The 57,119-nt window shown below is 60.6% G+C and carries 52 protein-coding genes and 1 pseudogene (1 of these 53 running past the window's edge); 31 read left to right on the plus strand and 22 right to left on the minus strand.

The window, feature by feature from the left end:
- The 5 genes from dnaA (at window position 1) to LOY52_RS00025 (ending at window position 8,476) form a co-directional block, all read left to right on the plus strand.
- Window positions 1-1,524: a chromosomal replication initiator protein DnaA gene (gene dnaA / locus LOY52_RS00005; RefSeq protein ID WP_041073598.1), complete on the plus strand. Its 1,524-nt coding sequence runs from the start codon at window positions 1-3 to the stop codon at window positions 1,522-1,524.
- 39 nt (window positions 1,525-1,563) lie between these two features.
- Window positions 1,564-2,667: a DNA polymerase III subunit beta gene (gene dnaN / locus LOY52_RS00010; protein ID WP_003220202.1), complete on the plus strand. Its 1,104-nt coding sequence runs from the start codon at window positions 1,564-1,566 to the stop codon at window positions 2,665-2,667.
- Window positions 2,668-2,681: 14 nt separating this feature from the next.
- On the plus strand, window positions 2,682-3,785 hold the full coding sequence (gene recF, locus LOY52_RS00015) for a DNA replication/repair protein RecF (RefSeq protein ID WP_003220208.1): 1,104 nt from the start codon (window positions 2,682-2,684) through the stop codon (window positions 3,783-3,785).
- A gap of 5 nt (window positions 3,786-3,790) precedes the next feature.
- Window positions 3,791-6,208 (plus strand): DNA topoisomerase (ATP-hydrolyzing) subunit B, encoded by a 2,418-nt coding sequence (gene gyrB, locus LOY52_RS00020; RefSeq protein WP_007960764.1) that lies wholly within the window; start codon window positions 3,791-3,793, stop codon window positions 6,206-6,208.
- A gap of 201 nt (window positions 6,209-6,409) precedes the next feature.
- Window positions 6,410-8,476, plus strand: coding sequence for a DUF6311 domain-containing protein (locus LOY52_RS00025; protein ID WP_258677507.1), 2,067 nt, complete (start codon window positions 6,410-6,412; stop codon window positions 8,474-8,476).
- A 37-nt stretch (window positions 8,477-8,513) separates the two neighbouring features.
- Here LOY52_RS00025 and LOY52_RS00030 read toward each other — a convergent pair whose 3' ends face one another.
- Window positions 8,514-9,233 (minus strand): response regulator transcription factor, encoded by a 720-nt coding sequence (locus tag LOY52_RS00030; protein WP_258677508.1) that lies wholly within the window; start codon window positions 9,231-9,233, stop codon window positions 8,514-8,516.
- A gap of 166 nt (window positions 9,234-9,399) precedes the next feature.
- Between LOY52_RS00030 and LOY52_RS00035 the strand changes: the two genes are divergently transcribed.
- Window positions 9,400-10,932 carry an ATP-binding protein gene (locus LOY52_RS00035; protein ID WP_258677511.1) on the plus strand — a complete coding sequence of 511 codons (1,533 nt, stop codon included), beginning with the start codon at window positions 9,400-9,402 and terminating at the stop codon, window positions 10,930-10,932.
- A gap of 168 nt (window positions 10,933-11,100) precedes the next feature.
- Here LOY52_RS00035 and LOY52_RS00040 read toward each other — a convergent pair whose 3' ends face one another.
- The 4 genes from LOY52_RS00040 to glyQ all read right to left on the minus strand — a co-directional run bounded on the left by LOY52_RS00040 (window position 11,101) and on the right by glyQ (window position 15,511).
- Window positions 11,101-11,880 carry a 1-acyl-sn-glycerol-3-phosphate acyltransferase gene (locus LOY52_RS00040; protein ID WP_258677513.1) on the minus strand — a complete coding sequence of 260 codons (780 nt, stop codon included), beginning with the start codon at window positions 11,878-11,880 and terminating at the stop codon, window positions 11,101-11,103.
- An 82-nt stretch (window positions 11,881-11,962) separates the two neighbouring features.
- The gene (gene gmhB, locus LOY52_RS00045) at window positions 11,963-12,502 is read right to left on the minus strand and encodes a D-glycero-beta-D-manno-heptose 1,7-bisphosphate 7-phosphatase (protein WP_258677516.1); all 540 of its coding nucleotides are present in this window, start codon (window positions 12,500-12,502) and stop codon (window positions 11,963-11,965) included.
- A 4-nt stretch (window positions 12,503-12,506) separates the two neighbouring features.
- A complete protein-coding gene (glyS, locus tag LOY52_RS00050) occupies window positions 12,507-14,561 on the minus strand; it encodes a glycine--tRNA ligase subunit beta (RefSeq protein ID WP_258677518.1) in 2,055 nt (684 codons plus the stop codon).
- Window positions 14,558-15,511: a glycine--tRNA ligase subunit alpha gene (glyQ, locus tag LOY52_RS00055; protein ID WP_003187265.1), complete on the minus strand. Its 954-nt coding sequence runs from the start codon at window positions 15,509-15,511 to the stop codon at window positions 14,558-14,560. The genes glyS and glyQ overlap by 4 nt, the downstream gene beginning before the upstream one ends.
- 81 nt (window positions 15,512-15,592) lie before the next feature.
- On the opposite strand from glyQ, the gene LOY52_RS00060 reads away from it, so the two are divergent.
- The 3 genes from LOY52_RS00060 (at window position 15,593) to LOY52_RS00070 (ending at window position 17,428) form a co-directional block, all read left to right on the plus strand.
- Window positions 15,593-16,150 carry a DNA-3-methyladenine glycosylase I gene (locus tag LOY52_RS00060; protein ID WP_258677521.1) on the plus strand — a complete coding sequence of 186 codons (558 nt, stop codon included), beginning with the start codon at window positions 15,593-15,595 and terminating at the stop codon, window positions 16,148-16,150.
- Window positions 16,151-16,190: 40 nt separating this feature from the next.
- Window positions 16,191-17,078 carry a lysophospholipid acyltransferase gene (locus LOY52_RS00065; protein ID WP_258677523.1) on the plus strand — a complete coding sequence of 296 codons (888 nt, stop codon included), beginning with the start codon at window positions 16,191-16,193 and terminating at the stop codon, window positions 17,076-17,078.
- Between the two features lie 110 nt (window positions 17,079-17,188).
- Window positions 17,189-17,428, plus strand: coding sequence for a PilZ domain-containing protein (locus LOY52_RS00070; protein ID WP_041073615.1), 240 nt, complete (start codon window positions 17,189-17,191; stop codon window positions 17,426-17,428).
- Window position 17,429: 1 nt separating this feature from the next.
- On the opposite strand, the gene LOY52_RS00075 is transcribed toward LOY52_RS00070, so the two are convergent.
- From LOY52_RS00075 to def, 5 genes are all read right to left on the minus strand, one after another.
- Window positions 17,430-17,744, minus strand: coding sequence for a tetratricopeptide repeat protein (locus LOY52_RS00075; RefSeq protein ID WP_258677528.1), 315 nt, complete (start codon window positions 17,742-17,744; stop codon window positions 17,430-17,432).
- Between the two features lie 101 nt (window positions 17,745-17,845).
- Window positions 17,846-19,222 (minus strand): Trk system potassium transporter TrkA, encoded by a 1,377-nt coding sequence (gene trkA, locus LOY52_RS00080; protein WP_258677529.1) that lies wholly within the window; start codon window positions 19,220-19,222, stop codon window positions 17,846-17,848.
- Window positions 19,223-19,244: 22 nt separating this feature from the next.
- Window positions 19,245-20,555 carry a 16S rRNA (cytosine(967)-C(5))-methyltransferase RsmB gene (gene rsmB, locus LOY52_RS00085; RefSeq protein ID WP_258677531.1) on the minus strand — a complete coding sequence of 437 codons (1,311 nt, stop codon included), beginning with the start codon at window positions 20,553-20,555 and terminating at the stop codon, window positions 19,245-19,247.
- Entirely contained in the window at window positions 20,552-21,511 is a 960-nt protein-coding gene (gene fmt / locus LOY52_RS00090) for a methionyl-tRNA formyltransferase (RefSeq protein WP_258677533.1), read from the minus strand. Before fmt ends, rsmB begins: the two co-directional genes overlap by 4 nt.
- Window positions 21,512-21,568: 57 nt before the next feature.
- On the minus strand, window positions 21,569-22,075 hold the full coding sequence (gene def, locus LOY52_RS00095; protein ID WP_027610272.1) for a peptide deformylase: 507 nt from the start codon (window positions 22,073-22,075) through the stop codon (window positions 21,569-21,571).
- Window positions 22,076-22,234: 159 nt separating this feature from the next.
- Between def and LOY52_RS00100 the strand changes: the two genes are divergently transcribed.
- From LOY52_RS00100 to LOY52_RS00115, 4 genes are all read left to right on the plus strand, one after another.
- Window positions 22,235-23,260 (plus strand): LysM peptidoglycan-binding domain-containing protein, encoded by a 1,026-nt coding sequence (locus tag LOY52_RS00100; protein ID WP_139055031.1) that lies wholly within the window; start codon window positions 22,235-22,237, stop codon window positions 23,258-23,260.
- A gap of 82 nt (window positions 23,261-23,342) precedes the next feature.
- Window positions 23,343-24,440 (plus strand): DNA-processing protein DprA, encoded by a 1,098-nt coding sequence (dprA, locus tag LOY52_RS00105; RefSeq protein WP_258677536.1) that lies wholly within the window; start codon window positions 23,343-23,345, stop codon window positions 24,438-24,440.
- A 55-nt stretch (window positions 24,441-24,495) separates the two neighbouring features.
- Window positions 24,496-25,053 carry an L-threonylcarbamoyladenylate synthase gene (locus LOY52_RS00110; RefSeq protein ID WP_123470125.1) on the plus strand — a complete coding sequence of 186 codons (558 nt, stop codon included), beginning with the start codon at window positions 24,496-24,498 and terminating at the stop codon, window positions 25,051-25,053.
- Window positions 25,054-25,293: 240 nt separating this feature from the next.
- The gene (locus LOY52_RS00115; RefSeq protein WP_258677540.1) at window positions 25,294-25,965 is read left to right on the plus strand and encodes a hypothetical protein; all 672 of its coding nucleotides are present in this window, start codon (window positions 25,294-25,296) and stop codon (window positions 25,963-25,965) included.
- Between the two features lie 65 nt (window positions 25,966-26,030).
- Here the strand turns inward: LOY52_RS00115 and LOY52_RS00120 are convergent, their stop codons facing one another.
- Window positions 26,031-27,008 carry an NADPH:quinone reductase gene (locus LOY52_RS00120; protein ID WP_258677542.1) on the minus strand — a complete coding sequence of 326 codons (978 nt, stop codon included), beginning with the start codon at window positions 27,006-27,008 and terminating at the stop codon, window positions 26,031-26,033.
- A 163-nt stretch (window positions 27,009-27,171) separates the two neighbouring features.
- Between LOY52_RS00120 and hemF the strand changes: the two genes are divergently transcribed.
- Window positions 27,172-28,086, plus strand: a complete 915-nt coding sequence (gene hemF, locus LOY52_RS00125) for an oxygen-dependent coproporphyrinogen oxidase (protein WP_258677545.1) — start codon at window positions 27,172-27,174, stop codon at window positions 28,084-28,086.
- Between the two features lie 9 nt (window positions 28,087-28,095).
- Window positions 28,096-28,917, plus strand: coding sequence for a shikimate dehydrogenase (aroE, locus tag LOY52_RS00130; protein WP_258677547.1), 822 nt, complete (start codon window positions 28,096-28,098; stop codon window positions 28,915-28,917).
- An 82-nt stretch (window positions 28,918-28,999) separates the two neighbouring features.
- Here aroE and LOY52_RS00135 read toward each other — a convergent pair whose 3' ends face one another.
- The 3 genes from LOY52_RS00135 to betC all read right to left on the minus strand — a co-directional run bounded on the left by LOY52_RS00135 (window position 29,000) and on the right by betC (window position 33,211).
- Window positions 29,000-30,568 (minus strand): SulP family inorganic anion transporter, encoded by a 1,569-nt coding sequence (locus LOY52_RS00135; protein WP_258677549.1) that lies wholly within the window; start codon window positions 30,566-30,568, stop codon window positions 29,000-29,002.
- 192 nt (window positions 30,569-30,760) lie between these two features.
- Window positions 30,761-31,681 (minus strand): choline ABC transporter substrate-binding protein, encoded by a 921-nt coding sequence (gene choX, locus LOY52_RS00140; RefSeq protein ID WP_258677551.1) that lies wholly within the window; start codon window positions 31,679-31,681, stop codon window positions 30,761-30,763.
- A 15-nt stretch (window positions 31,682-31,696) separates the two neighbouring features.
- The gene (gene betC / locus LOY52_RS00145; RefSeq protein ID WP_258677552.1) at window positions 31,697-33,211 is read right to left on the minus strand and encodes a choline-sulfatase; all 1,515 of its coding nucleotides are present in this window, start codon (window positions 33,209-33,211) and stop codon (window positions 31,697-31,699) included.
- 114 nt (window positions 33,212-33,325) lie between these two features.
- On the opposite strand from betC, the gene LOY52_RS00150 reads away from it, so the two are divergent.
- A complete protein-coding gene (locus LOY52_RS00150; protein ID WP_258677554.1) occupies window positions 33,326-34,276 on the plus strand; it encodes a choline sulfate utilization transcriptional regulator in 951 nt (316 codons plus the stop codon).
- Window positions 34,277-34,358: 82 nt separating this feature from the next.
- Here LOY52_RS00150 and LOY52_RS00155 read toward each other — a convergent pair whose 3' ends face one another.
- Complete coding sequence (locus LOY52_RS00155) at window positions 34,359-35,024, minus strand: NAD(P)-dependent oxidoreductase (protein ID WP_258677556.1); 666 nt, start codon at window positions 35,022-35,024, stop codon at window positions 34,359-34,361.
- 83 nt (window positions 35,025-35,107) lie between these two features.
- On the opposite strand from LOY52_RS00155, the gene LOY52_RS00160 reads away from it, so the two are divergent.
- Window positions 35,108-35,434 carry a DOPA 4,5-dioxygenase family protein gene (locus LOY52_RS00160; protein ID WP_098966448.1) on the plus strand — a complete coding sequence of 109 codons (327 nt, stop codon included), beginning with the start codon at window positions 35,108-35,110 and terminating at the stop codon, window positions 35,432-35,434.
- On the opposite strand, the gene LOY52_RS00165 is transcribed toward LOY52_RS00160, so the two are convergent.
- Entirely contained in the window at window positions 35,435-35,836 is a 402-nt protein-coding gene (locus LOY52_RS00165) for a GFA family protein (protein ID WP_258677559.1), read from the minus strand.
- Window positions 35,837-36,159: 323 nt separating this feature from the next.
- Between LOY52_RS00165 and LOY52_RS00170 the strand changes: the two genes are divergently transcribed.
- Complete coding sequence (locus tag LOY52_RS00170; RefSeq protein WP_007954069.1) at window positions 36,160-37,467, plus strand: CitMHS family transporter; 1,308 nt, start codon at window positions 36,160-36,162, stop codon at window positions 37,465-37,467.
- A 70-nt stretch (window positions 37,468-37,537) separates the two neighbouring features.
- Window positions 37,538-38,305, plus strand: a complete 768-nt coding sequence (locus LOY52_RS00175) for a TerC family protein (RefSeq protein WP_003220266.1) — start codon at window positions 37,538-37,540, stop codon at window positions 38,303-38,305.
- A gap of 140 nt (window positions 38,306-38,445) precedes the next feature.
- On the opposite strand, the pseudogene LOY52_RS00180 reads toward LOY52_RS00175, so the two are convergent.
- Window positions 38,446-38,787 (minus strand): annotated as a pseudogene (locus tag LOY52_RS00180) (DUF6124 family protein); the annotation flags it as partial.
- 574 nt (window positions 38,788-39,361) lie between these two features.
- On the opposite strand from LOY52_RS00180, the gene LOY52_RS00190 reads away from it, so the two are divergent.
- The 10 genes from LOY52_RS00190 to LOY52_RS00235 all read left to right on the plus strand — a co-directional run bounded on the left by LOY52_RS00190 (window position 39,362) and on the right by LOY52_RS00235 (window position 49,952).
- Complete coding sequence (locus LOY52_RS00190; RefSeq protein WP_258677561.1) at window positions 39,362-39,859, plus strand: PAAR domain-containing protein; 498 nt, start codon at window positions 39,362-39,364, stop codon at window positions 39,857-39,859.
- A gap of 17 nt (window positions 39,860-39,876) precedes the next feature.
- Entirely contained in the window at window positions 39,877-41,034 is a 1,158-nt protein-coding gene (locus LOY52_RS00195) for a DUF2515 family protein (protein WP_258677564.1), read from the plus strand.
- Window positions 41,031-41,669, plus strand: coding sequence for a hypothetical protein (locus LOY52_RS00200; protein ID WP_258677566.1), 639 nt, complete (start codon window positions 41,031-41,033; stop codon window positions 41,667-41,669). Before LOY52_RS00195 ends, LOY52_RS00200 begins: the two co-directional genes overlap by 4 nt.
- A 238-nt stretch (window positions 41,670-41,907) precedes the next feature.
- Window positions 41,908-43,566 (plus strand): Na/Pi cotransporter family protein, encoded by a 1,659-nt coding sequence (locus LOY52_RS00205; protein WP_096797619.1) that lies wholly within the window; start codon window positions 41,908-41,910, stop codon window positions 43,564-43,566.
- A gap of 163 nt (window positions 43,567-43,729) precedes the next feature.
- Window positions 43,730-45,124, plus strand: coding sequence for a pitrilysin family protein (locus LOY52_RS00210; protein ID WP_258677568.1), 1,395 nt, complete (start codon window positions 43,730-43,732; stop codon window positions 45,122-45,124).
- Window positions 45,125-45,360: 236 nt separating this feature from the next.
- Complete coding sequence (locus LOY52_RS00215) at window positions 45,361-46,389, plus strand: DUF2914 domain-containing protein (RefSeq protein ID WP_258677570.1); 1,029 nt, start codon at window positions 45,361-45,363, stop codon at window positions 46,387-46,389.
- A 54-nt stretch (window positions 46,390-46,443) separates the two neighbouring features.
- Entirely contained in the window at window positions 46,444-47,592 is a 1,149-nt protein-coding gene (locus LOY52_RS00220) for an ABC transporter permease (protein WP_258677572.1), read from the plus strand.
- A complete protein-coding gene (locus LOY52_RS00225) occupies window positions 47,589-48,392 on the plus strand; it encodes an ABC transporter ATP-binding protein (RefSeq protein WP_258677574.1) in 804 nt (267 codons plus the stop codon). Before LOY52_RS00220 ends, LOY52_RS00225 begins: the two co-directional genes overlap by 4 nt.
- A 1-nt stretch (window position 48,393) precedes the next feature.
- Window positions 48,394-49,332, plus strand: coding sequence for an MlaD family protein (locus tag LOY52_RS00230; RefSeq protein WP_097090206.1), 939 nt, complete (start codon window positions 48,394-48,396; stop codon window positions 49,330-49,332).
- A complete protein-coding gene (locus LOY52_RS00235) occupies window positions 49,329-49,952 on the plus strand; it encodes an ABC-type transport auxiliary lipoprotein family protein (protein ID WP_258677578.1) in 624 nt (207 codons plus the stop codon). The genes LOY52_RS00230 and LOY52_RS00235 overlap by 4 nt, the downstream gene beginning before the upstream one ends.
- 82 nt (window positions 49,953-50,034) lie before the next feature.
- Here the strand turns inward: LOY52_RS00235 and LOY52_RS00240 are convergent, their stop codons facing one another.
- From LOY52_RS00240 to LOY52_RS00260, 5 genes are all read right to left on the minus strand, one after another.
- Window positions 50,035-51,264 carry a nucleoside recognition domain-containing protein gene (locus tag LOY52_RS00240; RefSeq protein ID WP_025112290.1) on the minus strand — a complete coding sequence of 410 codons (1,230 nt, stop codon included), beginning with the start codon at window positions 51,262-51,264 and terminating at the stop codon, window positions 50,035-50,037.
- Between the two features lie 185 nt (window positions 51,265-51,449).
- Entirely contained in the window at window positions 51,450-52,781 is a 1,332-nt protein-coding gene (gene gltP / locus LOY52_RS00245) for a glutamate/aspartate:proton symporter GltP (protein ID WP_258677583.1), read from the minus strand.
- 702 nt (window positions 52,782-53,483) lie between these two features.
- Window positions 53,484-53,948, minus strand: a complete 465-nt coding sequence (locus LOY52_RS00250) for an inhibitor of vertebrate lysozyme family protein (protein ID WP_258677585.1) — start codon at window positions 53,946-53,948, stop codon at window positions 53,484-53,486.
- 2 nt (window positions 53,949-53,950) lie between these two features.
- Entirely contained in the window at window positions 53,951-54,115 is a 165-nt protein-coding gene (locus LOY52_RS00255; protein WP_003177151.1) for a DUF1328 domain-containing protein, read from the minus strand.
- A gap of 72 nt (window positions 54,116-54,187) precedes the next feature.
- Window positions 54,188-54,472, minus strand: a complete 285-nt coding sequence (locus LOY52_RS00260; protein WP_258677587.1) for a hypothetical protein — start codon at window positions 54,470-54,472, stop codon at window positions 54,188-54,190.
- Between the two features lie 428 nt (window positions 54,473-54,900).
- Between LOY52_RS00260 and algB the strand changes: the two genes are divergently transcribed.
- Both algB and LOY52_RS00270 read left to right on the plus strand, forming a co-directional pair.
- Entirely contained in the window at window positions 54,901-56,247 is a 1,347-nt protein-coding gene (gene algB / locus LOY52_RS00265) for a sigma-54-dependent response regulator transcription factor AlgB (protein ID WP_003220286.1), read from the plus strand.
- A gap of 10 nt (window positions 56,248-56,257) precedes the next feature.
- Window positions 56,258-57,119, plus strand: partial view of a KinB sensor domain-containing domain gene (locus tag LOY52_RS00270; protein WP_258677589.1) — the beginning only. Its footprint extends 929 nt past the window's final position; only the first 862 of its 1,791 coding nucleotides appear in the window; its start codon is at window positions 56,258-56,260; its stop codon lies beyond the right edge, outside the window.

Consider the following 57,119-nt stretch of genomic DNA (forward strand, 5'->3'; position numbering starts at 1 on the left):
GTGTCAGTGGAACTTTGGCAGCAGTGCGTGGAGCTTTTGCGCGAGGAGCTGCCTGCCCAACAATTCAACACCTGGATCCGTCCACTACAGGTCGAAGCCGAAGGCGACGAGTTGCGCGTCTACGCACCGAACCGTTTTGTGCTGGACTGGGTCAACGAAAAGTACCTCGGTCGCGTCCTTGAACTGCTGGATGAGCACGGCAACGGCATGGCGCCAGCGCTTTCCTTATTAATAGGCAGCAAACGCAGCTCGGCACCGCGTGCCGCGCCGAATGCGCCATTGGCCGCTGCGCAGGTGTCTCAGGCTCAGGCCAATACCGCGCCAGCCAGTGCCCCAGCCCCCGCTCCAAGTGCAGCCCCGGCCAAGCGCTCGACGCAGAAAACCGAGGAAGTCAGTGAAGAGCCGTCCCGCGACAGCTTTGACCCGATGGCCGGTGCAGCCTCGCAACAGGCCCCGGTTCGCGCCGAACAGCGCACGGTGCAGGTCGAAGGCGCGCTCAAGCACACCAGTTACCTGAACCGCACCTTCACCTTCGAGAATTTCGTCGAAGGCAAGTCCAACCAGCTTGCCCGCGCGGCGGCCTGGCAGGTGGCGGACAATCCCAAGCACGGCTACAACCCGCTGTTCCTTTATGGCGGCGTCGGCCTGGGTAAGACCCACTTGATGCACGCAGTGGGTAACCATCTATTAAAGAAGAACCCGAATGCCAAGGTCGTGTACCTGCATTCCGAGCGCTTCGTGGCCGACATGGTCAAGGCGCTGCAACTGAACGCGATCAACGAGTTCAAGCGTTTCTACCGTTCGGTGGACGCTCTGCTGATCGACGACATTCAGTTCTTCGCCCGTAAAGAGCGGTCCCAGGAAGAGTTTTTCCACACCTTCAACGCCCTGCTTGAAGGTGGCCAGCAGGTCATTCTCACCAGTGACCGCTACCCGAAAGAAATCGAAGGCCTTGAAGAGCGCCTCAAATCCCGCTTCGGCTGGGGCCTGACGGTTGCCGTCGAGCCGCCGGAGCTGGAAACCCGCGTGGCGATCTTGATGAAAAAGGCCGACCAGGCCAAAGTCGAGTTGCCTCACGACGCGGCGTTCTTCATTGCTCAGCGAATTCGTTCCAATGTCCGCGAGCTGGAAGGTGCGCTGAAACGCGTGATCGCCCACTCGCACTTCATGGGCCGCGACATCACCATCGAGTTGATTCGCGAATCCCTGAAGGACTTGTTGGCACTGCAGGACAAACTGGTCTCTGTGGATAACATTCAGCGCACCGTCGCCGAGTACTACAAGATCAAGATCTCCGACCTGCTGTCCAAGCGCCGTTCGCGCTCGGTGGCACGTCCGCGTCAGGTGGCCATGGCACTGTCCAAGGAGCTGACTAACCACAGCCTGCCGGAAATCGGCGATGTATTTGGTGGTCGCGACCACACGACGGTATTGCACGCCTGCCGCAAGATCAACGAACTTAAGGAATCCGACGCGGACATCCGCGAGGACTACAAGAACCTGCTGCGTACACTGACCACTTGATGAACACCAGCGCAGCTTATTAAGGCAAGGGACTAGACCATGCATTTCACCATTCAACGCGAAGCCCTGTTGAAACCCCTGCAACTGGTCGCAGGCGTCGTCGAGCGCCGACAGACCTTGCCGGTACTGTCCAACGTGCTGCTGGTCGTCGATGGCCAGCAACTGTCGCTGACCGGTACCGACCTGGAAGTCGAGCTGGTCGGTCGCGTGCAACTCGAAGAGCCGGCCGAAACCGGTTCCATCACCGTGCCTGCGCGCAAGCTGATGGACATCTGCAAGAGCCTGCCCAACGACGCGCTGATCGACATCAAGGTCGACGAGCAGAAGCTGGTCGTGAAGGCCGGTCGTAGCCGTTTCACCCTGTCGACCCTGCCGGCCAACGATTTCCCGACGGTTGAAGAAGGCCCGGGTTCGCTGACCTGCAGCCTGGAGCAGAGCAAACTGCGTCGACTGATCGAACGCACCAGCTTCGCCATGGCCCAGCAGGACGTGCGCTACTACCTCAACGGCATGCTGCTGGAAGTCTCGGCCGGTGTGATCCGCGCCGTGGCAACCGACGGTCACCGTCTGGCCATGTGCTCGATGCAGGCCGATATCGGTCAGCCGGATCGCCACCAGGTGATCGTGCCTCGTAAAGGTATCCTCGAACTGGCGCGTCTGCTCACCGAGCCGGACGGCAACGTCAGCATCGTTCTGGGTCAGCACCACATCCGCGCCACCACCGGCGAATTCACCTTCACCTCGAAGTTGGTCGACGGCAAGTTCCCGGATTACGAGCGCGTTCTGCCGAAGGGCGGCGACAAGCTGGTACTGGGCGATCGTCAGGCCCTGCGTGAAGCGTTCAGCCGTACCGCAATTCTGTCCAACGAGAAATACCGTGGTATCCGTCTGCAACTGGCTAACGGTCAGTTGAAGATCCAGGCCAACAACCCGGAGCAGGAAGAAGCGGAAGAAGAAGTGGGCGTTGAATACAACGGCGGTTCGCTGGAAATCGGCTTCAACGTGAGCTACCTGCTCGACGTGCTGGGCGTGATGACCACCGAACAGGTTCGCCTGATCCTGTCCGACTCCAACAGCAGTGCGCTGGTGCAAGAGTCCGACAATGACGACTCGGCTTATGTTGTCATGCCGATGCGTCTGTAATCAGCTGATCCTGGATGTCCTTAAGTCGTGTTTCGGTCACCGCGGTGCGCAATCTGCACCCGGTGACCTTCTCCCCCTCCCCCCGCATCAACATTCTTTACGGCGCCAACGGCAGCGGCAAAACCAGTGTTCTGGAAGCCATTCATCTGCTGGGGCTTGCCCGTTCGTTTCGTAGCACGCGGCTGTTGCCGGTCATCCAGTACGAGCAACTCGCCTGCACCGTGTTCGGTCAGGTCGAATTGGCCGAGGGTGGCCACAGCGCGTTGGGGATATCTCGCGACCGTCAGGGCGAGTTTCAGATCCGCATCGACGGGCAGAACGCTCGCAGTGCCGCGCAACTGGCCGAGATCCTGCCGCTGCAACTGATCAACCCCGACAGCTTCCGCCTGCTCGAAGGTGCGCCGAAGATTCGCCGGCAGTTTCTCGATTGGGGCGTGTTCCACGTCGAACCGCGTTTCATGGCGACCTGGCAGCGTTTGCAGAAGGCCTTGCGCCAGAGAAACTCCTGGCTGCGGCATGGTACACTTGACGCCGTTTCGCAAGCGGTTTGGGACAGGGAACTGTGCCAGGCCAGCGCTGAAATCGATGAATACCGCCGCGCTTACATCAAAGCCTTGAAACCAGTCTTTGAACAAACCTTGAGCGAACTGGTTGAGCTTGAAGGTTTGACGCTCAGCTATTACCGAGGCTGGGACAAGGACCGGGAATTGAGTGCCGTACTGGCTGGCTCCGTACAACGGGACCAGCAAATGGGTCATACCCAGGCCGGACCGCAACGGGCTGATTTGCGCCTTAGATTGGGCGCACACAATGCCGCGGACATCTTGTCCCGGGGTCAGCAGAAGCTGGTGGTTTGTGCTTTGCGAATTGCCCAGGGGCATCTGGTGAGCCAGGCCCGACGCGGCCAGTGTATTTATCTGGTGGATGACTTGCCGTCCGAGCTGGACGAGAGCCACCGTCGTGCGCTGTGCCGCTTGCTGGAAGACTTACGCTGCCAGGTGTTCATCACTTGTGTAGATCACGAATTATTGAGGGAAGGCTGGCAGACGGAAACGCCAGTCGCTCTGTTCCACGTGGAACAGGGCCGTATCACCCAGACCCACGACCATCGGGAGTGAAGGCATTGAGCGAAGAAAATACGTACGACTCAACGAGCATTAAAGTGCTGAAAGGCCTGGATGCCGTACGCAAACGTCCCGGTATGTACATTGGTGACACCGACGATGGCAGCGGTCTGCACCACATGGTGTTCGAGGTGGTCGACAACTCGATCGACGAAGCCCTCGCCGGCCACTGCGACGACATCAGCATCATCATTCACCCGGATGAGTCCATCACCGTCAAAGACAACGGCCGTGGCATCCCGGTAGACGTGCACAAAGAGGAAGGCGTTTCCGCCGCTGAGGTCATCATGACCGTCCTCCACGCGGGCGGTAAGTTCGACGATAACTCCTACAAGGTATCCGGCGGTCTGCACGGTGTAGGTGTGTCGGTAGTGAACGCCCTGTCCGAAGAGTTGGTACTGACCGTACGCCGCAGCGGCAAGATCTGGGAACAGACCTACGTCCACGGTGTACCTCAGGCGCCGATGGCGATCGTTGGCGACAGCGAAACCACCGGTACCCAGATCCACTTCAAGGCTTCCAGCGAAACCTTCAAAAACATTCACTTCAGCTGGGACATCCTGGCCAAGCGCATTCGTGAACTGTCCTTCCTCAACTCCGGTGTCGGCATCGTCCTCAAGGATGAGCGCAGCGGCAAGGAAGAGCTGTTCAAGTACGAAGGCGGCCTGCGTGCATTCGTTGAATACCTGAACACCAACAAGACTGCGGTCAACCAGGTGTTCCACTTCAACATCCAGCGTGAAGACGGCATCGGCGTGGAAATCGCCCTGCAGTGGAACGACAGCTTCAACGAGAACCTGTTGTGCTTCACCAACAACATTCCGCAGCGCGACGGCGGTACTCACCTGGTGGGCTTCCGTTCCGCACTGACGCGTAACCTGAACAACTACATCGAGCAGGAAGGTCTGGCGAAGAAGCACAAAGTCGCCACCACCGGTGACGATGCCCGTGAAGGCCTGACCGCGATCATCTCGGTAAAAGTGCCGGATCCGAAGTTCAGCTCGCAGACCAAAGACAAGCTGGTGTCTTCCGAAGTGAAGACCGCGGTCGAGCAGGAGATGGGCAAGTACTTCTCCGACTTCTTGCTGGAAAACCCGAACGAAGCCAAGCTGGTCGTCGGCAAGATGATCGACGCGGCCCGTGCCCGTGAAGCGGCGCGCAAGGCCCGTGAGATGACCCGCCGCAAAGGCGCGCTGGACATCGCCGGCCTGCCGGGCAAGCTCGCTGACTGCCAGGAAAAAGACCCTGCGCTGTCCGAACTGTACCTCGTGGAAGGTGACTCCGCGGGCGGCTCTGCCAAGCAGGGACGTAACCGCAAGACCCAGGCGATCCTGCCGCTGAAGGGCAAGATCCTCAACGTCGAGAAAGCACGCTTCGACAAGATGATCTCGTCCCAGGAAGTGGGCACGCTGATCACCGCACTGGGCTGCGGCATCGGTCGCGAAGAGTACAACATCGACAAGCTGCGCTATCACAACATCATCATCATGACCGATGCTGACGTCGACGGTTCGCACATCCGTACCCTGCTGCTGACCTTTTTCTTCCGTCAGTTGCCGGAGCTGATCGAGCGCGGCTACATCTACATCGCCCAGCCGCCGCTGTACAAGGTCAAGAAAGGCAAGCAAGAGCAATACATCAAAGACGACGACGCCATGGAAGAGTACATGACGCAGTCGGCCCTGGAAGATGCGAGCCTGCACCTGAACGAAGAGGCCCCGGGCATTTCCGGTGAAGCGCTGGAGCGTCTGGTTAACGACTTCCGCATGGTGATGAAGACCCTCAAGCGTCTGTCGCGCCTGTACCCGCAGGAGCTGACCGAACACTTCATCTACCTGCCGGCCGTGAGCCTGGAAATGCTCGGCGACCACGCCAAGATGCAGGACTGGCTGGCTCAGTACGAAGTGCGTCTGCGCACCGTCGAGAAGTCGGGCCTGGTCTACAAGGCCAGCCTGCGTGAAGACCGTGAACGCGGCGTTTGGCTGCCAGAGGTCGAGCTGATCTCCCACGGCCTGTCGAACTACGTCACCTTCAACCGCGACTTCTTCGGCAGCAACGACTACAAGACCGTCGTCACCCTCGGCGCTCAACTGAGCACCCTGCTCGACGAAGGCGCGTACATCCAGCGTGGTGAGCGCAAGAAAGCCGTCACCGAGTTCAAGGAAGCCCTCGACTGGCTGATGGCTGAAAGCACCAAGCGCCACACCATCCAGCGCTACAAAGGTCTGGGCGAAATGAACCCGGATCAGCTGTGGGAAACCACCATGGACCCAAGCGTGCGCCGCATGCTGAAAGTCACCATCGAAGACGCCATTGGCGCGGATCAGATCTTCAATACCCTGATGGGTGATGCAGTCGAACCTCGCCGTGATTTCATCGAGAGCAATGCGCTGGCGGTGTCCAACCTGGATTTCTAAGGTTGCCGACGCTGCTCAGGAAAAGCCCGCGCAAGCGGGCTTTTTTTTGCGTTCAATTTCGTCTTGAGGCGCGATACGATGCGGCTCTTCCGTCGCAGACAGGCGGCGGCCGGATTGTAGAAAAACGACTAAAAAAAGAGCAATCAATTGACTCATCAATGCGTAACGAAGGATTCCGTTAGACGTCCATGGGTCAATGCGTTGCCCCTGCTGCTGGGGGTTGTGGCGTTTTTTATCGTCATCGGCCCCAGGGCGTTGAACCCGCAGAATATTGCATGGCTGGGCAGTGGTGATCCGGCCACGCACTATCTGGGTTGGGTGTTCTTCAGACACTCGCCCTGGTCGTGGCCGCTGGGGCTCAATCCTTCGTATGGATTGGAGCTGAGCAGCGCGATCATCTTCTCGGACTCGAACCCGCTGCTGGCGTTGATCTTCAAACCTTTTGCCGCGTGGCTACCCGAACCCTTTCAATACTTGGGCCTCTGGCTGCTGCTATGTTTTGTGCTACAGGGCTGGTTCGCCTGGAAGCTTATGGGCCTGGTCACCATCAATACTGCGCTGCGCTTGCTGGGCGCAGCGCTGTTTCTGTTCAACCCGGCGCTGATTTCGAGGATGGGCGAGCATTTGTCCCTGGCCGGGCATTTCCTGATCCTGGCTGCGTTGTATCTATCCCTGCGTCCACACACCGAGCGGCGCCGTCTGGCTTGGGGCACGTTGTTGGCGGTCACCGCTTTGATACACGCTTATTTATTGGCGATGGTGGGTTTGATCTGGCTGGCCGACCTGCTGGCCCGTTCCTCGAAGCGGCAATTGCAGCTGAAAAACGCGTTTTTCGAACTGTTCAGCCTTCTGCTGCTGACAGGTTTGTGTTGCTGGCAGGCGGGCTATTTCACCGTCGAAGGGGACGGACTGGCCTCTTTCGGATTCGGACTGTTTCGTGCCAATGCGCTGACGTTCTTCGACCCAGCCGGATGGTCTTACATCCTCGGCGATATACCCGGCGTACCCGGGGATTCGGCCGGCATGGCTTTTCCGGGATTGGGGGTCCTGTTCCTGCTTGCTTGTGCGTTGTGGTGCATGTACTCAGGCGACAGCCCTGTCATGGCAGTGATGCGCGAACGGTGGTTATTGCTCTTGGCTCTGCTGGGATTGATGCTTTTCGCGTTCTCCAACAGGGTCGGTGTCGGACCGTTCGAGTTCGTTTTCTGGTTGCCTGACCCCGTCATTTCCATGGCCGGTATTTTCCGTGCGTCGGGGCGGATGATCTGGCCGGTCATGTATGCGGCGATCTTCGCTGTGGTGTGCCTGATGGTGCGTAACACTGCGCCGCGAACCGCGCTTGTGCTGCTGGCGATTGCACTGCTGGTGCAGATCACTGACACCCGTGCCGGTTGGGAACACATTCGCCATCAACTGATGGTCACGCCTGCTGCAACGTGGAACACCCGGATGGTCGACCCGTTCTGGCAAAACGCGGCGACGCACTATCAGAAGGTCCGCTATGTGGTTCCGCAAAACCTGACAACCCATTGGATGACCCTCTCGGATTATGCAGGCAGAAACCACCTCGCCACGGATGCCGTGTACCTGGGCCGAGTGAGCGCGCAAGCTCAGGACAACCTGCAACTGGCGGCCACGAGGGCCATCGACTCCGGCAAGTTTGCACACGACACCCTCTATGTGCTCGAACAGCGCTCTGCCCTGCAAGCGACGGTCAGCATCAATCACGACAGCGATGTGCTGGCAAAGGTTGACGGCTTCTACGTGCTGGCACCGGGCTGGAAGCAGTGCTCCGGCTGTCCGCCAATCACCGATGAGTCCCGGACATTGATTCCTTCATTGGGTGCAGGTGAAAAGCTGCAGTTCATGGAGGGCAGCCCCGGGGTCCAGGCGCTGGCCAAAGGCTGGTGGTTTGCCGAGGCTTGGGGCACCGGGTCGGTTGGAACGGATGCCGAAATTATCCTGCGGCCCAAGACTGGCTTGAGTTCGCTGACACTTGAAACCAACGCCTTCCTGGCTGAGAAACACCCGCGCCAAGCGGTGGAGATCAGCATCAATAACGTGCCGCTACTTTCCACCAGCCTGACCAATGCCACCGCCAACACAATCAATATCAGCCTGCCCGCCCACGTGCAGGCACTGGTCGCGCAGCAAGGTGTGTTGCGGATTCAGATGCATTTCCCGCTGGCAATCAGCCCGCATGACCTGGGCTGGAGCGAAGACACCCGCAAACTGGCGATCGGCTTGCTGGCGCTGACCTTTCATTGATCAAGGGGGCCAACGCAATGCTGTTGGCCTGCCCTTCTCACTCGCTTGTCGCTGCGACGCTCTCCAACCGATATCCATACCCATAAATCGTCAGCAACTGCCAACCCCGATCCGCCGTCAGCCCCAGCTTGTTGCGCAGGCGATAGATGTGCGTATCCAGCGGCCGTGACGACGCCACTTCTTCGTGGGGCCAGAAGCGTTCATACAGGTACTCCCGCGACAATGGCCGACCCAGGTTACTGAACAGGCAGCGCGCCAGGCGGTATTCACGCTCCGTCATGACCACCGCCTTGCCCTCGCGGGTGACGCTCAGTTCGGCATCGTCGAAGGTCAGGTCATTGAAGCTCAGGACCTCGGCAGCGCTATTGCGTTGCTGGCTGTGCCGGCGCAGTACAGCGGCGACTCGGGCTTTCAGCTCGTTGGGGCGGAAAGGTTTGCTGACGTAATCGTCGGCACCGGCGTTCAGCGCCTGGACGATATCGCTTTCGCCGTCGCGGCTGGTCAGCATGATCGCGGCGGGTGGCGACTCCATGTGTTCGCGGGTCCAGCGCAGCAGCGCCAGGCCGGTCAGATCGGGCAGTTGCCAGTCGAGGATCAGCAGGTCGAAGGTGTCCCGGCGCAATTGGCGCAACAGGTCCTCGCCCCGTTCAAAGCTGTGCAACGACCAAGGCTGGTCTCCCTCCGCAGCCATCTGCTGCAGGGTTTGCTCGACCCGACGCAGTTCGGCGGGTTCATCGTCCAGTATCGCAACGCGCATACGCGTGGGTTCCTTGTTGCTTGGGCAGTGGCCGGCAACCATAAGCGCTCGGCCTGTGCAGTAAAAGTAAGCAGTCCACCATCGGTCGACGTCCGCTATGATTCTTCGGATCTACATCCTCAGACCTGTGGCCCATGAAACCATTCACTGTCCTGCCCTGTTTGTCATGAATAGCCCGCGTCGGCGTGAAAGCCGCGAGCCGAGTCAGGTCCAGCGCCTGTTTCGACGGCTGGTGCGTGAGTGGTTGTGGATAAGTCTAGTGCTGTTGCCGCTGACTGCCTTGTTGTCGTATCGCGCGCAGATCAATCTGCATGACGTGGTACCGATGTGGAGTGCGCTGCTTTCGGTAGGGCTGGTAGCCTGCGTACTCGGATTGCTGCTGTGGCGCCCGCGCTGGGCGATCTGGGTGACATCGTGCGGTGTGGCTTGTGTGCTGCTGACCAGCGCCGGGCTGGCGGAAGTTCGGCACTGGTGGTCACCGACGCCAGCTGCGCTGGGCATGTTGTTCGGCTACCTGATCTGGAACTGGCGGCGCCTGAGTGTGGTGTTGACGTACTTTGGCTGGGAGCTGGCGCGGCTGGACCGCGAGCCGAAAGTGTTCCCCGAACGGCGCCGCGCAAAATTCACCAGCGCAGACCAGTTACAGGGGCAGATCATGGCACTGGAACAAGCCATGAGCCGCACGCGCGATACCCGGCGCTTCATTGCCGACGGTCTTGAATACCTGCCGGTGGCAACACTGATCAGCGATCCCAAAGGGCAGATCCTGTTGGGTAACCGCAAGGCCCGGGTATTGTTCGATCACCCGCTGGTGGGCGAGGACGTTCTTGAGCAATTGGCCCGCCTCGGTTATCCGGAATTATCCACAGCACCATACCCGGCCTTATCAGCCCTGCCCTTGCTGGAGTTTCGCGATCACAAGGAACGCAGCCTGCGTCTGGAGCGTGCGGCACTGTTGCCGGTGGATGGCGATACGCCGATCGGCTGGCTACTGAGCCTCACCGACCTGAGCGCCGAACGCGCTGCCGAAGAACAGCGCGGGGTCTTGCTGCGGTTTCTTTCCCACGATCTGCGCGCCCCGCATTCGGCGATTTTGGCCCTGCTCGATGTGCATCGCCATCAAGCCGGAGCAGATTCACCGCTGTTCGAGCAGATCGAGCGCCAGGTACGCCGGGCGCTCGATCTGACTGACGGTTTCGTTCTGCTGGCGCGGGCCGAGTCCGAGGCTTATCAGTTCCAGCCCAGTCTGTTCGCGATGCTGGTGCTGGACGTGCTGGATCAGGCGCTGCCCATCGCCCAGCAGAAAAGCATCAAACTGCTGCACACGATGGACGAACAATCCCAGGAGCGTCTGATCAACGCTGACCAAGGTTTGCTGACCCGCGCCTTGTTCAACCTGTTGGAAAACGCCATCAAGTATAGCCCGGCCGGCACCTCGATCGAGTTGAGTGTCAGTTGCCAAGGCGAGTGGCTGTGCTGTGAATTGACCGACCAGGGCAAAGGCATTGCCGCCGAGGAGCTGCCGGATCTGTTCACCCAGTATCGGCGCTTTTCGTCGGCGCAGGGGATTGATGGCGTCGGGTTGGGGCTGTCGATGGTCAAGGCAGTGGTCGATCATCATGGCGGTAACATCGAGTGCCACAGCATCGTCGATCAAGGCACCACGTTCCGGCTGCAGCTACCGCTGATCGCCGAGTGAACAGGCACAAAAAAACCGGCTATATCAGCCGGTTTTTTTACTTCCGAAAAAAACTTATGCACCTTTTACGATGTTTTATGAGCTTGAGAAATATATAAGAAAATCAATCGGTTACTTTCAACATTCAGGCTTTTTCAACAAAACCGTACACAGGTTATCCACAAAATCTCAGACAGCCACCTGATCATTCGCGGCAGGCGCCTGCGGTGCTGGTGGCAGCGAACCCATTTCGCGCTGGGTCTGTTCGTTCCAGGCCTGTACCCGGTCGTTCAGATCGGCGATGGCGCGCGGGCCAGTGCCTTCGGCATACATCGGCTCGCCGATGACCACGCTGATCACGCCCGGCGTCTTGCCCCAGCCGATTTTCGGCCAGAATTTGCCGGCATTGTGTGCAATCGGCAGTATCGGAAGCGCCGCATTCACCGCCAACGCGCTGCCACTGCGCGAGAACTTGCCGACGGTGCCGTAAGGAACGCGGGTGCCTTCAGGGAAGATCAATACCCAGACGTTATCCTTGAGCAGTTCATCGCCCTTGGCCGCGACTTGTTTGAGCGCCGCTTTCGGGTTGTCGCGGTCAATCGCGATCGGCCGCAGCATGGCCATGGCCCAACCGAAGAACGGTACGTAGAGCAATTCACGCTTGAGCACCTGGCTCAAGGGCGAGAAATAAGCAGAGAGAAAGAACGTCTCCCAGGTGCTCTGGTGGTTCGACTGAATCACGCAGGGCCGATCCGGCACGTTTTCCGCGCCTTTGATCTCGTAACGAATGCCGAGAAACACCTTGGTCAACCACAAGGCGCAACGGCACCAGTACACGTTGATGAAACGATAACGCGCCTTGAACGGCAGAAAGGGCGCGATAAAAAAGCTCAGGCTGCACCACAGCAAGGCAGTGGTGCCCAGCAGCAGGTAAAAGAGAAAAATTCTGATGGCCTGCAGTATCGACATGGCGACGTTTACCGTTACGGGCGATGCCCGACTGTTCAAGCGCACTCCCGATCAATCCCTGGTCAGGAACTTCAGAAGCACTCTAGTTGTGGATAAGTTCTGCGGCAATCGCCGCCAGATCGTCAAAAATCAGGGTGCCGACCGGAAGGGTCTTGCCCAGAGTTTTTTCGCCTTTCCCGGTCTTTACCAAAACGGGCTGTGAATCGACGGCTTTGGCGGCCTCCAGGTCACCAAGGCTGTCGCCGACGAACCAGACATTCGTCAGCGTCACGTTGTAATGCGCCGCGATGGTTTGCAACATCCCCGGCTTCGGCTTGCGGCAATCGCAACCCTCGTCCGGACCATGCGGGCAGTACACGATCAGCCCGACTTCACCGCCCTGCTCCGCCACGAGCGCACGCAAGCGCGCGTGCATGGCGTCGAGGGTAGCGAGGTCGTAATAGCCGCGAGCAATGCCCGACTGGTTGGTGGCGACCGCCACCGTCCAGCCGGCCTTGCTCAACTGCGCAATCGCCTCGATCGAGCCGGGCAGTGGAATCCACTCCTCCACCGACTTGATGTAAGCGTCGGAGTCGTAATTGATCACTCCGTCCCGATCGAGAATCAGCAGTTTCAACAGCAATCCCTCAACCCAACAGCGAAATGTCGGCAACCCCGAGGAACAGGCCACGCAGACGCGCCAGCAGCGCGTAGCGGTTGGCCCGCACGTTGGCGTCTTCGGCATTGACCATGACGGCGTCGAAGAACGCGTCGACCGGCTCACGCAATGCCGCCAGACGTGCCAGCGACTCGTTGTACTGACGCGCTGCGGCCATCGGCTGCACCGCCTGATCCGCTTGTTGAATCGCCGAGTACAGCGAGAACTCGTTGGCGTTGTCGAAGTATTTGGCCTCGACCACGGTCGGCACCGAGCCTTCAACCTTGCTCAGCAGGTTCGATACACGCTTGTTGACCGCCGCCAGCGCTGCCGCTTCCGGCAGTTTGCGGAAGGCCTGAACCGCTTGCACACGCTGGTCGAAGTCCAGCGCCGAACCCGGCTTCAGGGCACGAACCGACAGGTAGGTGGCGACATCGACGCCTTCGTCCTCGTAACGCGCACGCAGGCGGTCGAAGATGAATTCCAGCACCGCGTCGTTCAGACCGGCAGCCTTGACCTTGGCACCGAACGCAGCAACGGCGAAAGCCACGGCGTCGTTCAGGTCCAGATCCAGTTGTTTCTCGATCAGGATGCGCAGCACGCCGAGGGCCGCACGGCGCAGGGCATACGGGTCTTTGCTGCCGGTCGGCAGCATGCCGATACCGAAGATGCCGACCAGGGTGTCGAGCTTGTCGGCGATCGCGACAGCCGCACCGGTCAGGGTCGCCGGCAGTTCAGCACCGGCACCGCGTGGCATATACTGCTCGTTCAGCGCCAGCGCGACGTCTTGCGGCTCGCCGTCATTGAGGGCGTAGTAGTAGCCGGCGACACCTTGCATCTCCGGGAACTCGCCGACCATTTCGGTGGCCAGGTCGCACTTCGACAGCAGGCCGGCACGGGCCGCCCACGAAGCGTTGCCGCCGATCCGCGCGGCAATGTAGGCCGCGAGTTTCGAAACGCGCTCGGCCTTGTCGTAGACGCTGCCGAGTTTTTCCTGGAACACCACGTTCTTCAGGCGATCATTGAAGGCTTCGAGCTTTTGCTTCTTGTCTTGCTTGAAGAAGAACTCGGCGTCGGTCAGGCGTGGGCGAACCACTTTCTCGTTACCGGCGATGATCTGCTGCGGGTCTTTGCTTTCGATGTTGGCGACGGTGATGAACCGTGGCAGCAACTTGCCGTCGGCATCCAGCAGGCAGAAGTACTTCTGGTTGTCCTGCATGGTGGTGATCAGTGCTTCCTGCGGCACGTCGAGGAAGCGTTCCTCGAACGAGCACACCAGCGGCACCGGCCACTCGACCAGCGCGGTCACTTCGTCGAGCAGCGCCGGCGGCACGATCGCGGTGCCTTCCTGACGGGTTGCCAGCTCTTCGGTGCGCTTGCTGATGATCTCGCGACGCTCGTTGGCATCGGCCAGGACATAAGCGGCACGCAGGTCGGCCAGGTAGCTCGACGGCGAACCGATGCGCACGCTTTCCGGGTGGTGGAAACGGTGACCACGGGAGTCGCGGCCAGCCTTCTGCGCGAGGATGGTGCAGTCGATGACCTGGTCACCGAGCAGCATGACCAACCACTGGGTCGGACGCACGAACTCTTCCTTGCGCGCACCCCAACGCATGCGTTTCGGGATCGGCAGGTCGTTCAGCGAATCTTCGACGATGGTCGGCAGCAGGCTCGCGGTCGGCTTGCCGGCGATGTTCTGGCTGTAGCGCAGTTTCGGACCGCTCTGGTCGATTTCGCTCAGCTCGACGCCGCACTTCTTGGCAAAGCCCAGGGCTGCCTGAGTCGGGTTGCCTTCAGCGTCGAACGCAGCCTGACGCGGCGGGCCGTCGAGGTTGATGCTGCGATCCGGTTGCTGGGTCGCCAGCGCCGTGATCAGCACCGCCAGACGACGCGGCGCGGCGTAGACGGTTTTGCTTTCGTAGCTCAGGCCGGCAGCTTGCAGGCCCTTGTCGATACCGGCGAGGAACGCTTCAGCCAGGGTGTTCAGGGCTTTTGGCGGCAGTTCTTCGGTGCCCAGTTCGACCAGAAAATCTTGCGCACTCATTGTGCAGCCTCCAGCTTGGCCAGTACTTCATCACGCAGGTCCGGGGTCGCCATCGGGAAGCCCAGCTTGGCGCGAGCCAGCAGGTAGGCTTGCGCAACGGAACGCGCCAGGGTGCGTACGCGCAGGATGTATTGCTGACGCGCGGTCACCGAGATCGCCCGGCGCGCGTCCAGCAGGTTGAAGGTGTGCGAGGCCTTCAGGACCATTTCGTAGCTTGGCAACGGCAGCGGCTGGTCGAGTTCGATCAGGCGCTTGGCTTCGCTTTCATAGAAATCGAACAGTTCGAACAGTTTGTCGACGTTGGCGTGTTCGAAGTTGTAGGTGGACTGCTCCACTTCGTTCTGGTGGAACACATCGCCGTAGGTCACCTTGCCGAACGGGCCGTCAGCCCAGACCAGGTCATAGACCGAGTCCACGCCCTGCAGGTACATGGCCAGACGCTCGAGACCGTAGGTGATTTCACCGGTGACCGGGTAGCACTCGATGCCGCCGGCCTGCTGGAAATAAGTGAACTGGGTCACTTCCATGCCGTTGAGCCAGACTTCCCAGCCCAGACCCCAGGCGCCCAGGGTCGGCGATTCCCAGTTGTCTTCGACGAAGCGGATGTCGTGGACCAGCGGGTCCAGGCCGACATGCTTGAGCGAGCCCAGGTACAGTTCCTGGAAGTTGTCCGGGTTCGGCTTCAGAACGACCTGGAACTGATAGTAGTGCTGCAGACGGTTCGGGTTTTCCCCGTAGCGGCCGTCAGTCGGACGGCGGCTTGGCTGCACGTACGCGGCGTTCCAGGTTTCCGGGCCGATGGCGCGCAGGAAGGTCGCGGTGTGGAAAGTGCCGGCGCCTACTTCCATATCGTAGGGCTGAAGTACCACACAACCTTGCTCGGCCCAGTATTGCTGGAGCGCGAGGATCAAGTCTTGGAAGGTACGCACGGCTGGCGTAGGCTGGCTCACGAAATTCACCTGTTTCTTGGGCTGCGATTTAAAGAGCGGGAGTATACCCGATTCGTTGCTGCGCACGCCCCCTGGAGCCTTATGCCACGCTGCTTTTGGTGTACCGAAGATCCGCTGTACATGGCTTATCACGATCAGGAGTGGGGCACGCCGCTACGCGATGCGCAGGGTTTGTTCGAGTTGCTTTTGCTCGAAGGGTTCCAGGCCGGGCTGTCGTGGATCACCGTGCTGCGTAAACGCGAGCGCTACCGCGAGGTGTTGTACGGCTTCGACGTGCAGCGCGTGGCGCAGATGAGCGACGCCGAAATCGATGAACTGATGCTCGATCCGGGGATCATCCGCAACCGCCTCAAACTCAATGCCGCCCGACGCAATGCCCAGGCCTGGATGGCGCTGGAGGATCCGGTGGCTTTCCTCTGGTCGTTCGTCGGCGGTCGACCGATCATCAATCATTTCAAGGATCGCAGCGAAGTCCCGGCGATCACCCCCGAAGCGCTGGCAATGAGCAAAGCCCTGAAAAAGGCCGGCTTCACCTTCGTCGGCCCGACCATTTGCTACGCACTGATGCAGGCTTCGGGCATGGTCATGGATCACACTCAGGACTGTGACCGCTACGCGCGGTTGGTCAACGGCGGTTAGAATGGCCGCCTCGCGCACAGCACAAAATCAGGAGTGACCTGTGGAAAAGTTTAAAGGCGCCTTGCTGGTAGGCGCTCTGCGGCTGTTTGCCCTGCTGCCATGGCGGGCCGTGCAGGCCGTGGGTTCGGCGATCGGCTGGATCATGTGGAAAACCCCCAACCGTTCCCGCGACGTGGTGCGGATCAACCTTTCCAAATGTTTTCCACAGATGGACCCGGCCGAACGTGAGCGTCTGGTCGGCCAGAGTCTGAAGGACATCGGCAAGTCGCTGACCGAAAGCGCCTGCGCGTGGATCTGGCCGGCGCAGCGTTCGATCGATCTGGTGCGCGAAGTCGAAGGCCTCGACATCCTCAAGGATGCGCTGGCCTCGGGCAAAGGCGTGGTCGGCATCACCAGCCACTTGGGCAACTGGGAAGTGCTCAACCACTTCTATTGCAGCCAGTGCAAACCGATCATTTTCTACCGCCCGCCGAAGCTCAAGGCGGTGGATGAATTGCTGCGCAAGCAACGCGTGCAACTGGGCAACAAGGTCGCTGCCTCCACCAAGGAAGGCATCCTCAGCGTCATCAAGGAAGTGCGCAAAGGTGGTGCAGTGGGCATTCCGGCTGACCCGGAGCCGGCCGAATCCGCCGGGATCTTCGTGCCGTTTTTCGCCACCCAGGCGCTGACCAGTAAATTCGTGCCGAACATGCTCGCCGGCGGCAAAGCGGTCGGGGTGTTCCTCCACGCTCTGCGCCTGCCGGATGGTTCGGGCTACAAAGTGATCCTCGAAGCGGCGCCAGAAGCCATGTACAGCACCGATACCGAGGAATCCTGCGCAGCGATGAGCAAAGTCGTTGAACGCTACGTTGCCGCGTATCCAAGCCAATACATGTGGAGCATGAAGCGCTTCAAGAAACGCCCACCCGGCGAAGAACGCTGGTACTGAGCAAGTTGGCACACTCTGTGGATAACCTGTAGGAGCTGCCGCAGGCTGCGATCTTTTGATCTTGCTTCTGCGGCTTATCCACAACCCCGTTCATTCAAGGGCGCATAAAGATGTCCGAACAGCGCAAGTCCTTCCGCATCAAGATCACCCACGACAGCTTCGGCGAATGCCTCGGGCAGACGCGCAATCTGTCGGCCACCGGGGTGTATGTCCAGCATCCAGGCCTGGCTTCACTGCCCAAAGGCGCGGTGGTTTATGGCCAGGTGCAGGGTTTACCCACCGGCGCGCCACGGGTGCGAATGGAAGTGGTGACGGTGGATGCCGAGGGCATCGGCCTGCGTTATCTCTAGCTTAATGCGCCTGACGGTCGAGCTTCTTCAGAAACACCGTCATTTCCTTTTCAGCCTGCTTGTCGCCATGCGCGCGGGCGGCTTCCAGACCTTGTTCCCACGCCTGCCGTGCGGCGACGTGATCGCCGAGGGCGAGTTGCGCTTTGCCCAATAGCTTCCACGCCGCCGAGTACTTCGGATCGAAGTCGACGCAGCGCTGTAAATGCTCGGCTGCCTTGGCGTTCTCCCCCAAATCCAGATAACCCTTGCCCAGGCCGAAGCGCAGCAGGGAGTTATCCACACCCTTGGCAAGCATTTTTTCCAGGGATTCGAGCATGGGCCTACTCCTTTTCAAGATCAAAAGATCGCAGCCTTCGGCAGCTCCTACAGCGATCGGTGTAGGAGCTGCCGAAGGCTGCGATCTTTGCTTTTGGTTGATCAGAAGAAGCTCAGACCCACATGAAACAGCTTCTCCACATCGCGGATATGCTTTTTATCCACAAGGAACAGAATCACATGGTCGCCGGTTTCGATCACCGTATCGTCGTGGGCGATGATCACTTCTTCGTTGCGGATGATCGCGCCAATCGTGCTGCCAGGTGGCAGGCCGATTTTCTCGATCGGTCGGCCGATGACCCTGCTCGACTTCGCATCGCCGTGGGCAATCGCCTCGATGGCTTCCGCCGCACCCCGGCGCAATGAGTGCACGCTGACGATATCGCCACGCCGTACGTGAGCCAGCAAGGTGCCGATGGTCGCCAGTTGCGGGCTGATGGCGATGTCGATATCGCCGCCCTGGATCAGGTCGACGTACGCCGGGTTGTTGATGATCGTCATCACTTTCTTCGCGCCCAGCCGTTTGGCCAGCAGCGACGACATGATATTGGCTTCGTCATCGTTGGTCAGCGCGAGGAAGATGTCGGCGTCGGCGATGTTCTCTTCCAGCAGCAGATCACGGTCCGACGCACTGCCCTGCAGCACCACGGTGCTGTCGAGGGTGTCGGAGAGATAGCGGCAGCGCGCCGGGTTCATCTCGATGATCTTCACCTGGTAGCGACTTTCGATGGCCTCGGCCAGACGCTCGCCGATCTGCCCGCCACCGGCAATCACGATGCGCTTGTAGGTTTCGTCGAGACGGCGCATTTCGCTCATCACCGCGCGAATGTTCTCACGGGCGGCGATGAAGAAGACTTCGTCATCGGCCTCGATCACTGTGTCGCCTTGCGGCAGGATCGGCCGGTCGCGGCGGAAAATCGCCGCGACACGCGTCTCGACATTCGGCATGTGCTCGCGCAACTGGCGCAGTTGCTGACCCACCAGCGGCCCGCCGTAATAGGCGCGCACCGCCACCAGTTGCGCCTGGCCTTCGGCGAAGTCGATCACTTGCAGCGCGCCCGGATGCTGGATCAGACGCTTGATGTAGTTGGTCACCACCTGCTCGGGGCTGATCAGCACGTCGACCGGAATCGCTTCATTCTGGAACAGCTGTTCTTCGCGATTGAGGTAGGACGCTTCGCGCACCCGGGCGATTTTGGTCGGGGTGTGGAACAGTGTGTGCGCGACCTGGCAGGCGACCATGTTGGTCTCGTCGCTGTTGGTCACCGCCACCAGCATATCGGCATCGTCGGCGCCGGCCTGACGCAGCACCGACGGCAGCGAACCGCGGCCCTGAATGGTGCGGATGTCGAGACGGTCGCCGAGGTCGCGCAGGCGTTCGCCGTCGGTGTCGACCACGGTGATGTCGTTGGCTTCGCTCGCCAGGTGTTCAGCCAGCGAACCGCCGACCTGCCCCGCACCGAGGATGATGATTTTCATCCAGTCACTCCGTTGAATCCGTTTAGCCGCGCGCGGCAGCGATCTTGATCAGCTTGGCGTAGTAGAACCCGTCATGCCCGCCCTGCTGGGCCAGCAATTGGCGACCATGGGGCTGTTTGATCCCGGCCGTGGTTGCCAGATCCAGTTCGCGGGCACCAGGCGTGCGCTCAAGGAACGCGGCGATGACTTCGGTGTTCTCGGTCGGCAAGGTAGAGCAAGTGGCGTAGAGCAGGATGCCGCCGACTTCGAGGGTTTTCCACAGGGCGTCGAGCAGCTCGCCTTGCAGTTGCGCGAGGGCAACGATGTCGTCCGGCAGACGGGTCAGCTTGATGTCCGGATGGCGGCGGATCACGCCGGTGGCCGAGCATGGCGCGTCGAGCAGGATGCGCTGGAACGGTTTGCCGTCCCACCACGCGGCGGTATCGCGACCGTCGGCAGCGATCAGTTCGGCGCTCAGGCCCAGTCGCTCAAGGTTTTCCTTTACGCGCACCAGACGTTTGGCTTCCAGATCCACCGCCACCACGCCGGCCAGCGCCGGTTCGGCTTCAAGGATGTGGCAGGTCTTGCCACCGGGGGCGCAGCAGGCGTCGAGCACTCGCTGACCCGGGGCCAGATCGAGCAGATCGGCGGCCAGTTGCGCGGCTTCGTCCTGCACACTGATCCAGCCTTCGGCAAAACCCGGCAGGCTGCGCACGTCGGCGGCGGCTTCAAGGACGATGCCGTCGCGGCTATAGACGCAGGGCGTGGCAACGATGCCGGCGTCGCTGAGCAAGCCGAGGTAGGCGTCGCGGCTGTGATGCCGGCGGTTGACGCGCAGGATCATCGGCGGGTGCGCGTTGTTCGCGGCGCAGATCGCTTCCCATTGCTCCGGCCAGAAGGCTTTCAGGGATTTTTGCAGCCAGCGCGGGTGGGCGGTGCGCACCACCGGATCGCGCTCCAGCTCGGCAAAAATCGTTTCGCTTTCGCGCTGGGCATTGCGCAGCACGGCGTTGAGCAGACCCTTGGCCCACGGCTTTTTCAGCTTGTCGGCGCAACCGACGGTTTCGCCGATGGCCGCGTGCGGCGGCACGCGGGTGTAGAGCAGTTGATAGAGACCGACCAGCAGCAGCGCCTCGACATCGGCGTCGGCAGCCTTGAACGGCTTCTGCAGAAGTTTTTCCGCCAGCGCCGACAGCCGTGGCTGCCAGCGCGCGGTGCCGAACGCCAGATCCTGGGTGAAACCGCGATCACGGTCCTCGACCTTGTCCAGTTGCGTCGGCAGGGAGCTGTTCAGCGAAGCCTTGCCGCTGAGCACGGCGGCGAGTGCCTTGGCGGCGGCCAGACGCGGGTTCATTGCGCGTCCACCACGGCGCCGAGCACGGTGCCGACGGCGAATTTCTCGCGGCGGCTGTTGAACAGGTCGCTGAAGTTCAGCGCCTTGCCGCCGGGCAGTTGCAGGCGGGTCAGGCACAGTGCCTGCTCACCGCAGGCGACGATCAGGCCGTCCTTGCTGGCGCTGAGGATTTCACCCGGTGCGCCTTTGCCGTCAGCCAGCGTCGCGGCCAATACCTTCAGCGCTTCACCGTTGAGGGTGCTGTGGGTAATCGGCCAGGGATTGAAGGCGCGCACCAGACGCTCCAGCTCAACCGCCGGACGGCTCCAGTCGAGGCGCGCTTCGTCCTTGTTCAGTTTGTGGGCGTAGGTGGCGAGTTCGTCGTTCTGCACTTCGCCTTCGAGGGTTCCAGCGGCCAGGCCGGCAATTGCCTGAACCACGGCGGGCGGACCCATTTCGGCGAGGCGGTCGTGCAGCGTGCCGCCGGTGTCGTTGGCGCTGATCGGGGTCACGACCTTGAGCAGCATCGGCCCGGTGTCGAGGCCGGCTTCCATGCGCATCACAGTCACGCCGCTTTCGGCATCACCGTGTTCCACGGCGCGCTGGATCGGCGCCGCACCGCGCCAGCGCGGCAGCAGCGAGGCGTGGCTGTTGATGCAGCCCAGACGCGGAATATCCAGCACCGCTTGCGGCAGGATCAGGCCGTAGGCGACCACCACCAGCAAGTCCGGTTTCAGCGCGGCGAGTTCAGCCTGAGCATCGGCGTTGCGCAGGGTCGGCGGCTGCAACACCTGGATATTATTTTCCAGGGCCAACTGTTTGACCGGGCTCGGCATCAGTTTTTGCCCGCGACCGGCCGGACGATCCGGTTGGGTGTAGACCGCAACGATCTCGTAAGGGCTGTTCAGCAGGGCCTTGAGGTGCTCGGCGGCGAATTCCGGAGTGCCGGCAAAAACGATGCGCAGTGGCTCAGTCATGAAGGGAATCTCATAAAAAGAAAAAGGCTTGCCGCAGCAAGCCTTTGAAGGAGGGCATCAAGCGTTCTGGCGATGCAGCTTTTCCAGTTTCTTCTTGATCCGGTCGCGTTTGAGCGTGGACAGGTAATCGACGAACAGCTTGCCGTTGAGGTGGTCGCATTCGTGCTGGATGCACACCGCGAGCAGGCCTTCGGCGATCAGTTCGTAAGGCTGGCCGTCGCGGTCCAGCGCCTTGATCTTGACCTTCTGCGGGCGGTCGACGTTTTCGTAGAAACCCGGCACCGAGAGGCAGCCTTCCTGGTACTGATCCATCTCGTCGGTCAGCGATTCGAACTCGGGGTTGATGAACACCCGGGGTTCGGTGCGGTCTTCGGAAAGGTCCATCACGACGATACGTTTGTGCACGTTGACCTGGGTCGCGGCGAGGCCGATGCCCGGCGCTTCATACATTGTTTCAAACATGTCATCGACCAACTGACGCACTTCGTCGTCCACTACAGCCACAGGCTTGGCGATAGTACGCAGACGCGGGTCCGGGAATTCGAGGATGTTTAAAATGGCCATAGGCTGATTGCTGCACGTATTGAGTAAAGTCGGGTCGATGGCCTGGCAGGTCCGAAGATGCAGGCTACCGTTGTGAAGCGTAGCTAATGCAATTTGCAGTAGCGAGCCACGGGGGCTCTGACGGTTCACGCGAACGCACATGATAAAGGGATTCGCTGCATGAGGAAAACACTACTCGCCCTGCTGCTTCTGGCTTCGGCCGCGGCTGCGCAAGGGCAAGTGCAACTCAGGGATGGTTTTCCACAGCAATACACGGTGGTTTCGGGAGACACCCTCTGGGACATTTCCGGCAAATACCTGCGCGAGCCCTGGCAATGGCCACAGCTGTGGCGGGCCAATCCGCAAATTGAAAACCCCAACCTGATCTACCCGGGCGACACGCTGACGCTCCGTTACGTCAACGGCCAGCCGCAACTGACCCTCAATCGCGGCGAGTCACGGGGCACCATCAAGCTGTCGCCACGCATCCGCACCAGCCCGGTGGCCGAGGCGATTCCGAGCATTCCGCTGAAATCGATCAACAGTTTCCTGCTGAGCAACCGCATCGTCGACAAGGTCGAGGACTTCGACAAGGCGCCGTACATAGTCGCCGGCGACGCGGAGCGCGTGCTCAGCGGCACGGGCGACCGAATCTTCGCCCGTGGCCACTTCGACCCGAATCAACCGGTGTACGGCATCTTCCGCCAGGGCAAGGTCTACACCGACCCGCAGACCAAGGAGTTTCTCGGGATCAACGCCGACGATATCGGTGGCGGTGAAATCGTCGCCACCGAAGGCGACGTCGCCACCCTCGCCCTGCAACGCACCACCCAGGAAGTACGTCTGGGCGATCGTCTGTTCAGCGGCGAAGAGCGCTCGATCAATTCGACTTTCATGCCCAGCGCCCCGAGCACCAACATCAACGGCCTGATCATCGACGTGCCGCGCGGCGTCACGCAGATCGGCGTGATGGACGTGGTCACCCTGAACAAGGGCAAGCGCGACGGTCTGGCCGAAGGCAATGTGCTGGTGGTGATGAAAACCGGGGAAACCGTGCGCGACCGGGTCACCGGCCAGCCGCTGAAAATTCCCGATGAACGGGCCGGTCTGCTGATGGTGTTCCGCACCTACGACAAGCTCAGTTACGGCCTCGTACTCAACGCATCGCGCTCGCTGGCGGTGCTCGACAAGGTGCGAAATCCTTAGCAGGCTTAACAAGTTACCAACAGAGTTATCCACAGCTTGTTCCGAATGGTTCGGGACTTATAACGATCAAGGATGATCCACGATGCTGTCTGCCTGTACGCCGGTTTCTCCTGCGGAACTGGAAGCGCGTTTGCGCCTGCACCGCTTGCCGGAAATCGGCCCGAAACGTTTTGCCAAACTGCTTGAAGCCTTCGGCTCGGCGTCAAAAGCCCTGAGCGCGCCGGCCAGTGCCTGGCGTGCGCTGGGGTTGCCGGCGGCGTCGGCCGAGGCCCGGCGCAGCCCTGAAGTGCGCGACGGCGCCAGCCATGCATTGCGCTGGCTAGAGCGGCCCGGCCAGCATCTATTGATGTTGGACCAGGCGGATTATCCGGCGCTGCTGGCGCAGATCCCTGACCCGCCACCGCTGTTGTTCGTCGCCGGTGATCCGCTGATTCTGGAAAAACCGCAACTGGCGATGGTCGGCAGTCGCAGCGCGTCGCGCCCGGGAATGGATACCGCCGTCGCGTTTTCCCGCAGCCTCGCCGGGGCCGGTTTCGTCATCACCAGTGGGCTGGCGCTGGGTATCGATGCGGCTGCCCATCAAGCGGCGCTGGACGTTGGCGGGCAAACCGTCGGCGTACTCGGCACCGGCCTGGAAAAGTTTTATCCACAGCGCAATCGTCGACTGGCCGACGCGATGATTGCCTCGGGCAGTGCGGTGCTTTCGGAGTTTCCACTGGACGCCGGCCCGACGGCGAGCAACTTCCCCAGGCGCAACCGGATCATCAGCGGTTTGTCCCTCGGCGTGCTGGTGGTCGAGGCGAGTGTCGCCAGCGGTTCACTGATCACCGCCCGGCTGGCGGCGGAACAGGGCCGCGAGGTGTATGCGATTCCCGGCTCGATCCATCACCCCGGTGCGCGCGGCTGCCATCAGCTGATCCGCGACGGTGCGGTGCTGGTGGAAACCATCGAACACATTCTCGAAGCCCTGCGCGGCTGGCAGCATTTGCCGTTATCCACAGACCCGCCGGATTCCGCGCATCCCCTGCTTGATCTGCTGCACGCCGCGCCGCACACCAGCGAAGCCTTGGTCGAAAGCAGCGGCTGGGCGTTGCCCAAAGTCCTCGCGGCGCTCACCGAGCTGGAAATGGACGGCCGCGCAGTGTGTGAAAACGGTCGCTGGCTGGCGAGGACACGCTAGGTTTTACAGGGAAGATCGGTAAACTGCGCAAAACCTGTTTTCGGAGAGTTTTTTCATGGTCAACAGTTGGCGTGTGCAACAAGCCGCACGAGAGATTCGCGCCGGGGCGGTGATTGCCTATCCAACCGAAGCCGTCTGGGGGCTGGGTTGCGACCCGTGGAACGAAGAGGCAGTGGATCGTCTGTTGGCGATCAAGAACCGTTCGGTGGACAAGGGCCTGATCCTGGTCGCCGACAACATCCGCCAGTTCGACTTCCTGTTCGAAGACTTCCCGCAAGAGTGGATCGACCGCATGGCCAGCACCTGGCCGGGGCCGAACACCTGGCTGGTGCCGCATCAGAACCTGTTGCCCGAATGGGTGACGGGCGTGCATGACACGGTGGCGCTGCGGGTCAGCGATCACCCGCAGGTGCGGGATCTGTGCTCGATGGTCGGGCCGCTGATTTCCACCTCGGCCAACCCGCAGGGGCGGCCGGCGGCGCGCACGCGGTTGCGCGTCGAGCAGTATTTCCGTGGGCAGCTCGACCTGATCCTCGGCGGGCAACTGGGTGGGCGCAAGAACCCCAGCGTGATCCGCGATCTGGCAACCGGCAAGGTCATTCGCCCCGACTGATCCTGCGTCGAAAACCTTTACCGTGAGTCTTCCTCGCCTTGATGGTGAGGAGGACTACGCGCGCCTGCGATTTATCCTGCAATGACGCCAGTTTCTCTGTCGGAAAAGTCGCCAAGTCCCCGGATTCATTGGCTTTTCCCACTTGATTATCAGATTTTCTGGCGTGGCGGAATCGGCAAAAGCAACCATCCTTTCCCTGCACTCGAAACACTTCGATAAGTTAAGGTCTGCGGAGAAAGAATGGACACTACCAATTTGCAACTCACGGATTACCTGCAGGCGCTTCAGGTGACGTTGAAGAGTCACCATGAGGGTTGTCGCATCGTGATGCTGGAAGCAGGGGCGGATACTCAGGAGTTCGACCGGTTTATCGATCGGCAATTTCGGCTTCGGCTGCAGCATTACATGCTGACTTCACGGGCGCGGATGCTCGAAACCAGACTGGCGATAAAGTCGCGCAGTACCCATTTTCTGCTGTATCGGCACGATCAACTGTTGGCGGTATTGAGGGCGACTCCGGCACCGTTCGAATGGGTATCGCTGGCGCAGCAACATGTTTCACCCACGGTGGCGCTGTCGCGCCATGTCGAATTCAGCCGATTGATGTCGTACACACCCAATCAGTTGCCCATCGCGGTCAACGGTCTGCTGGCGGCCGCTACCGAGTGGGCCATTAAACGCGGCTACAAGGGGGTGACCGCGTTGTGCAGATCGCAACAGCTGCGCTTCTACCAGCGCTTCGGCCTGATGCCGATCGCTTCCAATGCCCTGCATATCGACCAGCGCGCACGCGGCGATTACTGGGTGTTGTCAGCCGAGTGGCGGCAAATTTTCGCGGCGGTCCAGCAGCCTGATCCGGCGGTTGGCCACGTGGTGCAAAAAACGTTGGAGTGTCATCTGCCGAGGTGCTGAACGCGTTAGAACCGACTTGCCAGCCGTGGGTTTGCAACCCTGACTGGCAAGACGTCGAAGGTTTGTCAGGGCAGCAGGATGGTCGAGCCGGTGGTACGCCGTGCCGACAATTCGGTCTGCGCCTTCGCCGCATCAGCCAGTGGATAGCGCTGGCTGATGTCCACCTTGAGCTTGCCGCTGATGATCATCTCGAACAGCTCGTCGGCCATGCGCTGCAGGTTCTCGGCGTTGTTGGCGTAGGTCGCCAGGGTCGGGCGGGTCACGTACAGCGAGCCCTTGGCCGAAAGAATCCCCAGATTTACCCCGTCCACCGCACCGGAGGCGTTGCCGAAACTCACCACCAGCCCACGCGGCGAAACGCTGTCGAGCGAGGTCAGCCAGGTGTCTTTGCCGACGCCGTCGTACACCACCGGGACTTTCTTGCCATCGGTCAGCTCCAGCACCCGCTGTGCCACGTTTTCGTGGCTGTAATCGATGGTTGCCCAGGCGCCGTTGGCCTTGGCCAGTTCGGCTTTCTCCTTCGAGCTGACCGTGCCGATCAGCTTGACGCCCAGTGCCTTGGCCCATTGGCAGGCCAGCGAACCGACACCCCCGGCAGCGGCGTGGAACAGAATGGTTTCGCCACCCTTGAGTTCATAGGTCTGACGCAGCAGGTACTGCACTGTTAGACCCTTGAGCATGACCCCGGCAGCGGTCTCGAAGCTGATTTCGTCCGGCAGCTTCACCAGATTGGCTTCGGGCAGGGTGTGCAACTGGCTGTAGGCACCCAGCGGGCCGCTGCCATATGCCACGCGATCACCGACCTTGAACCGGGTGACGTCGCTGCCCACCGCATCGACGATGCCGGCGCCTTCTGCGCCGAGCCCGGACGGCAAGGCTGGCGGGGCATACAGACCGCTGCGGAAATAGGTGTCGATGAAGTTCAGGCCGATCGCCTTGTTCGTCACCCGCACCTGATTCGGGCCGGGCGCGGCGGGTTCGTAGTCAACAAACTCGAGCACTTCGGGACCGCCGTGGGCGCGGAACTGGATACGCTTTGCCATCTGCCTGCTCTCCTTGGGTCGTTTGTAAGCCCCCTATCCAACTCCCCTGCTTGATCTTCGTCAACTGCGGCGCGCAGGTTTGCGGTGTTATGCTACGCGCCCATTTGCGCCGCCCCCTGCCTGCGGGGCGCCCGCGTAGTTATGCCCGATTCAAGGTGAAGCCATGACGACCCGCACCGACGCCGTAAAGGCCTATCTGCTCGACCTGCAAGACCGCATCTGCGCCGCGCTGGAAACCGAGGACGGCGGCACGCGCTTCGTCGAAGACGCCTGGACCCGGCCTGCCGGTGGTGGCGGTCGTACCCGCGTGATCGAAAACGGTACGGTGATCGAAAAGGGCGGCGTCAATTTCTCCCACGTGTTCGGCAGTGGTCTGCCGCCGTCGGCCAGCGCCCATCGTCCGGAATTGGCCGGTCGCGGTTTCGAAGCCCTCGGCGTGTCGCTGGTGATTCACCCGCACAACCCACATGTGCCGACGTCCCACGCCAACGTGCGCTTTTTCATCGCCGAGAAGGAAGGTGAAGAGCCGGTCTGGTGGTTCGGCGGCGGCTTCGACCTGACCCCGTATTACGGCAACGAAGAAGACTGCATCCACTGGCACCGCGTCGCCGAACAGGCCTGCGCGCCGTTCGGGCCGGACGTCTATCCGCGTTACAAGGCCTGGTGCGACACCTATTTTCACATCAAGCATCGCAACGAACCGCGTGGCATCGGTGGTCTGTTTTTCGATGACCTGAACGAGTGGGACTTCGACACCAGTTTCGCCTTCATGCGCGCCATCGGTGATGCCTACATCGACGCTTACCTGCCGATCGTGCAGCGCCGCAAGCACGAGGCGTTCACCGCCAAACAGCGTGAATTTCAGGAATTTCGCCGTGGCCGCTACGTCGAGTTCAACCTGGTGTATGACCGCGGCACCCTGTTCGGCCTGCAATCGGGCGGGCGTACCGAGTCGATCCTCATGTCGTTGCCGCCGCAAGTGCGCTGGGCCTATGACTTCAAGGCCGAACCCGGCAGCGAAGAAGCACGCCTGACCGACTACTTCCTGCAAGACCGCGACTGGCTGGCCCAGGCCTGAGGACTGCTGATGGATCGTTACGTCGTTTTCGGTAACCCGATCGGCCACAGCAAGTCGCCGATGATTCACAAACTGTTCGCCGAACAGACCGGTCAGCGCCTCGACTACAGCACCCTGCTGGCGCCGCTTGACGACTTCAGCGCCTGCGCCATGGCGTTCTTCCAGGACGGTCGCGGCGCCAACGTCACGGTGCCGTTCAAGGAAGAAGCCTTTCGTCTGGCCAACAGCCTGACCGCTCGCGCGCAACGGGCTGGTGCGGTGAACACCCTGAGTAAACTGGCTGACGGTTCGCTGCTCGGCGACAACACCGACGGCGCCGGTCTGGTGCGCGACCTGACGGTGAATGCCGGTTTCAGCCTGACCGGCAAACGCATCCTGCTGCTCGGCGCTGGCGGTGCGGTGCGTGGCGCGCTGGAGCCGTTGCTGGCCGAGAAGCCGGCATCGGTGATCATCGCCAATCGTACGGTGGAAAAAGCCGAGCTGCTGGCCGAGCTGTTCTGTGATCTGGGGCCGGTGTCGGCCAGTGGTTTCGACTGGTTGCAGGAGCCGGTGGACGTGATCATCAACGCCACTTCCGCCAGCCTCACCGGCGACGTGCCGCCGATTGCGCCGAGCCTGATCGAGCCGGGCCAGACCCTGTGCTACGACATGATGTACGGCAAGGAGCCGACCGCGTTCTGCCGTTGGGCCAGCGAGCATGGCGCGGCAGTGTCGATGGATGGTTTGGGGATGTTGGCCGAGCAGGCAGCCGAGGCGTTTTTCCTGTGGCGCGGGGTGCGTCCGGATACGGCGCCGGTGCTGGCCGAACTGCGTCGCCAATTGGCGGGTTGAAGGTCAAAAGATCGCAGCCTGCGGCAGCTCCTACATGAGGATGGCGTTCATCCTGTAGGAGCTGCCGCAGGCTGCGATCTTTTCAATCCTCGAACCGGATCGGACACTTTTCGGGCCCTTCCAGCTTGCGCAACTCCTCGACCACCTGCGGCCGCGCCCGGCGCAGGGTCAGGCTGCGATCCTGACGCAGCAGGCGCCGCGCCTCCTGATGCAGCATCTCCACCCCCGAATAATCGATGAAGTTGATCTGCTGCGCCTCGATCACCACCCGCGTACCGTGCAGCCGTTGCAGGCGCACTTGCAGGTAATGGCTGGCGCCGAAGAAGATCGAGCCGCCGACCCGCAGCACGTCCTCCTCACCCTCGCGCGAATGCTGCACCCGCGGTTGCGAGGTGCGCTTGAGGTAGAAGAACAGCGACGCCAGGACCCCGGCATAGATTGCCGTCTGCAATTCCAGCAGCAACGTGGCGAGGCAGGTCAGCGCCATGACCACGAACTCGGCACGGCTGACCCGCAGCAACGAACGAATCCCGCGATGATCCACCAGGCCCCAGGCGATCAGTAGAATGCTCCCGGCCATCGCCGGAATCGGAATGTGTGAAATCAGCCCGGCGCCGAAAATCGCGAACAGCGCGACCCAGATCGCCGAAAACACCCCGGCCAGCGGCGAACAGGCCCCCGCCTCGTAACTCAGGCCTGAGCGGGTGAACGAACCGGCGGAAAGCGATCCGGAAAAGAACGCCCCGACAATATTCGACAAACCCTGCGCACGGACTTCCTGGTTGGCATCGAGCAACTGCTGCGAACGTGCAGCAATCGAACGGGCAATCGACAGGCTGGTGACCAGCCCGAGCATGCCCACCGCCACGGCGCTCGGCAGCAAACGCAGCACCAGATCGAGATCCAGCGGCAGCGCGCTGAACGGCGGCAAACGCCCGACAAAGGCGCTGACCAGATGCACGTGGCCGAACATCGACGGCCATAACCACACCACCGCACTGCCCAGCACCAGCGTTATCAACAGGGTCGGCCAGCGCGGCAGCAGTTGTCTGAGGACAAAACCGACCAGCACCGTGGCCACGCCCAATACCAGGGAAGGTTTATCCACGGCCCGCAGGTGTTGCAGCAGGTCCATCAGGCTGGCCAGTGCCGTGGCTTTTGCCGGCAGGTCCAGCCCCAGCAGATTCGGCAACTGGCCGATGGCGATCACCACCGCCGCGCCGAGGGTGAAGCCAAGCACCACCGAATGCGAGACGAAATTCACCAGTGCGCCGAAGCGCAGGAGGCCGAGCAGCCACTGGAAAATCCCCGCGAGAAAGCTCAGCAGCAGAATCAGCGTGATGTAGTCCTGCGACGCCGGCACGGCCAAGGGACTGACGCTGGCATACAGCACAATCGAAATCGCTGCAGTCGGGCCGCAGATCAGGTGCCACGACGAACCCCACAGGCAGGCGATCAGCACCGGGATGATCGCCGCATAGAGGCCGTATTCCGGCGGCAGGCCGGCGATCAGCGCGTAGGCGATCGACTGCGGCAACGCAAGAATGGCACCGCTCAGGCCAACGACCAGATCCCGGCCGACGCTGGCGCGGGTTTGCCGGGGCAGCCAGGTCAGGAAGGGAAAGAGTGAGTGGCGACTGGGCAGGGCCATGGGTCCTCGCGGTGTGTAGGTTTATGCAAGGTTATCAGGACGCGCCAATTACTGTGGTGAGGGAGCTTGCTCCCGCTCGGCTGCGAAGCAGTCGCAAACCAGACCGCTTGGTTCGTCTGCGAAAACTCGGTCAGTCCGATTGGGAGTGCTGCGCACTCCAGCGGGAGCAAGCTTCCTCGCCACAGGAAAGCGTTAGAGCTTGGCTTTGACCGCAGGCAACGCATCCTTGCCATCCAGCGTCTTCACGCCATCCAGCCACTTGTCCAGCACCGCCGGATTGGCCTTGATCCATGCCTTCACCGCATCGGCATTGCTGACTTTCTTGTTCACCACCTCAGCCATGATGCTGTTCTCCATGTCCTGGGTGAACGCCAGATTGGTCAGCAACTTGCCCACATTCGGGCACGCCTCGGCGTAGCCTTTGCGGGTCAGGGTATAGACGCTGCCGGTGTCGCCGAAGTATTTCTCGCCGCCCTTGAGGTAATGCATCTTCAGCTGCACGTTCATCGGGTGTGGGGTCCAGCCGAGAAAGGTGACGAATTTCTGTTTCTTCACTGCCCGCGAGACTTCGGCGAGCATCGCCTGTTCGCTGGATTCGATCAGCTTCCACTGGCCGAGGTCGAAGTCGTTCTTCTTGATGATTTCTTGCAGCGAAATGTTCGCGGGTGCGCCGGATCCGATGCCGTAGATCTTCTTCTCGAATTTGTCGGCGTATTTGTTCAGGTCGGCAAAGTCATGCACACCGGCGTCCCACACATAATCCGGGACGGCCAGTGTGAACTCGGTGCCGTCGAGGTTCTTCGCCAGTTGCGTGACGTCACCGGTGGCGACGAACTTGTCGTAGAAGCCCTGCTGCGCCGGCATCCAGTTGCCGAGGAACACATCCACCTGACCGTCCTTCAAACCGCCGAAGGTGATCGGCACCGCGAGGGTGTCGACCTTGGCCTTGTAGCCCATGCCATCCAGCAGAAACCCGGTGATGGCGTTGGTCGCGGCGATGTCGCTCCAGCCCGGGTCGGCCATTTTCACCGTTTCGCAGCTTTGCTCGGCGAATGCCGAGGCACTGCCCAGAGCCAGCAGGCCAATCGTCAGTGCTGTGGATAACTTGCGCATGGACTTCCCCTTACATTATCGGTTTTGGCAGGGTTGTGGATAACGGGCCTTGCGTTCCAGATCGTCGAGGTCGATGTGGTTGCGCATGTACTGCTGACTGGCGTCCACCAGCGGCTGGTGATCCCAGCTCTTCAGCTTGCCGATGGTCAGAGCATCGGCGACAAAACGGCGACGGCGCTGGCTGGCGAGGACTTGCCGGTGAATCGCCGGCATGTCCCACTTGGCCCGCGCTTCGGCGAGAAAGTCGTCGAACAGCTGGCGATGTTGCGATGACTGGCTGAGTTCTTCGAGCTCACGCGGGTCGTTATGCACATCGAAGAGTAGGCACGGGTCGCTTTCACTGTAGATAAATTTGTAGGCGCCGCGACGGATCATCATCAGTGGACTGATGGTGCCTTCGGCCATGTATTCGCCGAACACTTCGTCATGCCCGCCTTGCCCTTGCAGATGTGCCAGCAGCGAGCGGCCATCCAGCGGCAAGCCCGGTTCCAGCGTACCGCCGGCCAGTTCAACGAAGGTCGGCAACAGGTCGGCGGTGGACACTGCCGCGCTAACCCGGCCAGCGGCGAACTGCCCCGGCGCACTGATCAGCAGCGGCACCCGTGCAGCCATCTCGAACCAGTGCATTTTGTACCAGAGGCCTTTCTCGCCGAGCATGTCGCCGTGGTCGCCGGAGAACACGATGATGGTGTCATCGATCAGGCCGGTATCTTCGAGGGTTTGCAGAAGTTTGCCGACGTTGGCGTCGATATAACTGCAAGCGCCGAAGTACGCCCGCCGTGCATCGCGAATCTTATCCACAGGCAATGGCTTGTCCCACAGGTCGTAGACCTTGAGCAGGCGCTGCGAGTGCGGATCGAGGGAGTGCTGTTCCGGAGTTGTCGGCAACGGGATGTCACCGTCGTCGTACAAATCCCAGAACGCCTTGGGAATCGTGTACGGGTCGTGTGGGTGGGTCATCGACACGGTCAGGCAGAACGGCTGATCGCCGTCCTCACGAATGTGGTCAAACAGGTATTGCTGGGCCTTGAACACCACCTCTTCATCGAAGTCGAGCTGGTTGGTGCGCACGCACGGCCCGGCCTGCAGCACCGACGACATGTTGTGATACCAGCTCGGGCGCACGTCCGGCTCGTCCCAGTTCACCGCCCAGCCGTAGTCGGCCGGGTAGATGTCGCTGGTCAGGCGCTCTTCATAACCGTGCAACTGATCCGGGCCGCAGAAATGCATCTTGCCCGACAGCGCGGTGCGGTAACCGAGGCGACGCAGGTAGTGGGCGTAGGTCGGAATATCGGCAGGGAAATCGGCGGCGTTGTCGTAGGCGCCGATCTTGCTCGGTAACTGGCCGCTGACCAGAGTGAAACGCGACGGCGCGCACAGTGGACTGTTGCAGTAAGCGGCATCGAACACCACGCCCTGAGCGGCGAGGCGCGAAAGATTCGGCAGTTTGATTGGCGACGGGCCGTAGATTGGCAACATTGGCGCGGCCATTTGATCGGCCATGATGAAAAGAATGTTCTTGCGCTTCATGTGATCGCGGCATTCCATAGTGAATATTTATGCGACATTGCTGCGATCGAGCATGGAGTCCATGCCCAGTCCGGTAAAGCCCGCGCCGGACAATGACTAGGATAAGCACAGCTTATGTATGAAGCCCTCGGCAATCTGTCCCTCGACCTGTTGCGTGCCTTCGAAGCGGCGGCGCGCCATCACAGTTTTACTGCGGCGGCGGTTGAGCTGGGCACCACGCAGCCAGCGATCAGCCAGCAGATCAAGCGTCTGGAAGAACAGCTGGGAGTGCGACTGTTTGACCGGATCTATCGCGGTATTGAACTGACCGAGGGCGGCGCGATCCTGTTCGAGCAGGTTCAGCTCGGTTTGCAGAATATCGACGCAGGATTGAGTGCTATCAGTACGCAGCAACAACACGAGGTATTGCAGGTCGCCACCGATTTCGCCTTCGCCGCCTACTGGCTGATGCCGCGCCTGCACCGCTTCCACGAAGCCAATCCGAACGTCGATGTCAGCCTGGTCACCAGCGAGCGCAACCACAACATGCTGCGCACCGACATCGATGTCGCGATCTTGTTTGGCGACGGGCGTTTCAAGCAGGGCGAAAGCCATTGGCTGTTCAGCGAGGAAGTGTTTCCGGTGTGCAGTCCGCAATTGCTCAAGGAGCGTGCCCTGCCCTTGCCTGCCCAGGCGTTGCTGGAGTTGCCGCTGCTGCACTTGCGCGGGGAGAACAGCAGCAACTGGTTTGACTGGAGTGGGCTGTTTCGCGAATTAGGCATCATGACCCCGCCGGCGCCGGGGCAATTGCGTTTCGACAATTACACGCTGTTGATTCAAGCGGCGATTGGCGGTCAGGGTGTCGCGATCGGCTGGCGCCACCTTGTGGATAACTTGCTGAGCCAGGGCTTGCTCTGTCGGCCGATCGCCGAGACCACGTTGTCGCGCCTCGGTTATTACGTGGTGCTGCCGCAACGCAAACGTCGGGGCGCGTTGATTCAGCAGTTTGTCGACTGGTTGATGGCAGAACAGGCCAGCAGCGCCGAATCCCTGACGGGAATGGCGCTGCCTTCGATTGCGGTGTAAACAGCAAAAGATCGCAGCCTGCGGCAGCTCCTACAGGGGAATCGCATTTCAAATGTAGGAGCTGCCGAAGGCTGCGATCTTTTTACGTACCTGAGGTCGCGACAAAATTCACATGCTGCCCCACATGCAGATTCAACCGCAGCTCATCGGCAATCCCCACCGCGACCCGGTTCAGCCGTTCCAGCGGCTCCGCCAGCCCCGGCTCCAGATTGCCGCCCACCTGACTGAAATGCTCAATGGTCAGCCCCGCCACCCCGTGCGGCGCATTCACCAGCGTCCACTGCAATGGGCTGCTTTGCAGGGCTTCACGGATTTCTTCGGCGGCGTGGCGTTGCAGCCCGTCGTCCAGATCTGGCTCGTCAAGCACGGCAAAATTACCCACCAAAAACAGCCGTGGCACGTTGGCCATTTGCAGGCCGTCGACTAGCGCATCGACCGCTAAAACCTGTTCCACCGGCCCCAGCACTACGGATTTTTCTACATGGTCGCTGTTGAACGGCAGGCCCGGCGCGTCCAGCAGACAGATCACCGCCGAACTGCCCGCTACGCTTTGCTTGACCCGGTCGGCATCGAACAGATCGCCGCTTTTGGTGCGCAGTCCCGGACGCGGCGCGAGTACATTCAGATCGTCGAGAATCGCGATGACTTCGTGCTGACGGCGCAGCATTTCAGCCATCAACGCACCGCCCAGGCTGGCCATGGCACCATAGAGCACCACTTTCACCGTCGGGGTTTCGGCATTTTTCATGGCTGATTCCTTTTTGTTGTCCCTCGTATGGCGTGTGACACGCAGCCTGCGCCGAGGGTTCGAACCGATTCAGAGGCTTTCAGATGCACGCAATCAATGGCTATCACGCCCACGTCTATTTCGACGCTGACTCAATTGATCAGGCGCGCGCTTTGTGTGAACAGGCGGCGCAGTTGTTTCCTCTGAAGATGGGGCGCGTCCATGAGCGCCCGGTCGGCCCGCATCCGGACTGGAGCTGCCAGTTGGCTTTCGGCCCGGAGCTGATCGGTGAGGTGTTGCCGTGGCTGGCGCTCAATCGCAAGGGGCTGGTGGTGTTTTTGCACCCCGACACTGGCGATGATTTGCTCGATCACACCGAGCACGCGATTTGGATGGGCGCGATGCGGCCGCTGGATCTGTCTATTTTCTGATCAAAGAGTTTCTTCGGGCTCGCCCGGCAGATGCTCGTCCAGATGCAGCCAGGGCAATTGGCTGTCCGTCCAGATGTGCCGCTCGGCCGGCGCCCGCTCCGGGTGATCCAGCGTGGCGATGGTCACATCGATGCTCTCGGGACTGAGCAATGTCACCAGCGCCAGCTGCGCGCCACAACGCGGACAGAAATACCGCGCGCAACTGCCCGACGAGTCATAGCGCGAAGGCGTCCCCGCCAGCCAATGAAAGCTGGCTGCCGGAACCGTGATCCAGGTGGTGACAATCCCACCGCTGACTTTGCGGCAGATCGAGCAGTGGCAGTGGGCAATGTCGTGCAACGGCCCGCTGAACTGATAGCGGATGTGTCCGCAGTGGCAGCCACCGCTGTGCACTTCTTCCATGTCCCAGCCCTCCCGTCCCCGAAATGATTGACTCTAGCCGCATCCGACAGCCGGTTGGCCATTCGCCTGAAGCTTTCGTCAGCGAAAGGTAGCTGAAAGGTTGCCCGATTAGGATCGCCGCCACTACCGGCAACAGACCGGTTGGCCAACGCGTGTGATCGCTCGCATGTCAGGCCCAATTAACAACAACAATGGTGATTCTGATGTCCTCTGTAGCCCGCCTTCTCGCTGAAACTCCGCCCGTACGTCTCGTGCTTCCCGTTCTGCGCTGATCCCTTCCGATCCGCTCACTCAATTAGCCGCGCTACGCCTGGAGTAATCCCATGCTGACTTTCCTTGGCTTCGCCATGGTCATCACGTTCATGTTCCTGATCATGACCAAGCGCCTGTCTGCGCTGATCGCCCTGATCATCATCCCGATCCTGTTCGCCCTGTTCGGTGGTTTCGCGCCGAAGATCGGCCCGATGATGCTCGAAGGCATTACCAAGCTTGCGCCGACCGGCGTGATGCTGATGTTCGCCATCCTGTACTTCGCCCTGATGATCGACTCCGGCCTGTTCGACCCGGCCGTGCGCAAGATCCTCAAACTGGTCAAGGGCGACCCGTTGAAAGTTTCGGTCGGTACCGCCGTGCTGGCGCTCGTCGTTTCCCTTGATGGTGACGGCGCGACCACTTACATGATCTGCGTGGCCGCCATGCTCCCGCTGTACAGCCGCATCGGCATGAGCCCGCGGATCATGGCCGGTCTGATCATTCTCGCCGGCGGTGTGATGAACATGACCCCGTGGGGTGGCCCGACCGCCCGTGCCGCCAGTGCGCTGCATGTGGACCCGTCGGATATCTTCGTGCCGATGATCCCGGCGATGGCCGCCGGTGTGGTGGCGATCCTGATCATTGCCTACTTCTACGGCAAACGTGAGCGTGCGCGTCTGGGCGAGCTGCACCTGATCGGCGACGAGATTGATCACAGTGAAATCAGCGTCTCGCAGTTCCCCGATGCCCGCCGTCCGAAGCTGATCTGGTTCAACGGCCTGCTGACCCTGGCGCTGATGTGCACCCTGATCGCCGGCCTGCTGCCGCTGCCGGTGCTGTTCATGGTGGCGTTCAGTATCGCGATGATCGTCAACTACCCATGCCTGCAAATGCAGAAGGACCGCGTTGCGGCCCATGCCGGCAGCGTGCTGTCGGTGGTCAGTCTGATTTTCGCTGCGGGTATCTTCACCGGTATCCTGTCCGGAACCGGCATGGTCGACGCCATGTCGAAAAGTCTGCTGGCAGTGATTCCGGACTTCCTCGGCCCGTACCTGGCGGTGATCACGGCGCTGGTGAGCATGCCGTTCACGTTCTTCATGTCGAACGACGCGTTCTACTACGGCGTGTTGCCGGTGCTCTCCGAAGCGGCCAGCCATTACGGCATCACCGCGGTGGAAATGGCCCGTGCCTCGATCGTCGGTCAGCCCGTCCACTTGCTCAGTCCGCTGGTGCCGTCGACCTACCTGCTGGTGGCGCTGGCCGGTATCGAGTTCGGTGATCACCAGCGTTTCACTCTGAAGTGGGCAGTGCTGGTCTGCCTGTGCATACTGGTGGCCGCCTTGCTGCTGGGGACTTTCCCGCTGTTCAGCACGTTGTAACGGCATTCACTCACCATGACGCCAGCTGCTTGCTGGCGTTCTGGTTTAACACTCGCTCAAAGGAATACACATGGATTGGCTGACCAACCCCGAAATCTGGGTTGCCTTCTTTACCCTGACCGCCCTGGAAATCGTTCTGGGCATCGATAACATCATCATGATTTCGATCCTGGTCAGCCGCATGCCCAAGCACATGCAGCAGCGCACGCGGATTTTCGGCCTGGGCCTGGCGATGATCACGCGGATCCTGTTGCTGCTGTCGATCACCTGGGTCATGCGCCTCACCGCCGACCTGTTCGTGGTGTTCGGCCAGGGTATTTCCGGGCGCGACCTGATCCTGTTCTTCGGTGGCCTGTTCCTGCTGTGGAAGAGCTCGCAGGAGATGTACCACGCGCTGGAAGGCGAAGACGAAACAGGCGACGAGCCTTCGGGCAAGGGCGGCAACTTCCTCTACACCATCATCCAGATCGCGATCATCGACATCGTGTTCTCGCTGGACTCGGTAATCACCGCCGTCGGCATGGTCTCCCATGTGCCGGTGATGGTCGCGGCAATCGTCGTCGCCGTACTGGTGATGATGGCGGCCTCGGGCAAGATCAGCGAATTCATCGACAAGCACCCGTCGCTGAAGATGCTGGCGCTGTCGTTCCTGCTGGTGGTCGGTACCGTACTGATCGCCGAATCGTTCGACGTGCACGTACCGAAAGGCTACGTCTACTTCGCCATGGCGTTCTCGCTGGCGGTGGAAGCGATCAACATCAAACTGCGCGGCGCGATGGCCCGGAAGAAACAGCAGCAGGATCCGGTGAAACTGCGCAAGGATGTTCCGGGGCAATAACCCGGTAGTCCTGAATCACGCAACACCCCTGTGGGAGCGAGCCTGCTCGCGAAGACGGAGTGTCAGTCGACAACAATGTTGGCTGATCCACCGCTTTCGCGAGCAGGCTCGCTCCCACAGTTGTTTGTGCATTCAGGCAGGGGGACGAGGTTATGCAGCACCTGGTTCACCGCCAGTTCGCCGAGCATGATTACCTGCTGAATGCCGAGCAGAGAATTGCGCTGCGGCCCGTCGATGAACCCGGCCAGATCACTGGCCATGATGCTCGCCGACGCCAGGGATTCGCAGGCATGCACCAAAAGGGTTTCGTAATCGACGGCGGGGTCGATGAGGAAAATCGTGCTGGGTTTGCGCACCGGCTCACAGACTTTCTTGAGCGTGGGGTCGAGGTAGAAATCGATGGCCCGGTCGGCCGCCTCTTTCATTTTTTGTGTATCGGTAGCCGGATCGGTGTCCGGTGGGTTGGGTGTCACTTTGAACATATTGACCAGCTCCTCAAATGAAGCCGCCATCGTTCTCTACTAAAAGAATGGAGGCGGCTGTGCGCAGGTTAGTAGACCGGGGAGCTAGCTTTACCGGCGCACCCGAGGGTGCCCTGCGCACAACCACCATCGAGTGCAGGAAAGCGAAACCTGACTGAACAGTACTTGTGCACAACACTAGCAACCCGGGCTACTAATCCCGACCACTGATGAGCAGTGGCAAGCAAACGATATAGACCGGTCCCAAGGCGCACAAGCCGGCGGATTCTGGCGTAGCCGTAGGCAACGGCGCAAGGTTTTGTAGCCTCCCGGAAGTAACACGACGTGTGTTTAAACGTCATGCGTAATCCGCGTTTAACTTCTTCAGGATCTGACACAAAACCTGTGGGAGCGAGCCTGCTCGCGAAGGCGTCGTGTCAGGCTATAAAGATGTTGGCTGACCCACCGCATTCGCGAGCAGGCTCGCTCCCACAGTGGCACATCGCAATCCTTTGAGACGGGATTCAAAGGTTGACGCCCCAAGCTTCGCTCGTTAGCTTCCCCGCTCGCCTCAAACGACAAACAAGGAGTGTTCATGTCTGGAAAACCCGCCGCGCGCGTCACGGACCCGACCACTTGCCCGCTACCTGGCCATGGCACCAACCCGATTGCCAGTGGCTCCGGCGACGTTTTTTTCAACGGCCTTGCCGCCGCCCGCCTCGGTGACACCTGCACCTGCGGCCAAGCCCTCAATGGCGCCTTTTCCGCGACGGTATTTATCAACGGCAAAAACGCCATGACTCTCGACAGCACGGCCAGCCATGGCGGCGTTGTGATCGGTGGCTCCGGCGACGTCATCATCGGCAGCTCGCACACCCCCGCACCGTTCATTCCGCCGCTGCCGATCGTTGGCCAGCCGCTGATCGAATTCAAAGCAGTCAGCGCCGGCAACGGCGAACCCATCGCCGCACAAGGCTACGAAATCGAAACCGCCGAAGGCCGTATCGTCAAAGGCCAGACCAATGAAAAAGGCATGACCCAAAGCGTCGCCACCCTGCAGCCCGATCTCGCCATCGTGCGCTGGACAGTCTGAGACTCAAGGAAGAAGCAATGACCGGACAATGCATTGCTCCAGACGACCTGGACATGAAGAAGCTCTGGAACAGCACCTGTGAGCTGCCCGCCTGCAAACGCGAAACCAGCACCGCCGGCCCCAATCCGAAAACCCGCGTCGAAGTCCCGCTGCTGACCTGCAACTGCCTGTGGCACCGCTTCCAGAAAGAAGCCGAAGACTGGGTCGCCCCCGGCGGCGTCCTCATCGCCGACCCCCAGGCCCGCAACCGGAAAATCAACGCCGCCTACGCGCAGCTGTGGCTGGCGGATAACCGCTTTCAGTGGGCGGGGCTGGCGGCGTTTGCTTCGAAGCAGGTGGGGTGTGGCTTGATCCACGCCACCAAACTGCAAACTGCCATTGCTGCGCAGAAAGCAGCGCTGGAAAAGCTGCGCACCGCCCCATCGGAAACCTTGTTCGAAGGCTTCGGATTCAAATTCAGCAGAACCAATCCTGAGGTTGAGGAGGAACTTGAGAAAGCCCGAGCGGCAAACCCGATGCCGACCGAGGACATCACTATCGGCGACAACCCACGCTCAGTGGTTCAGCAGCAGCTGGATTATGTGTACGAGATGTTGGCGCTAGGTAATACATCGCTGTTTCTGGACGTTTATCCCTTGCACCGGTTTTTTATGGTGCGGGGGTATAAGGAAATGGAGAAGTGTCTGAAGAGCCGGCGCAGCCTTGAGAAGGAAGTGATGTGGCCGATCGCGAATAAGGTGCAGTTTGGGGTTGATGCGGGTGAGATTTACCGAACTTTTGAAGCCATTGACGCGGGTGAAATTACCGAAAGTGTTCAACAGATGGCGCGACACGAACAATTGAATATCTTGCAACCCGCAATGTACGAGGACACGCATTTTGCAACGTTGATGCGCGGTACCCATGCGGGCAATTACGTATCCGTGGTGACGGGGTTGTTCTCTGGCGCAGCAGAGGAAATTCAACTAACGCTGGCTAGCCAATGCAAGGCGCCTGATAACAGGCAGGTTTCATTTTCCAAAAATCCTATCGCTAATCTCGCGGACAGAGATCAGCGAATGGAGTTCGTATTACGTGCTGCTGACCAATTCGATGCTCTGCTCAAGAACCCAGCGACTAGGGCCCAACTGAAACAGTCGATTACGGACATTGCTAACGGGGGGGGGATAAAGTGACGATACTTTCTCGTCGATTAGCGTTTGCTGGAACAGGGATTGCGGTCGTTTTGGCGGTTGTTGTCGCCTACTCCATGTCTGGCGTCGACAGGATCTACGCCCATATTGGCAAGCCATATGCCGAAGTCGTCAAAGACTCCAGTTTTCCTGTTGAGCGCAAAACAGCCATGTACCCAGGTGACCCTCCCAAGGTCGACTCGACCTGGATAAGCAGCCCGGTCGTGATCACTTTTGATGACCCTGAACATGGCTTCACCTTGCCCAAAACCATCTACGGAGCGGTGGGCTATACCAAGGGAAAAGTGGATGGCATAACCACGTCCCCAATGGTTGAAACGCTTCCCTTCGATCAGACAGCGAAGCTATTGAATGAGCTGCAATCGATGTTCAGGGACGCCAACTGGACTCCTGAACCCGTTGAGGGAAATGATTGGCTCAAAGTGCAAAGCGATGATGAAAAGCGACAGCTTCAAGCGAAGCTTTTTGATCAGGCAGATGGGGTCATTCTTTTGGTTCCGCACAAATACAGCCTGTTGATGCACATCAAGTGCTATGCGCGTTGCGACGAGCGGAATCCAGAAACAGCCAAGTATCTGATTGACGTTGGGCTAAGTAGAGATCATTTCAGTGATTGACCCTGCAAAGCCGCAAACCCTGTGTGAGCTGGCAAGCATGCTCCCACAGGGTTTCGTGGCGGTTGTGCACGTCATGAATAAACCTGTTTTCATGACACTTTTGTTTCAATCCGCTCTTTAGCTGTGCAATGCTGGCGCCCAGTCCGTTAGCCAACTACAGCTTAAGTATCAAAAACGTAGAAACCGCGCGGTACCGTCAACTTGCCCCTTTGGGGCGCTGCTACTACAGGGGGTCTGCATGCTCACCCTGCTCAATCTGCTTTCTGCCGTGGCCCTGCTGATCTGGGGCACGCACATTGTCCGAACCGGCATCCTGCGGGTGTACGGCACCAATCTGCGCCATGTGATCGGCCAGAACATGTCCAAACGCTGGCTCGCGTTCGTCGCCGGCATCGTCGTGACCGCGATGGTGCAGAGCAGCAACGCCACGGCCATGCTCGTCACCTCCTTCGTCGGTCAGGGCCTGATGGCGCTGACCCCGGCGCTGGCGACCATGCTTGGCGCCGACGTCGGTACCGCGCTGATGGCGCGGGTGCTGACGTTCGACCTGTCGTGGCTGTCGCCACTGCTGATTTTCCTCGGGGTGATTTTCTTCCTGTCGCGCAAACAGACGCGGCTCGGGCAGATGGGCCGGGTCAGCATCGGTCTGGGGCTGATCATTCTCGCGCTGCAACTGATCGTCGAAGCCGCCGCGCCGATTACCCATGCACAAGGGGTGAAGGTGATCTTTGCTTCGCTGACCGGCGACATCCTTCTCGACGCCCTGGTTGGTGCGTTGTTCGCGATGATTTCCTATTCCAGCCTCGCCGCTGTGCTACTGACCGCGACGCTGGCCGGCGCCAGCGTGATCAGCCTGCCGGTAGCGATCGGTTTGGTGATCGGCGCCAACATCGGCAGCGGCGTGCTGGCGTTCATGAGCACCAGCATGCAGAACGCCGCCGGGCGGCAAGTGGCGCTGGGCAGCCTGCTGTACAAGTTGATCGGCCTGCTGCTGATCATCCCTGTGCTCGATCCGCTGGTGCACTGGATGGACGGCCTGGATTTCAGCCCGCAGGAAATGGTCATCGGCTTCCACTTGCTCTACAACACCGCGCGATGTCTGATCCTGCTGCCCAGTGTTTCGCCGATGGCACGGCTGTGTGCCTGGCTGCTGCCGGAGCGCCCGGAGGTCAACGGCACCGCCAAGCCGCGGCATCTCGATGCGACAGCGCTGGTCACCCCGAGCCTGGCGCTGGCCAACGCCGCCCGCGAGACCCTGCGCATGGGCGACCTGATCGACAACATGCTCGACGCGATGCTCGATGTACTGCGTGGCAAGCAGACCGCCATCACCCAGGAAATGCGCCGACTGACCGATGACGTCGAAGCGCTGTACAGCGCGATCAAGCTGTATCTGGCGCAAATGCCCCGCGAGGATCTTGGCGAACAGGACAGTCGGCGCTGGGCAGAGACCATCGAATTGGCGATAAACCTGAAACTGGCCAGCGACCTGATCGAACGCATGCTGCGCAAAGTGCAGCAGCAGAAGACTTCGCAGCGTCGGTCGTTTTCCGAAGAAGGCCTGGAGGATCTGGCGGGGCTGCATCAGCAACTGATCGCCAACCTGCGCCTCGGCCTGTCGGTGTTCCTCAGCGGTGACAAGGAAAGTGCCCGTCAGCTGTTGCGCGAGAAGCGTCGCTTTCGCGCACAGGAACGGCGTCTGGCCCATGCCCATGTCAGCCGTTTGCAACGTAAGATCGTGCAGAGTCTGGAAACCAGTTCGCTGCATCTGGAGCTGATTGCCGATATGAAACGCTTGAATTCGCTGTTTTGCAGCAGTGCTTACGTGGTGCTGGAAACGGCGGATACCGGGGCGCTGGAAGCGGATGATATTGCCGACATTACGCATTCGCCTTGAACGTCTGCGGCTGGGGTCAGTCAGTAACATTGATTCAGCCGCAAGATATTCGCGAGCAGGCTCGCTCCCACAGGGAATGAATTTCAAGGTGGGAGCGAGCCTGCTCGCGAAAGCGGCTTGAATAGCGACACGGATCTCCAAATCAGCCGTATGGAAGCCTGTTATGCGTTGCCTGTTGTTCGCCTGTCTGTTGCTCGGTTCCCTGCCCGCCTTCGCCGTTGATCGCTTTCAGGTCGAAGGCTACGCGCTGCCCAACGGTTTGCAGCTGTTGCTCAAGCCCGGCACCGAGCGCGGGCATGTGGCGATTCGTCTGGTGGTGGGCGTCGGTCTCGACGATTTCGACTGCGATGAAAAAGAGCTGCCGCACCTGCTTGAGCACCTGCTGTTCAGCGGCGTCGATGCCACTGGCGAAGGCGGCCTTGAGGAGCGCATGCAGGCGCTGGGTGGCGAGTGGAATGCGTTCACCAGCAACGCCGACACCACGTTTGTCATCGAAGCCCCGGCGAAGAACCAGCGCAAGGTCCTCGACCTGTTGCTCGACCTGCTGACCCAGACCCGCATCGACGACAACGCGATCAACGCCGCCAAACGCGTGGTCGAGCGCGAAGACGGCGGCCATTACACGCGCCTGCAACGCTTCCTCGACCGCCAGGATCTGGGTCACACCGCGAGCAATCAACTGGCGGTGGAACTGGGCCTGAAATGCCCGCAACGCGCTGAAGTCGGCCATCTGACCCAGAAGCAATTGGAGAAGGTGCGCAAGACCTGGTACGCGCCGAACAACATGACGCTGATCGTCGTCGGTGAACTCGACAAACTGCTGCCGGCCTATCTGGAACGCACCTGGGGCGCGCTTGAAGCGGTGGACCCCGCGGAGCACCGTGAGCTGCCGGACATCCGCACCAGCGCCGCCCATGAGCGCACCCTTACCCGCGGCTTCATCGGCGACAGCGCCAAGTTGCACTGGCTGGTGCCGGAGCCGATGCTCGACGATCAGTACGATGAAACCTTCGACATCCTCAAGGACTACCTCGACTGGGCGCTGTACCGGCAGATTCGTCTGAATCACGGCTTGTCCTACGGGCCTTGGGCCGAGCGCGAAGTGTTTGGCGGGGTCGGTTTCATGAGTCTCAATGCCGACGTCGATCGCGATGACGTCGACGAAGCCCGGCAAGTGCTGGAAGACCTCAAGGCCGACCTGCTGAAAAACGGCCTCGACCCGGACACTTTCGCCCGGATCAAACAGGCGGCCATCGCCCACCAGGCCTGGGCGGTACAGGGCAACAGTGCCATGGCGGATTACTACTGGAGCGCGCTGGGCGACTACGAGGACGGGCGCTTTGCCAACCCGGCCCGGGAGCTGCAAGGCGTGACCCTGGAAACGGCGAACAAGGCCATGCGCGAGTTGCTGTTGCAGCCGGGGTATCTGCGGATCGAGAAACCGTTGCTCAGTGATGATGAAGTGTTGTGGCTGATTGCCGGTGGCCTGGGCATGGTGTTGCTGGTGCTGATTGGCTGGCGCTTGCATCGCCGGGAAAAACACAAAGCCAAAGGATGAGGAAATCCTGTGGCGAGGGAGCTTGCTCCCGCTGGGCTGCGAAGCAGCCCCAAAACCGACGGCTGAGTTAATTCAGGAACACCGTGCACCCAGGTTTTGCGACTGCTGCGCAGTCGAGCGGGAGCAAGCTCCCTCGCCACAGAAATAAGAGGCTTTGCTGACCGGGAGCCTCGCCACGTCGCCCGGCGGACGGTACTCTGTCGAGGTTTTTTCCTACTCAGTCGTGAACCGCCAACATGCAGAAAATCCCCCTCCTGATCCAGCGCATTCTCGAGCTGGTGAAGCGCTATCCCGGGGTGATTGCGCTTGGCGGTTTCATCTCCGGGGTCGGCAGTTTCATTCTGGTCGATCGCCAGCAGGGACTGGCGAGCTGGATCACCATCATCATGCTGCTGAGCTGGATCTGGCTGATGCTGGAGAACACCCTGACCGGCCTGTTCACGCGCATCTTCAAGCGGGAGATCCCCCAGCCGCTGCTGCGTTACGCGACGCAGATGATCCATCAGGAAAGCCTGTTTTTCGTCCTGCCGTTCTTCTTCATCACCACCACCTGGAACAGCGGTCAACTGATCTTCACCGGCCTGCTGTGCATCGCCGCGCTGATCTCGATTGTCGATCCGCTCTATTACAAATGGCTGGCGCCACGGCGCTGGGCTTTTCTCGCGTTGCACACCCTGACCCTGTTCGCCGCCCTGCTCACCGCGCTGCCGGTGATCATGCACCTGACCACCGCGCAGAGTTTCAAATGGGCACTGGGCACGGCGGTGGTGTTGTCGTTCCCGAGTCTGGCGTCGATCTTCCCGATTCGCACCGTGCGCAACGCGCTGGCCATTCTGTGCATCACCTTCGGCATCGGCGCGGTCGGCTGGACCCTGCGCTCGTGGGTGCCGCCGGCGACGCTGTGGATGACCGACGTGGCGATCAGCACTCAGTTGCAGGATCGCACCCCGGGCGACAGCCTCGACCAGGTCAGCGCCGAGCAGATCCGCAACGGCGGTCTCTACGCCTACACCGCAATCAACGCGCCGCGCGGGCTGGATGAGCGGATCTACCACGTGTGGCAGTTCGACGGCAAAGAGGTCGACCGCATCGCCCTCGATATCCACGGCGGGCGCAAGGAAGGCTACCGGGCGTGGACGCACAAGCAGAACTTCCCCGGCAATCCGGCGGGCAAGTGGCAGGTGCGGGTGCTGACTGAAGATGGTCAGGTGATCGGCGTGCTGCGTTTCGAAGTGACCGACAGCACAGCGATCAAAGAAAAGTAATCCGGTTCGTGCTATTACGTTAGTTCGCTTAATAGCCGGACAAGCACGGAGCTTATGATCAGCAGCTCAATGAGGGGTAATGCCCAACTGGACACGTCAATCAGCCCTGCCCGCCTGCGGGTTTCCGGGGACTGGACGCTTGCCCATTACGCCGACCTCAAGCACCTGACCGACAAACTGACCGGCCAGTACGACGCCAATACCGTGGTCGACCTCAACAGCCTCGGTGCGCTCGACACCGCGGGCGCTTCCTTGCTGGTGGAACTGCTCGGTTCCGAGCGCCTCGGCAAATCCGCCGAACACCCCGACTGCACGATTTCCCAGGCTGACCGCGCGCTGCTGCAAACGGTGTATCGCTCGCTGACCGACTTTTGCGTGCCGATCAAAGAGCCGGAAGTCAGCGTCAGCGTGCAGCTGTTGACCCGCATCGGGCGCGCCGTGGAAACGGTCTGGCAGGACACCCTGCAGGTGCTGGGTTTCATCGGCCTGATCCTCGAAACCATCGCCCGCAACTTGTTGCGCCCCAAGCGCTGGCGCATCACCCCCGTCGTCGCCCACATCGAACAGACCGGCCTCGACGCCGCGCCGATCGTGGCGCTGCTGACCTTTCTGGTCGGCGCGGTGGTGGCGTTTCTCGGCGCCACGGTGCTGGCCAGTTTCGGCGCGACGATCTTTACCGTGGATCTGGTGGGCTTCTCCTTCCTGCGTGAGTTCGGTGTGTTGCTCACCGCGATCTTGATGGCCGGCCGCACCGCCAGTGCGTTCACCGCGCAGATCGGCTCGATGAAGGCCAACGAGGAGATCGACGCGATCCGCACCCTCGGCCTCGACCCGATGGAGCTGCTGGTGGTGCCGCGGGTACTAGCGATGCTGGTGGCGCTGCCGATGCTGACGTTTCTGGCGATGCTCTGCGGAATCATCGGCGGTGGCGTGGTGTGCGCGGTGTCGCTGGGAATTTCGCCGGCGATGTTTCTCTCGCTGCTCCAGAGCGACATCGGTATTCAGCACTTTCTGGTCGGCCTGGTGAAGGCGCCGATCTTTGCCTTCCTGATCGCCACGATCGGTTGTCTGGAAGGCTTCAAGGTCAGCGGCAGCGCCGAATCGGTCGGCGCGCACACCACGTCTGCCGTGGTGCAGTCGATTTTCGTGGTGATCGTGCTTGATGCGGTGGCTGCGCTGTTTTTCATGGAGATGGGCTGGTGAGTCGTCTACCCCGCGCGCCCTCGGAGGCGGTGATCGAAGTCCGTGGCCTGTGCAATCGCTTTGGCAGCCAGAGCGTGCACGAAAACCTTGATCTGGATTTGTACAAGGGCGAAATCCTCGCCGTGGTCGGCGGTTCCGGCAGCGGTAAATCGGTGCTGCTGCGCAGCATTGTCGGCCTTCGCCGGCCCAGCGAAGGCAACGTGAAAGTGTTCGGGCAGAACCTGCCGAGCCTGTCCGAACATGAGCGTTCGCTGGTCGAGCGGCGCTTTGGCGTGTTGTTCCAGAAAGGCGCGCTGTTCTCCTCGCTGACGGTGACCGAAAACGTCGCCCTGCCGCTGATCGAACACGCCGGTCTGAGCCGCAACGACGCCGAGCATCTGGCGGCGGTGAAGCTGGCGCTGGCCGGGCTGCCGCTGTCGGCGGCGGACAAATACCCGGCCTCGCTGTCCGGCGGAATGATCAAGCGCGCTGCGCTGGCGCGGGCCCTTGCGCTGGATCCGGACATTCTGTTTCTCGACGAACCCACCGCCGGCCTAGATCCCATTGGCGCGGCGCAGTTCGATCAACTGATCCTGACCCTGCGCGATGCGCTGGGCCTGAGTGTGTTTCTGGTGACCCACGACCTCGACACGCTCTACACCATCACCGATCGCGTGGCGGTGCTGGCGCAGAAGAAAGTGCTGGTGGCCGGCCCGATCGATGTGGTCTCGGAAACCAACGACGCGTGGATTCACGAATACTTCCACGGCCCGCGCGGCCGCTCGGCGCTGGACGCCGCCAAATTGCTCAACGAGGTCTGACATGGAAACCCGAGCCCATCATGTGTTGATCGGCCTGTTCTCGGTGATAGTGGTGGCAGGCGCCCTGCTCTTCGGCCTGTGGCTGGCCAAGTCCAGCGTCGATTCCGAGTTCAAGGATTACGAAGTAGTGTTCAACGAGGCGGTCAGCGGCCTGTCCAAGGGCAGCCCGGTGCAGTACAGCGGGATCAAGGTCGGCGATGTGGTCAACCTGCGTCTCGACCCGAAAGACCCACGCCGGGTGCTGGCGCGGATTCGTCTGGGCGGTGACACCCCGGTCAAGGAAGACACCCAGGCCAAACTGGCGCTGGCCGGGATCACTGGCACCTCGATCATCCAGCTCAGCGGTGGCACTCCAGAAAGTCCGAAACTGCGCGGGCATGACGGCGAATTGCCGACCATCGTCGCGGCGCCCTCGCCCATTTCCCGGCTGCTCAACGACAGCAACGACCTGATGACTGGCATCACCGCGCTGCTGAGCAACGCTAATCAGATGTTTTCTCAGGAGAACGTCGAGCGCGTCAGCAACACCCTGGCGCATCTGGAGCAGACCACCGGTTCGATCAACGATCAGCGCGGCGACCTGCGCCAGGCCATGCAGCAACTGGCGAGCGTCGGCAAGCAGGCCGGCAGCATGCTCGAACAAACCTCGGCGCTGATGCGCAACGCCAACGGCTTGCTCAACGATCAGGGCAAGCAGGCGCTGGGCAGTGCCGAGCAGGCGATGAAGTCGCTGGAACAGAGCAGCGCCACCATCAACGGCCTGCTGAGCAAGAACCAGAACTCGCTCGACAACGGAATGCAGGGCCTCAATGGCCTGGCGCCGGCGATCCGCGAACTGCGCGAGACCCTGACTTCGCTGCGCGGCATTTCCCAACGTCTGGAGGCCAACCCCAGCGGCTACCTGCTGGGCAGTGACAAGAACAAGGAATTCACCCCATGAAGCTGACTCACTTCGCTCTCCTCGCCAGCCTCGCCTTGACCAGCGCCTGCTCGATCCTGCCCAAGGCCGAACCTTCGGACGTCTATCGCCTGCCCGCCACACAAGCGCCCGCCTCGCCCAGTTCGGCGGCGACCCAGCACTGGTCGCTGCGCCTGAACAAGTTGCAGGCCAGCGAAGCGCTGAACCGGCCGAACATCGCGGTGATTCCACAGGGTGATGTGATCAGCAGCTACAAGGCTTCGCGCTGGAGCGATCCGGCGCCGGTGCTGGTGCGTAATCGGCTGCTGGATGGTTTTGCCCGTGATGGGCGGGTGACGCTGCTCAGCACCGATGACAGCAACTTCGCTGCGGATCTGGAACTGGGCGGCAGCTTGCAGGCGTTTCAGACCGAGTATCAGGGTAATCAGGCCAGCGTGGTGGTGCGCGTCGATGCGCTGCTGGTGCGCGGCTATGACCAGAAGATTCTCGCCAGCCGCCGCTTTGAAGAGCGTCAGCCTTTGAATGATGTGCAGGTGCCAGCGGTGGTGGCGGGGTTTGGACAGGCCAGTGATCGGCTCACTGCAAAGGTTGTCGCGTGGGCCGTAGATCAAGGCCAGCAATTGGCTCCAGTTAAGCCCTGAAGTCGCCAAGATCGCAGCTTTCGGCAGCTCCTACAGGGTTATGTGCCTCTGTAGGAGCTGCCGAAGGCTGCGATCTTTTGCTTCAACCAAAAAACCAGTAGCAGACGCCAATCGCGCCGAGCACGCCGGCCAGTTCCGCCAGCAGCGCACAGCCCACCGCATGCCGTGCACGCTGAATCCCCACCGCACCGAAATACACCGCCAGCACATAGAAGGTGGTCTCGGTACTGCCCTGAATCGTCGCCGCCACCAGTGACGGGAAGCTGTCGACGCCGGAGGTCTTCATGGTCTCGATCAGCATCGCTCGTGCGGCGCTGCCGGAAAACGGTTTGACCATCGCCGTCGGCAACGCATCGACAAAACGCGTATCCCACCCGGCCCACTGCACCAGATGCCGAATGCCATCCAGACCAAAGTCCAGCGCGCCCGAGGCACGCAGCACGCCAATCGCGCAGAGCATCGCCACCAGATACGGCAGCAGGTTCTTGGCGACGTCGAAGCCCTCCTTCGCGCCCTCGACGAACGCTTCGTAAACCTTGACCTTGCGTAACGCGCCGATCACCAGGAACAGCATGATCAGGCCGAACAGCGTCAGGTTACCAAGGATCGACGACAACCCGGCCAGCGCCGTGGCCGACATCGTCGCCAGCAGCGCCATGAAGCCGCCGAGGATCAGTGCGCCGGGAATCAGATAGGCCAGCACCACCGGGTCCCAGATGCGCAGGCGCTGCATGAACGCCACCGAAAGGAAGCCGACGATGGTCGAGCAACTGGTCGCCAGCAGGATCGGCAGAAACACCAGAGTCGGGTCTGGTGCGCCTTGCTGGGCGCGGTACATGAAGATTGTCACCGGCAACAGGGTCAGCGACGAGGCGTTGAGCACCAGGAACAGGATCTGCGCGTTGCTGGCGATGGTCGCGCTGGGGTTGAGCTCCTGCAGCGCCTTCATCGCCTTGAGGCCGATCGGCGTGGCGGCGTTGTCCAGGCCCAGACCGTTGGCGGCGAAGTTCAGGGTGATCAGACCGAGCGCCGGGTGCCCGGCCGGGACTTCCGGCATCAGCCGCAGGAACAGCGGCCCGAGCACCTTGGCCAGCCATTCGACGATCCCGGCCTTCTCGGCGATGCGCAGAAAGCCCAGCCACAGGGTCAGTGTGCCGAACAGCAGCACCATGACCTCGACCGAGAGTTTGGCCATGGCGAAAATGCTTTCCACCATCGCCGCGAAAATCCCGGCGTTGCCACCGACCAGCCACTGCACCAGCGCAGATATTGCTGCCACGACGAAGAAGCCAAGCCACAGGCCATTAAGCATCAGTCAAATCCCCCGGAAGATGCGGCGAATGATAGCGGGGTCGCCAGAAACGACAAACCCCGGATTTCTCCGGGGTTTGTCGGTACGGCTGGCCTCAATCACCTGTAGGAGCTGCCGAAGGCTGCGATCTTTAAAAGCAAGATCAAAAGATCGCAGCCTGCGGCAGCTCCTACAGGGATTCACTATCAGTTCTTGCTGATTTCACCAGCCGGGAGTTTTTCCTTGCTGCGCCAGTGTGGCAGAGAGTTCCAGTAGCGCTGGCCCTTGGCGGCGTCGTACATGCCTTCCCAACGCGCGATCACCAGCACTGCCAGGGCGTTGCCGATCACGTTCAGTGCGGTACGCGCCATGTCCATGATGCGGTCGACACCGGCGATGAACGCCAGGCCTTCCAGCGGGATACCGACGCTGCCCAGCGTCGCCAGCAGCACCACGAAGGACACGCCCGGTACGCCGGCGATGCCTTTGGAGGTGACCATCAGGGTCAGCACCAGCAGCAATTGCTGGCTGATCGACAGGTCGATGCCGTACAGCTGGGCAATGAAGATCGCGGCGATCGACTGGTACAGGGTCGAACCGTCGAGGTTGAACGAATAGCCGGTCGGTACCACGAAGCTGCAAATGGCTTTCGGTGCGCCGTAGGCTTCCATCTTCTCGATCACGCGTGGCAGCACGGTTTCCGAGGAGGCGGTGGAGTAAGCCAGCACCAGCTCGTCCTTGAAGATGCGCATCAGCTTGATCACCGAGAAGCCGAACAGCTTGGCGATCAGGCCCAGCACCACGAAGGCGAAGAAGGCGATGGCGACGTAAACCAGAATCACCAGTTTGGCCAGCGGCAGCAGCGAGGCGAAACCGAAGTTGGCCACGGTCACCGCGATCAGGGCGAACACGCCGATCGGCGCGTAGTTCATGATCATGTGGGTGACTTTGAACATGCTTTCCGAGACGCCCTGGAATATCTTCACCAGCGGCTCGCGCAGGTCCGACTGCAGGCTCGACAGACCGAGACCGAACAGCACGGAGAAGAAGATGATCGGCAGCATTTCACCGCGGGCCATGGCCGCGAAGATGTTCGACGGGATCAGGTTGAGGATGGTCTCGATGAACGCGTGTTCATGTTGCACTTCGGCGGCGGTCGCCTGGTACTTGGAGATATCCACCGTGCCCAGGGTGCTCATGTCGATGCCGGCGCCCGGGTGGAACAGGTTGGCCAGCAGCAGGCCGACGATGATCGCGATGGTGGTGACGATTTCGAAGTAGATGATGGTCTTCAGACCGATACGCCCGAGTTTCTTGGCGTCGCCCACGCCGGCGATGCCGACGATCAGGGAGGAGATGACGATCGGGATCACGATCATCTTGATCAGACGGATAAAGATATCGCCTGCCGGTTGCAGGACGTTGCTGATCCACCAGGCTTTCTCGGCACTGAAGTGGTTGAGCAACGCACCAATTGCAATCCCTAAAACCAGACCGATGAGGATCTGCCAGGCGAGGCTGAGTTTTGCCTTCTTCATTATCTTTACCCTTACTTGCGTTTGACTCAGGCACATGCAGGAACTGGAACGCTCTGTCAGCGGAAAAGTCTGTGCATCTGCCTCCGTATAAGGTGCCCCGAAGCGCGTATTTACGGCTCTTCGGCAGGCGAAAAAAGGCGCAACTATTCCGATGCAAGGTTGCGCCGTCTAATGCCGTAAACGCCTACCCTATGCCGAATCGGCATGAGCTTTTTTAATTGAAACTGGCGTCCCAACCGGTTCGATTACGACATTTCAGCCGGCATAAGTGCCGTGAACCGGCCATTGCAGCGTAGATTGGTTATTTTTTAAACGAGAAATTTCGACGGAAATCTTAAGAAAAAGCCTACGTTTGCAGACTAGATGTCCCACTGTTTAAAGGGACTCTTTCTCGATATACGGTCGCCAGGAAACACCGCGTAATGTTTTCGCGTGCAGTGTGAGGCATAAAAAGATGAGCAGGACGCTCTGGATCAATGTTTTTGCATCGGATAAAGCTCAGCGCAAGTCCGTCGAACCACTGAGGGTCGGCGAACCTGCGTCGCAGCTTTTACCCTGACCCGGCCCTCGCGCAGGCACTCCCTGTACCCGTAGGTCACTCCGACCCTGCAACAGTCAGAACGTCCCGGCCCCCTGGTCATGCGCCGGCCTTCCTCGGGTAGGCGCAATAAAGGGCAGCGGGGCGCTGCCCTCATGTTCGAATCAATACCAGTTCGGATCTTTTTTCAGCGTTTCCATCAGCAGGTTCTGCATACCTTCATCCGGTTTGCCGAGGAAGCGGTAGGTGGCATGTCGCGTTGGCGACTTGTCGGCCGGCAGTCCTTCGGGCACATCGACGAGCATGGCATATGCATCTTTCTTGTCGAAGCTGAAGGCCACGATCAAGCGGTGGTTGAGGCACTTGTCTGCGGATTCACAGAGCGGGCCGACCAGGTACTTGTCGCCGTCTTCAGTCACGGCATTCATCTGCTGGTCTGGCGTGCCGGACAGGTTCATCACCCATTCCGGCAGGCGTTCTTCGTGCTTCACAACGCCTTGCCAGGTTTCGCGGTATTGCGGGTCGGAGCTGAGCAGCTCGTTGACCCGCGCCTGGCCATCATTGGCCGCCATCGCCATGGCACTACCGCCCATAAGCAGGGCGGCTGCCAGTGTCTTCAAAGCGATCATCGTTAACCTCGGCCGCGACGGCCAAAGAAGAAGGAAGCGATGAACATCACCAGGAACACGACAAAGAGAATCTTGGCGATACCCGTGGCGGTGCCCGCGATACCACCGAAGCCCAATACGGCGGCGATGATGGCAATGATCAAGAATGTAATTGCCCAGCTCAACATGGTGATTCTCCTTACTTCTCTATTTAGGGATATTGCGTGTTCCGGCGCGATGCGCCTGAATTCTTCGGTTCGTCAGAAAACCCAGCGCTCTTCACGTGGCAGTTGATCCAGCGGCTGCGGCTGATCGACATCCATCATGCGCATCGAGGCGCTTTCGGCCTGACTGCTGCTGACGGCGCTGAAGTGCGTCTGCGTGCTGTGCTGCATCGAGATCAGTGGCTCAGGCTTGCGGCTGTTTTCCCAGCTCAGGTATTGCTGGCAGGCGATCAGGGTGATCAACAGTGCAAGTACGCCAAACAGGCCTTGCTGGATATGCAGTGGCGAGATACGCACTTGGGCGGCACGTTGGCGAGTCATCCTGGGTTCCTCACTCTCTTATTCGGTTTGGGCAGTGGAATCTGCCCGGGCTGAATGAGGTATTGCAGGCTGCATGCCAGTTTTTTATTTGAAAAATAATCAATAAAATCAATAAGTTATAGTTGAAGGAAATTCAGCGATGGAAGCATCCTGCACGATGGGTCATCTACGGTCGTGCGAAATGCATGATTATTTCGTAGGAGATTTCATTCTTATGGAATTGAGAGCACGTCCCGGATGTCAGAAAAGTACGCAGGGAACCCTCTGCAAATCGGTGATTGTTTAAAAATTCAACAAAATCAATGGATTGGCCGTCAAGGCAGGAGAGAGCTACCCTCCTATGGCTCGCATCGTTCAGAATCAACCATGCAACTTGCCCGATTTTTCCGGGACTAACCCAAGATCAATCACTATGGAGCGTAGGAAAAATGGAATCTGCCACTGAGCATCAAGGCCGCATTCTGCTGGTGGACGACGAGTCCGCCATCCTGCGAACCTTTCGTTACTGCCTAGAAGACGAAGGTTATACGGTGGCCACCGCCAACAGCGCGGCTCAGGCCGAGGCATTGTTGCAGCGCCAGGTGTTCGACCTGTGCTTCCTTGATTTACGTCTGGGTGAAGACAACGGTCTCGATGTACTGGCGCAGATGCGCGTTCAGGCGCCATGGATGCGGGTGGTGATCGTCACCGCGCACTCGGCGGTCGATACCGCGGTGGACGCGATTCAGGCGGGCGCCGCCGACTATCTGGTCAAACCGTGCAGCCCCGACCAGTTGCGTCTGGCCACGGCCAAGCAACTGGAAGTGCGCCAGCTCTCGGCGCGTCTGGAAGCTCTCGAAGGCGAGATCCGCAAACCCAAGGACGGCCTCGACTCTCACAGCCCGGCGATGAAAGTGGTGCTGGAAACTGCGCGGCAGGTTGCCGGTACCGACGCCAACATCCTTATCCTCGGCGAATCCGGCACGGGTAAAGGGGAACTGGCCCGGGCCATTCATGGTTGGAGCAAACGCGAGAAGAAGTCCTGCGTGACCATCAACTGCCCGTCATTAACCGCAGAATTGATGGAAAGCGAGCTGTTCGGCCACAGTCGCGGTGCGTTTACCGGCGCCAGTGAGAGCACCCTGGGTCGGGTCAATCAGGCGGATGGCGGCACGCTGTTTCTCGATGAGATCGGCGACTTTCCGCTGACTTTGCAACCCAAGTTGCTGCGTTTCATCCAGGACAAGGAATACGAGCGGGTAGGGGATCCAGTGACCCGCCGCGCCGATGTGCGGATTCTCGCCGCGACCAACCTTAATCTCGAAGACATGGTGCGCGACGGGCGCTTCCGTGAAGACCTGTTATACCGCCTCAACGTGATCACCCTGCATCTGCCGCCATTGCGCGAACGTGCCGAAGACATCCTGACCCTGGCCGACCGCTTCCTCGCGCGCTTCGTCAAAGAGTACGCACGCCCGGCCCGAGGCTTCAGTGACGAAGCGCGAGAGGCGCTGCTGGGTTATCGCTGGCCGGGCAACATCCGTGAGCTACGTAACGTGGTGGAACGGGCGAGCATTATCTGCCCGCAGGAACGCGTGGAAATCAGCCACCTCGGCATGGCCGAGCAACCGGCGAACAACGCCCCTCGAGTCGGCGCCGCGCTGAGCCTCGATGAACTGGAAAAAGCCCACATCGGCGCAGTGCTGGCGACGGCGGGCACTCTGGATCAGGCAGCGAAAACCCTGGGCATCGACGCGTCGACCCTGTATCGCAAGCGCAAGCAGTACAACCTGTGAGCGCCCGACGATGAAACTGGCGATGAAGTTGCGCACTCGCTTGTTCCTGAGTATTTCTGCGCTGATCACGGTCGCCTTGCTCGGGCTGTTGCTCGGTCTGGTCAGCGTGATGCAAATGGCTGGTACTCAGGAAGCTACGATCCGCAGCAACTTCGTGACCCTCGACCTGGGGCTCAAATTGCGCCAGACCCTCGGCGACCAGTTGGTGCTGATGCTGGCCGAGAAGCCCGATCCCGCCGCGTTCGAAGCGTCAAAGCAGCATTACCTGCAATTGCTTGATGAAGGCATTTCGCAGGAGTCAGACGGCGATGGCCGCCAGTACGGGTTTACCCAGGCCAAGGCCGACTACCTGAGTTTTCTCCAGGCGTTCGAGCTGTCGCGTGATCCGGGCAATGTGCTCAGCGGCAACAGCGACCTCAGAGAACGCTTCAACATCTTGCGCAATGGTTTGATTGCCGAGCACAAGCATGCGCTGGACAACATCAACGCGGTGCAGCATGACGCCCGGGAAAGGGCGCTGCTGGTCTCTGGTCTGCTCGGGCTGGTGGGACTGGCGGTGCTGATCATCGGCTTTGTCACGGCCCATGCGATTGCCCGGCGTTTCGGCGCGCCGATCAAGGCGCTGGCGCAAGCGGCGGATAACATCGGCCAGGGCAATTTCGAGGTGACGCTGCCGATTTCCTCGGCGATGGAAATGAACCAGCTGACCAAGCGCTTCGGGCTGATGGCCGAGGCGCTGCGCGAACATCAGGCGACCAACGTCGACGAACTGCTGGCCGGTCAGCAGCGCTTGCAGGCGGTGCTCGACAGTATCGACGATGGCTTGCTGATGATTGACCGCGAAGGGCATCTGGAGCACCTCAATCCAGTGG

It is taken from the genome of Pseudomonas sp. B21-051 (assembly GCF_024748795.1).
Classification (GTDB): Bacteria; Pseudomonadota; Gammaproteobacteria; order Pseudomonadales; family Pseudomonadaceae; genus Aquipseudomonas; species Aquipseudomonas putida_A.

Excerpts from the sequence above, each read along its gene's own strand:
- LOY52_RS00060 (WP_258677521.1), top strand. The coding sequence starts at position 15,593 with ATGCCACGCTGCTTTTGGTGTACCGAAGATCCGCTGTACATGGCTTAT.
- LOY52_RS00150 (WP_258677554.1), top strand. The coding sequence starts at position 33,326 with ATGTATGAAGCCCTCGGCAATCTGTCCCTCGACCTGTTGCGTGCCTTC.
- LOY52_RS00100 (WP_139055031.1), top strand. The coding sequence starts at position 22,235 with ATGAGGAAAACACTACTCGCCCTGCTGCTTCTGGCTTCGGCCGCGGCT.
- choX (WP_258677551.1), bottom strand. The coding sequence starts at position 31,681 with ATGCGCAAGTTATCCACAGCACTGACGATTGGCCTGCTGGCTCTGGGC.
- fmt (WP_258677533.1), bottom strand. The coding sequence starts at position 21,511 with ATGACTGAGCCACTGCGCATCGTTTTTGCCGGCACTCCGGAATTCGCC.
- aroE (WP_258677547.1), top strand. The coding sequence starts at position 28,096 with ATGGATCGTTACGTCGTTTTCGGTAACCCGATCGGCCACAGCAAGTCG.
- recF (WP_003220208.1), top strand. The coding sequence starts at position 2,682 with ATGTCCTTAAGTCGTGTTTCGGTCACCGCGGTGCGCAATCTGCACCCG.
- LOY52_RS00205 (WP_096797619.1), top strand. The coding sequence starts at position 41,908 with ATGCTCACCCTGCTCAATCTGCTTTCTGCCGTGGCCCTGCTGATCTGG.
- LOY52_RS00160 (WP_098966448.1), top strand. The coding sequence starts at position 35,108 with ATGCACGCAATCAATGGCTATCACGCCCACGTCTATTTCGACGCTGAC.
- dprA (WP_258677536.1), top strand. The coding sequence starts at position 23,343 with ATGCTGTCTGCCTGTACGCCGGTTTCTCCTGCGGAACTGGAAGCGCGT.
- LOY52_RS00070 (WP_041073615.1), top strand. The coding sequence starts at position 17,189 with ATGTCCGAACAGCGCAAGTCCTTCCGCATCAAGATCACCCACGACAGC.
- LOY52_RS00030 (WP_258677508.1), bottom strand. The coding sequence starts at position 9,233 with ATGCGCGTTGCGATACTGGACGATGAACCCGCCGAACTGCGTCGGGTC.
- LOY52_RS00040 (WP_258677513.1), bottom strand. The coding sequence starts at position 11,880 with ATGTCGATACTGCAGGCCATCAGAATTTTTCTCTTTTACCTGCTGCTG.
- LOY52_RS00075 (WP_258677528.1), bottom strand. The coding sequence starts at position 17,744 with ATGCTCGAATCCCTGGAAAAAATGCTTGCCAAGGGTGTGGATAACTCC.
- LOY52_RS00170 (WP_007954069.1), top strand. The coding sequence starts at position 36,160 with ATGCTGACTTTCCTTGGCTTCGCCATGGTCATCACGTTCATGTTCCTG.
- LOY52_RS00220 (WP_258677572.1), top strand. The coding sequence starts at position 46,444 with ATGATCAGCAGCTCAATGAGGGGTAATGCCCAACTGGACACGTCAATC.
- def (WP_027610272.1), bottom strand. The coding sequence starts at position 22,075 with ATGGCCATTTTAAACATCCTCGAATTCCCGGACCCGCGTCTGCGTACT.
- LOY52_RS00250 (WP_258677585.1), bottom strand. The coding sequence starts at position 53,948 with ATGATCGCTTTGAAGACACTGGCAGCCGCCCTGCTTATGGGCGGTAGT.
- gltP (WP_258677583.1), bottom strand. The coding sequence starts at position 52,781 with ATGAAGAAGGCAAAACTCAGCCTCGCCTGGCAGATCCTCATCGGTCTG.
- algB (WP_003220286.1), top strand. The coding sequence starts at position 54,901 with ATGGAATCTGCCACTGAGCATCAAGGCCGCATTCTGCTGGTGGACGAC.
- LOY52_RS00235 (WP_258677578.1), top strand. The coding sequence starts at position 49,329 with ATGAAGCTGACTCACTTCGCTCTCCTCGCCAGCCTCGCCTTGACCAGC.
- LOY52_RS00255 (WP_003177151.1), bottom strand. The coding sequence starts at position 54,115 with ATGTTGAGCTGGGCAATTACATTCTTGATCATTGCCATCATCGCCGCC.
- glyS (WP_258677518.1), bottom strand. The coding sequence starts at position 14,561 with ATGAGTGCGCAAGATTTTCTGGTCGAACTGGGCACCGAAGAACTGCCG.
- LOY52_RS00260 (WP_258677587.1), bottom strand. The coding sequence starts at position 54,472 with ATGACTCGCCAACGTGCCGCCCAAGTGCGTATCTCGCCACTGCATATC.
- LOY52_RS00110 (WP_123470125.1), top strand. The coding sequence starts at position 24,496 with ATGGTCAACAGTTGGCGTGTGCAACAAGCCGCACGAGAGATTCGCGCC.
- trkA (WP_258677529.1), bottom strand. The coding sequence starts at position 19,222 with ATGAAAATCATCATCCTCGGTGCGGGGCAGGTCGGCGGTTCGCTGGCT.
- rsmB (WP_258677531.1), bottom strand. The coding sequence starts at position 20,555 with ATGAACCCGCGTCTGGCCGCCGCCAAGGCACTCGCCGCCGTGCTCAGC.
- LOY52_RS00240 (WP_025112290.1), bottom strand. The coding sequence starts at position 51,264 with ATGCTTAATGGCCTGTGGCTTGGCTTCTTCGTCGTGGCAGCAATATCT.
- dnaN (WP_003220202.1), top strand. The coding sequence starts at position 1,564 with ATGCATTTCACCATTCAACGCGAAGCCCTGTTGAAACCCCTGCAACTG.
- LOY52_RS00135 (WP_258677549.1), bottom strand. The coding sequence starts at position 30,568 with ATGGCCCTGCCCAGTCGCCACTCACTCTTTCCCTTCCTGACCTGGCTG.
- LOY52_RS00190 (WP_258677561.1), top strand. The coding sequence starts at position 39,362 with ATGTCTGGAAAACCCGCCGCGCGCGTCACGGACCCGACCACTTGCCCG.
- LOY52_RS00165 (WP_258677559.1), bottom strand. The coding sequence starts at position 35,836 with ATGGAAGAAGTGCACAGCGGTGGCTGCCACTGCGGACACATCCGCTAT.
- hemF (WP_258677545.1), top strand. The coding sequence starts at position 27,172 with ATGACGACCCGCACCGACGCCGTAAAGGCCTATCTGCTCGACCTGCAA.
- LOY52_RS00175 (WP_003220266.1), top strand. The coding sequence starts at position 37,538 with ATGGATTGGCTGACCAACCCCGAAATCTGGGTTGCCTTCTTTACCCTG.
- LOY52_RS00035 (WP_258677511.1), top strand. The coding sequence starts at position 9,400 with ATGAATAGCCCGCGTCGGCGTGAAAGCCGCGAGCCGAGTCAGGTCCAG.
- LOY52_RS00115 (WP_258677540.1), top strand. The coding sequence starts at position 25,294 with ATGGACACTACCAATTTGCAACTCACGGATTACCTGCAGGCGCTTCAG.
- betC (WP_258677552.1), bottom strand. The coding sequence starts at position 33,211 with ATGAAGCGCAAGAACATTCTTTTCATCATGGCCGATCAAATGGCCGCG.
- LOY52_RS00230 (WP_097090206.1), top strand. The coding sequence starts at position 48,394 with ATGGAAACCCGAGCCCATCATGTGTTGATCGGCCTGTTCTCGGTGATA.
- LOY52_RS00155 (WP_258677556.1), bottom strand. The coding sequence starts at position 35,024 with ATGAAAAATGCCGAAACCCCGACGGTGAAAGTGGTGCTCTATGGTGCC.
- LOY52_RS00210 (WP_258677568.1), top strand. The coding sequence starts at position 43,730 with ATGCGTTGCCTGTTGTTCGCCTGTCTGTTGCTCGGTTCCCTGCCCGCC.
- LOY52_RS00120 (WP_258677542.1), bottom strand. The coding sequence starts at position 27,008 with ATGGCAAAGCGTATCCAGTTCCGCGCCCACGGCGGTCCCGAAGTGCTC.
- LOY52_RS00195 (WP_258677564.1), top strand. The coding sequence starts at position 39,877 with ATGACCGGACAATGCATTGCTCCAGACGACCTGGACATGAAGAAGCTC.
- LOY52_RS00215 (WP_258677570.1), top strand. The coding sequence starts at position 45,361 with ATGCAGAAAATCCCCCTCCTGATCCAGCGCATTCTCGAGCTGGTGAAG.